The organism is Sulfuricurvum sp. (genome assembly GCF_028713855.1).
Lineage (GTDB): Bacteria > Campylobacterota > Campylobacteria > Campylobacterales > Sulfurimonadaceae > Sulfuricurvum.
Genome location: NZ_JAQTNN010000016.1, coordinates 1 through 57,671 on the forward strand (window position 1 = coordinate 1; position 57,671 = coordinate 57,671).

Annotated in this window: 56 protein-coding genes and 1 tRNA gene (1 of these 57 running past the window's edge); 27 read left to right on the forward strand and 30 right to left on the reverse strand. The window is 43.4% G+C overall.

Features of this window, described 5'->3' with window-relative positions; translation table 11 throughout:
* Positions 1-83 precede the first annotated feature (83 nt).
* Together rpsT and prfA are read left to right on the forward strand one after the other, a co-directional pair.
* A complete protein-coding gene (rpsT, locus tag PHI47_RS12490; RefSeq protein WP_298694080.1) occupies positions 84-350 on the forward strand; it encodes a 30S ribosomal protein S20 in 267 nt (88 codons plus the stop codon).
* 71 nt (positions 351-421) lie between these two features.
* Complete coding sequence (gene prfA / locus PHI47_RS12495) at positions 422-1,489, forward strand: peptide chain release factor 1 (protein WP_299937968.1); 1,068 nt, start codon at positions 422-424, stop codon at positions 1,487-1,489.
* 81 nt (positions 1,490-1,570) lie between these two features.
* On the opposite strand, the gene dapF is transcribed toward prfA, so the two are convergent.
* From dapF to PHI47_RS12510, 3 genes are read right to left on the reverse strand one after another with little or no spacing between them, the layout of a single operon-like run.
* The gene (dapF, locus tag PHI47_RS12500) at positions 1,571-2,320 is read right to left on the reverse strand and encodes a diaminopimelate epimerase (RefSeq protein WP_299937970.1); all 750 of its coding nucleotides are present in this window, start codon (positions 2,318-2,320) and stop codon (positions 1,571-1,573) included.
* 31 nt (positions 2,321-2,351) lie between these two features.
* Positions 2,352-2,957, reverse strand: coding sequence for a dephospho-CoA kinase (gene coaE / locus PHI47_RS12505; RefSeq protein WP_299937972.1), 606 nt, complete (start codon positions 2,955-2,957; stop codon positions 2,352-2,354).
* Positions 2,957-3,511 carry a spermidine synthase gene (locus PHI47_RS12510; protein WP_299937975.1) on the reverse strand — a complete coding sequence of 185 codons (555 nt, stop codon included), beginning with the start codon at positions 3,509-3,511 and terminating at the stop codon, positions 2,957-2,959. The genes coaE and PHI47_RS12510 overlap by 1 nt, the downstream gene beginning before the upstream one ends.
* 158 nt (positions 3,512-3,669) lie before the next feature.
* Between PHI47_RS12510 and PHI47_RS12515 the strand changes: the two genes are divergently transcribed.
* The 3 genes from PHI47_RS12515 to PHI47_RS12525 all read left to right on the forward strand — a co-directional run bounded on the left by PHI47_RS12515 (position 3,670) and on the right by PHI47_RS12525 (position 5,470).
* Positions 3,670-3,870 carry a phosphoribosylaminoimidazole synthetase gene (locus PHI47_RS12515; protein WP_299937978.1) on the forward strand — a complete coding sequence of 67 codons (201 nt, stop codon included), beginning with the start codon at positions 3,670-3,672 and terminating at the stop codon, positions 3,868-3,870.
* A gap of 57 nt (positions 3,871-3,927) precedes the next feature.
* On the forward strand, positions 3,928-4,923 hold the full coding sequence (gene purM / locus PHI47_RS12520) for a phosphoribosylformylglycinamidine cyclo-ligase (protein WP_299937981.1): 996 nt from the start codon (positions 3,928-3,930) through the stop codon (positions 4,921-4,923).
* Between the two features lie 100 nt (positions 4,924-5,023).
* Positions 5,024-5,470, forward strand: a complete 447-nt coding sequence (locus tag PHI47_RS12525) for a heme-binding domain-containing protein (protein WP_299937983.1) — start codon at positions 5,024-5,026, stop codon at positions 5,468-5,470.
* A gap of 38 nt (positions 5,471-5,508) precedes the next feature.
* On the opposite strand, the gene ccoG is transcribed toward PHI47_RS12525, so the two are convergent.
* The 5 genes from ccoG to PHI47_RS12550 form a co-directional block, all read right to left on the reverse strand.
* A complete protein-coding gene (gene ccoG / locus PHI47_RS12530) occupies positions 5,509-6,951 on the reverse strand; it encodes a cytochrome c oxidase accessory protein CcoG (RefSeq protein ID WP_299937986.1) in 1,443 nt (480 codons plus the stop codon).
* Positions 6,951-7,619, reverse strand: coding sequence for a hypothetical protein (locus PHI47_RS12535; protein ID WP_299937989.1), 669 nt, complete (start codon positions 7,617-7,619; stop codon positions 6,951-6,953). Before PHI47_RS12535 ends, ccoG begins: the two co-directional genes overlap by 1 nt.
* 77 nt (positions 7,620-7,696) lie before the next feature.
* The gene (locus PHI47_RS12540; protein WP_299937992.1) at positions 7,697-8,494 is read right to left on the reverse strand and encodes a UDP-N-acetylmuramate dehydrogenase; all 798 of its coding nucleotides are present in this window, start codon (positions 8,492-8,494) and stop codon (positions 7,697-7,699) included.
* Positions 8,491-8,757: a flagellar biosynthesis protein FliQ gene (fliQ, locus tag PHI47_RS12545; RefSeq protein WP_299938124.1), complete on the reverse strand. Its 267-nt coding sequence runs from the start codon at positions 8,755-8,757 to the stop codon at positions 8,491-8,493. Before fliQ ends, PHI47_RS12540 begins: the two co-directional genes overlap by 4 nt.
* 4 nt (positions 8,758-8,761) lie before the next feature.
* The gene (locus PHI47_RS12550) at positions 8,762-9,625 is read right to left on the reverse strand and encodes an MqnA/MqnD/SBP family protein (protein WP_299937995.1); all 864 of its coding nucleotides are present in this window, start codon (positions 9,623-9,625) and stop codon (positions 8,762-8,764) included.
* Positions 9,626-9,800: 175 nt separating this feature from the next.
* Here PHI47_RS12550 and recA point away from each other — a divergent pair, with 175 nt between their 5' ends.
* Genes recA through PHI47_RS12570 form a run of 4 tightly spaced genes read left to right on the forward strand, consistent with a single transcriptional unit; the run spans position 9,801 to position 13,016 of the window.
* Positions 9,801-10,838 carry a recombinase RecA gene (recA, locus tag PHI47_RS12555; RefSeq protein ID WP_299938127.1) on the forward strand — a complete coding sequence of 346 codons (1,038 nt, stop codon included), beginning with the start codon at positions 9,801-9,803 and terminating at the stop codon, positions 10,836-10,838.
* Entirely contained in the window at positions 10,835-12,103 is a 1,269-nt protein-coding gene (gene eno / locus PHI47_RS12560; RefSeq protein WP_299937997.1) for a phosphopyruvate hydratase, read from the forward strand. The genes recA and eno overlap by 4 nt, the downstream gene beginning before the upstream one ends.
* Positions 12,103-12,387: a hypothetical protein gene (locus tag PHI47_RS12565; protein WP_299938130.1), complete on the forward strand. Its 285-nt coding sequence runs from the start codon at positions 12,103-12,105 to the stop codon at positions 12,385-12,387. Before eno ends, PHI47_RS12565 begins: the two co-directional genes overlap by 1 nt.
* Before the next feature lie 14 nt (positions 12,388-12,401).
* On the forward strand, positions 12,402-13,016 hold the full coding sequence (locus PHI47_RS12570; protein ID WP_299938000.1) for an AMIN domain-containing protein: 615 nt from the start codon (positions 12,402-12,404) through the stop codon (positions 13,014-13,016).
* A gap of 51 nt (positions 13,017-13,067) precedes the next feature.
* Here PHI47_RS12570 and tpx read toward each other — a convergent pair whose 3' ends face one another.
* From tpx to PHI47_RS12605, 7 genes are all read right to left on the reverse strand, one after another.
* On the reverse strand, positions 13,068-13,571 hold the full coding sequence (gene tpx / locus PHI47_RS12575; RefSeq protein ID WP_299938003.1) for a thiol peroxidase: 504 nt from the start codon (positions 13,569-13,571) through the stop codon (positions 13,068-13,070).
* A 94-nt stretch (positions 13,572-13,665) separates the two neighbouring features.
* A complete protein-coding gene (gene tsaD, locus PHI47_RS12580) occupies positions 13,666-14,643 on the reverse strand; it encodes a tRNA (adenosine(37)-N6)-threonylcarbamoyltransferase complex transferase subunit TsaD (RefSeq protein WP_299938005.1) in 978 nt (325 codons plus the stop codon).
* Entirely contained in the window at positions 14,640-15,170 is a 531-nt protein-coding gene (locus tag PHI47_RS12585) for an alpha/beta hydrolase (protein ID WP_299938008.1), read from the reverse strand. Before PHI47_RS12585 ends, tsaD begins: the two co-directional genes overlap by 4 nt.
* Positions 15,164-16,240, reverse strand: coding sequence for a 1-deoxy-D-xylulose-5-phosphate reductoisomerase (dxr, locus tag PHI47_RS12590; RefSeq protein WP_299938011.1), 1,077 nt, complete (start codon positions 16,238-16,240; stop codon positions 15,164-15,166). The genes PHI47_RS12585 and dxr overlap by 7 nt, the downstream gene beginning before the upstream one ends.
* On the reverse strand, positions 16,237-16,995 hold the full coding sequence (locus tag PHI47_RS12595; protein ID WP_299938014.1) for a phosphatidate cytidylyltransferase: 759 nt from the start codon (positions 16,993-16,995) through the stop codon (positions 16,237-16,239). The genes dxr and PHI47_RS12595 overlap by 4 nt, the downstream gene beginning before the upstream one ends.
* 83 nt (positions 16,996-17,078) lie before the next feature.
* Positions 17,079-17,387: a hypothetical protein gene (locus PHI47_RS12600; RefSeq protein ID WP_299938016.1), complete on the reverse strand. Its 309-nt coding sequence runs from the start codon at positions 17,385-17,387 to the stop codon at positions 17,079-17,081.
* Positions 17,388-17,390: 3 nt separating this feature from the next.
* Complete coding sequence (locus PHI47_RS12605; RefSeq protein ID WP_299938018.1) at positions 17,391-18,716, reverse strand: NFACT family protein; 1,326 nt, start codon at positions 18,714-18,716, stop codon at positions 17,391-17,393.
* A gap of 66 nt (positions 18,717-18,782) precedes the next feature.
* On the opposite strand from PHI47_RS12605, the gene PHI47_RS12610 reads away from it, so the two are divergent.
* The 8 genes from PHI47_RS12610 to PHI47_RS12645 all read left to right on the forward strand — a co-directional run bounded on the left by PHI47_RS12610 (position 18,783) and on the right by PHI47_RS12645 (position 29,619).
* Positions 18,783-20,360, forward strand: a complete 1,578-nt coding sequence (locus tag PHI47_RS12610) for a methyl-accepting chemotaxis protein (RefSeq protein ID WP_299938021.1) — start codon at positions 18,783-18,785, stop codon at positions 20,358-20,360.
* A gap of 249 nt (positions 20,361-20,609) precedes the next feature.
* Entirely contained in the window at positions 20,610-22,517 is a 1,908-nt protein-coding gene (locus PHI47_RS12615; protein ID WP_299938024.1) for a TonB-dependent receptor, read from the forward strand.
* 6 nt (positions 22,518-22,523) lie between these two features.
* Entirely contained in the window at positions 22,524-23,084 is a 561-nt protein-coding gene (locus PHI47_RS12620; RefSeq protein WP_299938027.1) for a hypothetical protein, read from the forward strand.
* 23 nt (positions 23,085-23,107) lie between these two features.
* Positions 23,108-24,802, forward strand: coding sequence for a BamA/TamA family outer membrane protein (locus PHI47_RS12625; RefSeq protein ID WP_299938029.1), 1,695 nt, complete (start codon positions 23,108-23,110; stop codon positions 24,800-24,802).
* On the forward strand, positions 24,799-27,618 hold the full coding sequence (locus PHI47_RS12630) for a translocation/assembly module TamB domain-containing protein (RefSeq protein ID WP_299938032.1): 2,820 nt from the start codon (positions 24,799-24,801) through the stop codon (positions 27,616-27,618). Before PHI47_RS12625 ends, PHI47_RS12630 begins: the two co-directional genes overlap by 4 nt.
* A 75-nt stretch (positions 27,619-27,693) precedes the next feature.
* Positions 27,694-28,128, forward strand: coding sequence for a hemerythrin domain-containing protein (locus PHI47_RS12635; RefSeq protein ID WP_299938035.1), 435 nt, complete (start codon positions 27,694-27,696; stop codon positions 28,126-28,128).
* Positions 28,125-28,361 carry a DUF2249 domain-containing protein gene (locus PHI47_RS12640; RefSeq protein WP_299938038.1) on the forward strand — a complete coding sequence of 79 codons (237 nt, stop codon included), beginning with the start codon at positions 28,125-28,127 and terminating at the stop codon, positions 28,359-28,361. The genes PHI47_RS12635 and PHI47_RS12640 overlap by 4 nt, the downstream gene beginning before the upstream one ends.
* Positions 28,354-29,619 carry a hypothetical protein gene (locus PHI47_RS12645; RefSeq protein ID WP_299938041.1) on the forward strand — a complete coding sequence of 422 codons (1,266 nt, stop codon included), beginning with the start codon at positions 28,354-28,356 and terminating at the stop codon, positions 29,617-29,619. Before PHI47_RS12640 ends, PHI47_RS12645 begins: the two co-directional genes overlap by 8 nt.
* Here the strand turns inward: PHI47_RS12645 and PHI47_RS12650 are convergent.
* The 6 genes from PHI47_RS12650 to PHI47_RS12675 form a co-directional block, all read right to left on the reverse strand.
* Positions 29,592-30,221, reverse strand: coding sequence for a phosphatase PAP2 family protein (locus PHI47_RS12650; protein WP_299938044.1), 630 nt, complete (start codon positions 30,219-30,221; stop codon positions 29,592-29,594). The two genes, PHI47_RS12645 and PHI47_RS12650, sit on opposite strands and share 28 nt — an antisense overlap.
* A gap of 46 nt (positions 30,222-30,267) precedes the next feature.
* The gene (locus PHI47_RS12655) at positions 30,268-30,948 is read right to left on the reverse strand and encodes an SIMPL domain-containing protein (protein ID WP_299938046.1); all 681 of its coding nucleotides are present in this window, start codon (positions 30,946-30,948) and stop codon (positions 30,268-30,270) included.
* 27 nt (positions 30,949-30,975) lie between these two features.
* The gene (locus PHI47_RS12660; RefSeq protein ID WP_299938048.1) at positions 30,976-32,514 is read right to left on the reverse strand and encodes a YfiR/HmsC family protein; all 1,539 of its coding nucleotides are present in this window, start codon (positions 32,512-32,514) and stop codon (positions 30,976-30,978) included.
* Positions 32,515-32,520: 6 nt separating this feature from the next.
* A complete protein-coding gene (locus PHI47_RS12665; RefSeq protein ID WP_299938050.1) occupies positions 32,521-34,659 on the reverse strand; it encodes a TonB-dependent receptor in 2,139 nt (712 codons plus the stop codon).
* Positions 34,660-35,064: 405 nt separating this feature from the next.
* A tRNA-Ser gene (locus PHI47_RS12670) sits at positions 35,065-35,152 on the reverse strand.
* A gap of 48 nt (positions 35,153-35,200) precedes the next feature.
* A complete protein-coding gene (locus PHI47_RS12675; protein WP_299938052.1) occupies positions 35,201-35,638 on the reverse strand; it encodes a hypothetical protein in 438 nt (145 codons plus the stop codon).
* 260 nt (positions 35,639-35,898) lie between these two features.
* On the opposite strand from PHI47_RS12675, the gene PHI47_RS12680 reads away from it, so the two are divergent.
* From PHI47_RS12680 to PHI47_RS12690, 3 genes are all read left to right on the forward strand, one after another.
* Positions 35,899-36,999 (forward strand): deoxyguanosinetriphosphate triphosphohydrolase, encoded by a 1,101-nt coding sequence (locus PHI47_RS12680; protein ID WP_299938054.1) that lies wholly within the window; start codon positions 35,899-35,901, stop codon positions 36,997-36,999.
* A 79-nt stretch (positions 37,000-37,078) separates the two neighbouring features.
* A complete protein-coding gene (locus PHI47_RS12685) occupies positions 37,079-37,636 on the forward strand; it encodes an ORF6N domain-containing protein (protein WP_299938056.1) in 558 nt (185 codons plus the stop codon).
* Positions 37,637-37,722: 86 nt separating this feature from the next.
* Complete coding sequence (locus PHI47_RS12690; protein WP_299938058.1) at positions 37,723-38,943, forward strand: NAD(P)/FAD-dependent oxidoreductase; 1,221 nt, start codon at positions 37,723-37,725, stop codon at positions 38,941-38,943.
* An 18-nt stretch (positions 38,944-38,961) separates the two neighbouring features.
* On the opposite strand, the gene typA is transcribed toward PHI47_RS12690, so the two are convergent.
* Complete coding sequence (typA, locus tag PHI47_RS12695) at positions 38,962-40,767, reverse strand: translational GTPase TypA (protein WP_299938060.1); 1,806 nt, start codon at positions 40,765-40,767, stop codon at positions 38,962-38,964.
* 182 nt (positions 40,768-40,949) lie between these two features.
* On the opposite strand from typA, the gene PHI47_RS12700 reads away from it, so the two are divergent.
* The 6 genes from PHI47_RS12700 to PHI47_RS12725 all read left to right on the forward strand — a co-directional run bounded on the left by PHI47_RS12700 (position 40,950) and on the right by PHI47_RS12725 (position 48,269).
* A complete protein-coding gene (locus PHI47_RS12700; protein WP_299938062.1) occupies positions 40,950-42,437 on the forward strand; it encodes a flagellar hook-length control protein FliK in 1,488 nt (495 codons plus the stop codon).
* Between the two features lie 20 nt (positions 42,438-42,457).
* The gene (locus PHI47_RS12705) at positions 42,458-43,138 is read left to right on the forward strand and encodes a FlgD immunoglobulin-like domain containing protein (protein ID WP_299938065.1); all 681 of its coding nucleotides are present in this window, start codon (positions 42,458-42,460) and stop codon (positions 43,136-43,138) included.
* Positions 43,139-43,169: 31 nt separating this feature from the next.
* Positions 43,170-44,504: a flagellar hook protein FlgE gene (locus PHI47_RS12710; protein WP_299938068.1), complete on the forward strand. Its 1,335-nt coding sequence runs from the start codon at positions 43,170-43,172 to the stop codon at positions 44,502-44,504.
* Between the two features lie 54 nt (positions 44,505-44,558).
* Positions 44,559-46,448 carry a flagellar hook-basal body complex protein gene (locus PHI47_RS12715; RefSeq protein ID WP_299938070.1) on the forward strand — a complete coding sequence of 630 codons (1,890 nt, stop codon included), beginning with the start codon at positions 44,559-44,561 and terminating at the stop codon, positions 46,446-46,448.
* Positions 46,449-46,654: 206 nt separating this feature from the next.
* A complete protein-coding gene (locus PHI47_RS12720) occupies positions 46,655-47,167 on the forward strand; it encodes an RDD family protein (protein WP_299938073.1) in 513 nt (170 codons plus the stop codon).
* Between the two features lies 1 nt (position 47,168).
* Complete coding sequence (locus tag PHI47_RS12725; protein ID WP_299938076.1) at positions 47,169-48,269, forward strand: MFS transporter; 1,101 nt, start codon at positions 47,169-47,171, stop codon at positions 48,267-48,269.
* On the opposite strand, the gene PHI47_RS12730 is transcribed toward PHI47_RS12725, so the two are convergent.
* The 6 genes from PHI47_RS12730 to PHI47_RS12755 form a co-directional block, all read right to left on the reverse strand.
* A complete protein-coding gene (locus tag PHI47_RS12730; RefSeq protein ID WP_299938078.1) occupies positions 48,264-49,109 on the reverse strand; it encodes a mechanosensitive ion channel domain-containing protein in 846 nt (281 codons plus the stop codon). The two genes, PHI47_RS12725 and PHI47_RS12730, sit on opposite strands and share 6 nt — an antisense overlap.
* A gap of 9 nt (positions 49,110-49,118) precedes the next feature.
* The gene (locus PHI47_RS12735) at positions 49,119-49,739 is read right to left on the reverse strand and encodes an NAD(P)H-dependent oxidoreductase (protein ID WP_299938080.1); all 621 of its coding nucleotides are present in this window, start codon (positions 49,737-49,739) and stop codon (positions 49,119-49,121) included.
* On the reverse strand, positions 49,732-50,064 hold the full coding sequence (locus tag PHI47_RS12740) for a DUF309 domain-containing protein (RefSeq protein WP_299938082.1): 333 nt from the start codon (positions 50,062-50,064) through the stop codon (positions 49,732-49,734). The genes PHI47_RS12735 and PHI47_RS12740 overlap by 8 nt, the downstream gene beginning before the upstream one ends.
* Positions 50,040-50,348, reverse strand: coding sequence for a hypothetical protein (locus PHI47_RS12745; RefSeq protein WP_299938085.1), 309 nt, complete (start codon positions 50,346-50,348; stop codon positions 50,040-50,042). Before PHI47_RS12745 ends, PHI47_RS12740 begins: the two co-directional genes overlap by 25 nt.
* Positions 50,349-50,428: 80 nt before the next feature.
* On the reverse strand, positions 50,429-52,393 hold the full coding sequence (locus PHI47_RS12750) for an NACHT domain-containing protein (RefSeq protein ID WP_299938088.1): 1,965 nt from the start codon (positions 52,391-52,393) through the stop codon (positions 50,429-50,431).
* A complete protein-coding gene (locus PHI47_RS12755; protein WP_299938091.1) occupies positions 52,380-53,534 on the reverse strand; it encodes an ATP-binding protein in 1,155 nt (384 codons plus the stop codon). Before PHI47_RS12755 ends, PHI47_RS12750 begins: the two co-directional genes overlap by 14 nt.
* Positions 53,535-53,665: 131 nt before the next feature.
* Here PHI47_RS12755 and PHI47_RS12760 point away from each other — a divergent pair, with 131 nt between their 5' ends.
* On the forward strand, positions 53,666-56,497 hold the full coding sequence (locus PHI47_RS12760) for a helicase-related protein (protein ID WP_299938093.1): 2,832 nt from the start codon (positions 53,666-53,668) through the stop codon (positions 56,495-56,497).
* Here PHI47_RS12760 and PHI47_RS12765 read toward each other — a convergent pair.
* Both PHI47_RS12765 and PHI47_RS12770 read right to left on the reverse strand, forming a co-directional pair.
* Positions 56,485-57,474 (reverse strand): HD-GYP domain-containing protein, encoded by a 990-nt coding sequence (locus PHI47_RS12765; protein WP_299938096.1) that lies wholly within the window; start codon positions 57,472-57,474, stop codon positions 56,485-56,487. The two genes, PHI47_RS12760 and PHI47_RS12765, sit on opposite strands and share 13 nt — an antisense overlap.
* A gap of 12 nt (positions 57,475-57,486) precedes the next feature.
* On the reverse strand, positions 57,487-57,671 hold the 3' portion of the coding sequence (locus PHI47_RS12770) for a DNA-binding protein (RefSeq protein ID WP_299938098.1). The gene runs 427 nt beyond the window's last position; the window shows 185 of its 612 coding nt (coding positions 428-612); its start codon lies beyond the right edge, outside the window — the gene reads right to left on this strand; it ends in the stop codon at positions 57,487-57,489.

Genomic DNA, 57,671 nt, shown 5'->3' on the forward strand with positions numbered 1-57,671 from the left:
TACACTCTATAAAATTTAACTTAATTTTAATTATCTTTAAGGTAGTATTCTACCCTAAAAAAAATTCGACAAGGATAAATGCCATGGCAAACCATAAGTCAGCATTGAAACGTATCCGTCAGACGGAAAAGCGTACTGAACGCAACCGATTCTATCGCACACGTATTAAAAACATCGTTAAAGCAGTCCGTACTGCAGTAGATGCAGGAAACAAAGAAGAAGCGCAAGCTGCTCTTGTCATTGCTAACGCCAACTTACATAAATATGTTAGCAAAGGTGTCTTGAAAAAAGAGACTGCTGCTCGTAAAGTAAGCCGTCTTCACCTCGCTGTTAACGCAATCGCAGCCTAAGCTTAACCCCTCGGGGTAGCTTTCCTTCTCTAAAATATTTTCTCAAAACGCCTCTCTTTAGGAATACCATTATGTTATCCGACAAACTAACCCCTTTCATCAACCGTTATAACGAATTAACCGAACTTCTCAGTTCTCCCGATATTGGTAATGACATCAAACGGATGACCGATCTCTCCAAAGAACAATCCGCGATTCAAGCAATTGTGACCAAAGCAACCGAATACAAAAAGCTCCTTGATGATATCGAAGAGAACAAATCACTCGCGTTTGATGCGGAACTCGGTGAACTTGCGAAAGAAGAGCTAAGAGCATTGGAACCGATGGTTTCACCACTTGAAGAAGAGATCAAAAAACTTCTCATCCCCGCTGATCCTAATGATAAACGTAACATCTATATCGAACTTCGCGCCGGAACCGGAGGGGATGAAGCAGCAATCTTTGTCGGCGATTTGTTCAATGCTTATGTCCGTTATGCCGATGTCAAAGGATGGAAAATTGAACTCATGAGTTCCAGCCCCTCTGATGCAGGAGGCTACAAAGAGATTATTGCCCTCATCAAAGGGGAGCAGGTTTATTCACGGCTCAAATACGAAGCGGGAACCCACCGTGTTCAACGTGTCCCTGCAACCGAGTCTCAAGGACGGGTTCACACCTCAGCAATCACCGTTGCCGTAATGCCGGAAGTCGATGATGTCGAAATCACGATTAATGAAAGTGATCTTAAAATTGACGTCATGCGCTCAAGCGGATGCGGCGGACAAAGTGTCAATACAACCGACTCTGCGGTACGTATTACCCACATCCCAAGCGGAATTGTAGTCAACAATCAAGATGAAAAATCACAGCATAAAAATAAAGATAAAGCGATGAAAATTCTCAAAGCTCGTCTGTATGAAATGCAGATTCAAGAGGCCAAAGAGAAAGAGATGAATGAGCGTAAAGAGCAAGTGGGTACAGGAGATCGCTCAGGTCGTATACGTACCTACAACTACCCTCAAAACCGTATCTCCGATCACCGTATTACCTTAACACTGTACCGTCTTGAAGAGATTATGCAAGGGGGGTTGATGGATGATATTATCGATCCGCTGATCGCTGATGCACAGGCGCAGATTATGGAAAGAGCAGGATTATAAAAAAATCGCAAGCGATTTTGGGCTTCCTGCCGAAGGAAACCCAGTGTTAACGTAGCCAATCGGGACGCGTTCCGATGGCGTTTAAAACCTCCAGTAAGTCTCAAAAACCCCTTTGACTTCCCCTTTAAACGTAATCGTCCCCTCATCAAGTCCTAGATATAGTGTTTCTCCACTTTTTGGATAGACACGGGCATTATCCGTAACCAAATTCTCAATCGAAGCACGATAAAAACACGCTGCCATACCAGTTCCGCAGGCTAATGTCTCATCTTCTACCCCGCGTTCATAGGTTCGTACCCGCATACTTCCATCAGCATTTATACTTGCGATATTTACATTGGCATTGTATTTGTAACGAAGTTCTCTCGCCATCGCAATATCAAAATGATCCATACCCGCATCAAATGTCACGAGATGAGGGACACCCGTATCGATAAGCCACCACGTCATCTCATGCTCTAGAATGGCATCATTAATAACTACCGGAGGAGTCAAATCACTCTGAACCATATCTCCTTCGATAGCGGCTTTTATCAACCCGGCACCCGTTAAAAACTCCATTTTTTCGCCTGCTAATCCAAATCGGTAAGCATAATGGGCACACGCACGGCTTCCGTTTCCGCACATCGATGCAGTGGAACCGTCAGCGTTATAAAACTCCCATTCAAAATCATGGCTCTCATGAGGAAGAATGACAATCAGTCCATCCGCTCCGATACCGTTTTGGCGGTCACAAAGAGTCCGGGCGAGTCCGGATCGATCCGCTCCGTGAAAGGCATGAAAGATGACGAAATCGTTGCCGCTGGCACAATATTTGGCAATTTGAAGCATGAGATAATCCTTTGGATTAATAATACGGTAATTATACCTTAGGCGCGGGATAGAGTGTTTTAATATTATCAACAAACTGCTCGCATTCGTGCTGAAGATGTTTGAGATTGGAGGAGTTATCGATCACCCACGTTGCACGCTCTTTTTTCTCCTCGATATCCATCTGACTCTCGATGCGTCGAAGGGACTCCTCCTCAGAGAAACCGTTGCGTTTCATAAAACGCTCCAACTGTAATACTTTAGGGGTATAGACAACAACGGAGTTTTTGATCGGGTACGACGAGGTTTCAAAAAAAAGGGGGATATCGATCAGATAAGGGTATTTGAGGCTATCTTGTTTTTCACTTTGCTCTTCGATCGCAGCGCGAATTTTCGGATGGAGAAAACTTTCCAACTCTTTTTTTGCTTCGGGATCGGCAAAAATGATTTTACCGAGAGCGGGACGATCCACTTTGCCGTTTTTGACAAACTCGTGACCGAATCGCTCGGTTACCCATGCACCGTTTTCATCCAAAATACGGTGTGCTATCGTATCGGCATCAATGATACGCAGACCATTAAGCCCCAGTAAAGAGGCAACGGTACTTTTACCCGTCGCTATCCCTCCTGTAAGTGCAATGGCATATTCAAAAGCCATTAGTTACGGATAATACCCAAATAATTTTTACGGATGTATTGCGGCATGGCAAATACCCCGATATGGACATCGCAGTTGTAAAACTGAAGTCCCTCAATCAAATCGCTACGCTGTAAAATCAAATCAGCGGTCGGGTGATACTCTTTTGAACAAATTAGCAATGTCGAACCATCCCCTGCGTAATAAGGCATAATGATTTTAAAATAGTTCCCTAAAATCTGCATTACCTTTGTATTTTCCGTGACATCATCCAAATTTGGATGTTTCGCAACCATAAGCCCATCATCCTTGAGAAGGCGATTAGCATGGGCGAATACGGCGGCATCATCGCTTTGTGCGTCCAAAAGTAACACATCAATACTTTTATCGATGCCGTCGCGTAACGATGCGAGAATATCCATACTGTCAACTACTGTTGACTCGATATCACGATAACGTCCAAGCTCATCTTGAATGAGCGCACTATTGGTACTTGCTACCAAGACACTCTTCGGGGTTTTGTGGGTACACATCGGAACATGGACCATCATTTCAGGATAAATAAACGTTTTCATTCGTTGAGTGATCTCTTCTTCATCGGAATTTTTGAGCGATTGTAACACGCAGAGATTAAAAGGGTTTGAATATTCCAGTTCTCTTTTAACATTAAAGCTTCTGCTATTCTCTTTTGATATAATTTTACCAAATTAATCCTATAAATATCGGAGTTATAATGTGTGCTGAAAGAATTCAACGTTTTTTGATGGCAATCGTCTTAACCGCAGCAATGCTTCTGTTTGCAAACAACCAAATGTTCTACGCGATGATCGTTCAAACACTTGTAATCGTGATGGTTATCGTGTGGGCTCTATTCGATTTTTGCCCTTCTTTGTGGCTGTTTAAAAAAGTTTTCGGATCTTGTTACGAAAAATAAACTTCTCCTAACACTCCCTTCGTTATAATTCCCTTATTACAACAGATGAGGGACTTCATGAGTCAAATCAGCTATAAAGATGCCGGTGTCGATATCGACGCAGGTAACAGTTTTGTCGAAAATATCAAACCACTCGTTAAATCGACGGCTATCCCCGGTGTACTCGGTGGAATCGGTTCGTTTGCGGGGGCATTTGAACTCCCTACCGGATACCGTGAACCCGTTATGCTTGCTGCAACCGACGGTGTAGGCACGAAACTCAAACTCGCTATCGATTCGGGTATTCATAATACTGTTGGTATCGATTTGGTCGCCATGTGTGTGAATGACCTCATCTGTAACTTCGGAACCCCTTCGTTTTTCCTCGACTATTACGCAACCGGCAAACTCGATGTTACCGCAGCAACGGCTGTAGTCAGCGGTATCGCTGAAGGGTGCCGTCAGGCCGAATGCGCCCTTATCGGCGGTGAAACAGCAGAGATGCCGGGAATGTATCACTCAGATGATTATGACTTAGCCGGATTTGCTGTCGGTATAGGCGAAAAAAGCGAACTTGACCGCTCTGATAAAGTAGAAGCAGGGGATATTCTTATCGCTCTTCCGAGCTCAGGCTTGCACTCAAATGGCTTCTCGTTGGCCCGTAAAGTATTGTTCGAAAAAATGGGGATGAAATTTGAAGACGATTTCGAAGGAAAACCTCTGATCGAAACCCTTCTTACTCCGACACGTATTTATGTTAAAACATTTAAAGCACTCAAAGACAAAATCCAAGCACTTGCACACATCACGGGCGGTGGAATTGTGGAAAACTTCCCGCGTGTTCTCCCAGAGGGGCTACGTGCCGTCATTACCGAATCTTCAATCCGGGTATTGCCAATTTTCGAATTGATCGGTCAGCATGTCGAACGTACTGAAATGTTCCGTGCATTCAATATGGGAGTCGGCATGATCCTTGTGGTCAAAGAAGCCGATGTTGCCGATGTATTAGCATCTACTGACGGCTATGTTATCGGTCATCTTGAAGCAGGTCAACGCGAGGCTGTTCTCGTTTAACTTTTCCTCTCCGCTTCGGCGGATACCCGTTGTTTTAACTTCATTAACATTTTTAACTTTTTTTTATATTATGATATTCTTTTTATTTAAAGGACTTGTCATGAAACTCAAAATTCTAGGAGCTTTAGCGGTTACTGCAATAGTGATTCAATTTATTCCTTACGGTAAAGATCACGTTAATCCTCCAATCATGAGTGAACCTCAATGGGATTCCCCACGTACACATGAGTTATTCAATCGTGCTTGTGCCGCTTGCCACTCACACGAAACAACCTATCCTTGGTACAGTAATATTGCTCCGATATCATGGCTCATTGCGCGCGATACTAATGAAGGTCGTGAGCATTTTAATGTTTCAATGTGGGGCATTCAAAAGAAGAATGAAGGTAAAGATGCCGCTAAAGAAGTTCGTGAAGGAGATATGCCTCCATGGTTTTTTCTTCCAACCCACCCTGAAGCACGATTAACTGCGTTAGAGAAAAAGGATCTCGCAGCCGGGCTTGAAAAAACATTTGGAAAAGAGGCAAAGGAAGAAGAAGAAAAATAAAGATAAGTCAAAGGAGGGAGTCATTCCCTCTTTTGAATTTATTTCAGCATATCTGCACGTGGGAAAGTAAAGGTCGATTGTCGTATAACAACTACTTTATCTTTTGCGTCCATTGCATAAGCACGTATGGTAATCGGTATAACCGTATCTTTACGATCATCATTCACAAGAACTTCATCTGTATAAAGGACAATTACTTTCTTCTTAACAACACCCGGTTTCACTTTGAACGGCTTTTCAGGCTCAGCGATTTTGATTTTGCCTTCCATACCTTTAGGTGCGATGACATCAAAATAGTATTCATGATCTTCATTCAATGTATTTTGCAATAAGAACGTATAGGCATTGTCTACCTGCACCTTACCTTCATCATTGGTTGTAATCGAATACAAACGGTTCTCTTTATTGATATTAAGAAGCATATACTCTTTTTTGCTTCCCATCATCCCTAAAATGACACTCACGATAACTAAGATTGTAATGTATCCAATAATTTTTGGGCGTAAATAGTGCGTTTTCCCTTTCATGTAGAGGGTCTCTTTTTCGCTTGACCATTCCACAAGACTCGGCTTACCGAGTTTGCCCATCACTTCCGTACACGCATCAACACATTCCAGACAGTTAATACACTCAAGCTGGAGCCCTTTGCGAATATCGATATGAGTTGGACATACCGTAACACAGCTCTCACATGTCGTACATTCCGCATGGGCGTTGACAGCTAACAAATCTTTTTGTTTAGTAAATATTTTCTCTTTTTGCTCGTTGTAAATCTCACCGCCGCGATTTGGGTTATAGACCGCCATAACTGTATCATCATCATATAAAACGGACTGAATACGTGAGTAAGGGCAAACGTATACACAAAAATTCTCTTGTAAGAAAATAATGTCATAAACTAAAAATAGAACAATCCCGATAATCGATCCCATCAATACCGTATGTTCCATCGGATTTTGAATATACGCCAAGAAATCTTCCGGCGGTACGAAATACCACATCAGATCGGCCGCAGCGATAAAAGACAATCCAGTCCAGAGGAGAATTCCTACCAGTCGTTTTACTTTATTTTCAAACTTAGAATAATCCGGTTCTTGTTGTTTGTTTTTAATACGTTTGCGAAGACCTAAAAGTTTTGTTTCGATCAAATCACGGTAAACCACACGGAAAATGGTTTGGGGACACATCCATCCGCAGAAAACACGTCCGCCCAATACGGTAATACCAAAAATACCAATAAAAAGGATCATCAGCAAAAATGGCATCAAATAAAGTTCTTGCATATCAAACTGAATAAACATCAAATGAAGTTTTAATTTATCAAAACTCAGCAAGAAAAGGTGATTACCATCTACTGTAATCCATGGCACCGCCAGTGCAAAAATAGTAACCAGCCCATAAAACCAATACCGTCTAATCCGCCAAGGGGTCCACCCCGACAGATACTCTTTCCCTTTTGGGGACACTGTTTCTTCACTCATTATACGACCTCCATCATATTAATAGTTGATTCATCGATTGGACACCGAATCGTTCCAATCACTGTAGCTTCTGCATCCACATCGTCTCCGATACCGATGACACCGCTAACCACCTCTTTAAGCTCGCGTGATTCGATGTAATCTTTAAGGGAGCTTCGACTCACTGCCAAGACACGTGCGATCTCGCTCACACTTTTTCTTTTCTTCAATAAATCGATAATCTGTTCCAAATGCATATCGAATTTTGACGATGATTTGGATCCGCGCGGACGGCCAATCCCTTTTTTGGCATCATCTTGTAGCACCTGACGGAGCTGATCAATAAGACCTAAAACGACCATTGTATCACTTTTACGGTCGATTATTACACCGGATTTGACAAAGTGGATCGTATTATTATTTTTTAGAAGACAGCTGAACATTTGAACAACATCCTCAATATAGCTGCTCAAAGTCCATGTATCATAAATGATTAAAGTATCGCCATTCAGTGTACGAAAGAACCGCACTACTTCATGACGATCTACCAACCGTTTGTTTTGGGAAGTTTGATCCACAAGCTCTTCGTTAATCACGATCCCTTTTTGATCGGCATATCCGTTAATCAATTTAAGCTGTTCATAAACACCATCGAAGTCTTTGTCTGGACGGATATAACTTACGGTCATTGTATGTTTAAATCCTTTCTAAAACTGAATTTCATCGTCATTTTAACAACTATGACGACTAAAGTCAATACAAAAGATTATTTTTTCGTCAGAAATTTATCATCCACCAAAACAATTTCACATTGTAATTCAATATCAAACTCTGTTTTTACCCGTCTCTGTGCTTCTTGTATCAGGCTTAACGCATCTTCATACGTTCCGCCGCCGTAGTTGACGAGAAAATTGGCATGAACTTCACTAAAAGCCATAGCTCCGACACACTTACCTTTTAATCCAACCGCTTCGATAAGGCGTCCGGCATAATCACCCGGAGGATTTTTAAAACAGCTCCCGGCGCTTGGCTCGGATGGTTGATTTGAACGCATTTGAGCAAACATATCATAACGCTCAGTCGAATACCCCGACTCTGCCTCGAACACTGCTTCAAAGACTACTTCATTTATAGAGGTTTTACGGTAGCCGTACTCAATTTGGTCTTTAGCTATCCAACCGCTTTGAGTGCGGATGGCAATAAGATGGTTAAAAATCTCATATTCTTTGAGTCCGGCGTTCATTTTCAACATTCCGCCGAGTGTTCCGGGAAGTTTCGAGAGATACTCAAAATGGGCTATATTGTGCTTTTTGCAAAATGAGACAACCCGTCCGCCCGGAGTTGCCGCACCGATGTGAAGTCCATCCCTCTCAAGAGCGATAAAATCATACGCTTTTGAGAGAATCATCAATGGCGGAGGAGTGGACGAAACCAATATATTGTTAGCAGCACCGATAATAAAACACTCTTCAGGGACAATATCATTTTCTATGAGAGCGACATCGACGACGGGGCCGATGCGGATGGAGCTGAACTTGGAAAAATCGATCGTTTTGCTGTTCATTGCGTAAAGGTTGGAATCATATTAAACATCCGAATCGTAAAATCCTGCATTTCGTTCATCATCCACGGCATCGTTAAAATAATTACAATGACGATACCGATAATCTTAGGGATAAAACTGAGTGTCATCTCATTGATCTGAGTAGTAGCCTGAAAAATACTCACCGCTAATCCTAAAAACATTCCGACAAGTAGTGCCGGAAGCGCTAAAATTAATGCGATTTTAAATGTTTCAATCCCTAATCCAATCAATTCTTCTTGCATCATGTTATGAATACCTCAAATCAGTATATTCCAAAGGAATCATAAAATCCCTCGGATCAATCCGTGTGTCAAAGAAACCGTGTTTATGCCCTAACTCAAAAAGGAGATCAATCGCTTTGTATTGGGTCTCACTCAGAGTAATGGATTCATCATTTGCGTAGAGTTCCAAATATTTTTCCAACGTCGGCGCATCAATACGGACAAGATTGCGCTCCATCAACATTTTAGATAGATTTTCTTTATGGTCTCGGGCAATTTGCACCGCTTTGGTCAAAAGATTCTCATACGAAATAGCGGAAGTGATCGGAAGTGATCGGCGAATAGCCATCCCACCAAGAGGAAGAGGAAGTTCTCCTCCGGAGAGTTCACACCAAATATCCCAAAGTTCTCGTTCAACTTCCAGCGAGTCATCGTATCCCAAAATACTTTCATGAATCAAAACGCCTGCATCGACAACACCGTCCAAAACAGCCTGTTCAATCTCTAAAAAGTTCATATAAATGATTTTTGCATCAGGATAAGCAATTCGAAAGAGCAATGCATTGGTGGTGTATTTCCCGCTAAGTGCCACTTTAAACCGTTTTTTGAGAAGCGTATCTTTTTTCCGGATGAGTTTTGGACCATACCCTTGACCGAAACTCACTGCCGTCCGAAGCAATGCGTAATCGTTTCGAATATGGGGATAAAGACCAAAACTGATCGCACTAATATCGTACGTCCCTTTGAGCGCTTCCGTATTGAGAGTTTCAATATCTAAAGCAATGTTGTCAAACTGAATATTGTTTTGCCCTACCCAACCGAATTTAATGGCGTAATACATAAAAATATCATCGGCGTCGGGAGAGTGGGCAATCACCATTTTTTTCACTAAAAATCCTATTCAATTATGTATATCAATTAAATTTTAACCAAATAACGCTAAAATATCTCTATTCCAGAATGCGAATTATTAATATTTCATTTTGTCATATTTTTAGAATATATTTCATTTTGTCATATTATGACGCAATTTTAAAACACTAGTCTCAGGAGAGCAACGCATGATGGATCCAAATAAACTCAAATCGCTTGAATTGGCAATGAAACAAATCGACAAAACCTTTGGAAAAGGGACGTTGATGCGTTTGGGCGACAAAGAGATCGAACCGATCAATGCGATCAGTACCGGATCGATCGGTCTTGATTTGGCGCTTGGAATCGGCGGAATCCCTGAAGGTCGCGTTATCGAAATCTATGGACCTGAAAGTTCAGGGAAAACGACCCTTAGTTTGCAAATCACCGCTGAGTGTCAAAAAAACGGTGGGATTTGTGCGTTTATCGATGCCGAACACGCACTTGATATCGGATATGCAAAAAACCTCGGCGTTGATGTCGAAAATCTCCTTGTTTCTCAACCCGATTACGGTGAGCAAGCACTGGATATCGTCGAAACAATCGTTCGCAGTGGTGCAGTTGACTTGATCGTTATCGACTCGGTTGCCGCCTTGACTCCAAAAGTGGAAATCGAAGGGGAAATGAACGACCAGCAAGTAGGTGTTCAAGCACGTTTGATGTCAAAAGCATTACGTAAACTCACCGGTATCATGCATAAAATGAACTGTACCATTATCTTCATCAACCAAATTCGTATGAAAATCGGAACGATGGGCTACGGTTCACCCGAAACGACAACCGGTGGAAATGCGTTAAAATTTTACGCATCAGTCCGTATCGATGTTCGTAAAATCGCTACTCTCAAACAAGGAGAGAGCCAAATTGGAAACCGTGTTAAAGCGAAAGTGATTAAAAATAAAGTAGCACCGCCATTTCGTCAAGCAGAATTTGATATCATGTTCGGTGAAGGTATCTCCAAAGAGGGAGAACTTGTCGATTATGGTGTAAAACTTGATATCATTGATAAGAGTGGTGCTTGGTTCAGTTTTGAAGATACAAAACTGGGGCAAGGGCGTGAAAATGTTAAACAAAAATTTAAAGATGAGCCTGAATTGGCTCGCAAAGTCGAAGATAAAATTAAATCCGCAATGGGTGTTACGGGCATCATAGTTATGGATGAATCTGATATAGGTGAGGTAGATGAATGATTTTTATTGATGAAGTAAGTGCAATCGAAGTAATGGATTCACGTGGGAATCCAACTGTAAAAGCAACAGTGCAATTGAGTGATGGAACACGTGAAAGTGCTGTCGTTCCAAGTGGTGCAAGTACCGGTAAACGAGAAGCGTTAGAATTACGTGATGGCGATTCTCGCTATATGGGCAAAGGGGTTCTAAAAGCAGTTGAACATGTCAATACTGATATCGCAGATGCGATCATGGGTCTCAGCCCGTTTAATCAAGCGATGGTTGATGCGGTTATGAAAGAACTTGACGGAACTGAAAACTACGGGAATCTCGGCGCAAATGCCGTTCTTGGTGTATCCATGGCCGTAGCACGTGCTGCAGCAAAAAGTCTTGGAATCCCTCTCTATCGATACCTCGGCGGTGCCAATGCAATGGTTCTTCCGGTACCGATGCTCAACATCATCAACGGTGGAAGCCATGCGGACAACAGCGTTGATTTTCAAGAATACATGATTATGCCGATTGGATTCACTGATTTCAGCGAAGGTCTTCGTGCCTCTGCTGAAGTGTATCACAACCTCAAAAAAATCCTCAAAGACCGAGGGGCTAATACGGCACTCGGAGACGAGGGTGGATTTGCACCGGATTTGAGTTCGAATGAAGAACCTATACAAGTAATCATGGAAGCGATCGCTGCGGCGGGCTATAAAGCAGGGGAACAAATTGCTATCGCACTCGATGTTGCGGCATCTGAACTCGTAACCGAGGGCGGTTATAAACTGGATTCTGAAAATAGAACGGTTACCTCTGAACAATTGGTCGATTATTACGCTGATCTTTGTGCGAAATACCCTATTGTGTCAATCGAAGATGGGCTGAGTGAAGACGATTGGGCGGGATGGAAAATTTTGACTGAACGTTTAGGTAATAAAGTACAGCTCGTCGGAGATGACTTATTCGTTACCAATGCCAGCATTTTGGCCGAAGGGATAGAAAAAGGGATCGCTAATTCGATTTTGATCAAACCGAATCAAATCGGATCAGTATCGGAAACGATGCTTACCGTTCGTCTTGCACAACGAAACGGCTATAAATGTGTCATGTCACATCGTTCAGGTGAAAGTGAAGATGCGTTTATTGCCGATTTTGCAGTAGCACTAAACTGTGGTGAAATCAAAACCGGGTCTACTGCACGAGGTGAACGTACCGCCAAATACAACCGTCTTCTAGAAATCGAAACCGAAGTGATGTATGGCGAATATTTGGGAAGTGCGCTCTTTAAGTGATGCAACGAGACGACCAATTCCTGATACGTGAGGAAAAAGAGAGCTTATCTGAGCGCTATTTTGGCCTCTCTACCTCAAAATTCCTCCTTGCGTCAGGAATCGTATTGGTTGTCGGTGTTTATCTGGGAGTTATCTTTTTTGGGGACAACTCTTTAAGTGTTTTACTCGATCTCGAAGAACATCAAAACTATCTAAGCGAAGATATCGAACACCTCAAAGTTGAAAATGCTGCTTTACAAAAGCAATATTTTGAGCTTAAAGAGCTCGATAGCGACTCACAATAATGACAGGGAGACTTATGAAACGATCATTCTATTTGTCTCTTCTTCTTCTTGCACCACTAATAGCACGTGAGAACCCATTTTTTGCTACCGATGAAGCAAAAAAAGATAAAATAACCTCCAATGTGCCGGATAACAGACCTCAACTTGGAAGTGTCAATTATACACTCCCGGACCAAGCACGTATCCTAAAAGAGGTTACCTTTACGATTCAAAACCTCGATGGCAGTATAGAAAGCCGTAAAATACAGGTTGACCAGAGTATCGATTGGCACAAATCATTAACTATTTCCCAGACGAACAGTGCTCCAACAGCACGTTCCAATACAGAAAGCAGCTCTTCTGCGGACTTTGGATTTATCCGATTTGACACCAAAGGCAAACGCCTTGCCATTAAAACCCAAAATCTCCTCATGCGCCATTTTATGCTAAGCGATCCGAATCGGATTGTCCTTGATTTTAAAAGTGATGCCGTATTTAATGCAACACAAAAACCGTTAAAAGCATCACCTTATGTTAACGTAGCAGTAGGCAATCACGGTAAATTTATCCGCGCTACGGTTATGCTCGACGGTCGCTACAGCTATATTTTGAATAAAACGGGTGAGTTGGTAAGTATTACCTGTAAGTAAAAAAAATCGAAAAAGGAAGAATATTTCTCTCCGAGAGGAGAGAAGGTGAACTTACGCTACAGCAGCCAATGCAGCATCGTAGTTTGGTTCTTCAGTGATTTCAGGAACGATTTCTTTGTAAGTGACAACACCCTCTTCGTTTACTGCGAAGATTGCGCGGCACGTTACACCTGCGAGAACTGAACCTCCAAGCAATACACCATAAGCGTTTGCAAAATCTTTATTACGGAAATCTGAACATACTGTCAAATTATCGATACCTTCTGCTTGGCAAAAACGGCCGGCTGCGAACGGAAGATCAAGAGATACGATTGTAGTGATAACATCTTTAAGACCAGCAGCTTTTGCATTGAAGTTACGAGTTTCAGTTGCACACACGCCTGTATCCAATGACGGAACAACGATGATAAGTTGTTTTTTACCTTGTGCGCCACCTACGGTAACATCACCAAGACCTGCTGAATTAACAACTGTAATCGCAGGTGCTTTATCACCTACATTTACAGTGTTTCCTAAAAGCTCTACATCAGTACCTTTGAATTTTGTCGTTGCCATTTAAAGCTCCTATTTTTTGTTTGGTACGGAAATTGTACTTAAATCGGATAATTTAACTCTGAATTATGAAAGAGACGTTTCTGCTTAAGCAATTTTACAGTTTACAGCGAGGATTAATAGGGATATTATTGTAGGATTGCATCTCGTTTAACGCATACGCTTCGAGAGCTGCACGTCCAATCATTGCGGCATTGTCCGAGCAATACTGAAGTTCAGATAGATATAAATCGGCTTTATAAGGTGCCAATAGCTGCATTACATTTTCACGTAAATAGAGATTAGCGCTCGCCCCCCCGACGATTGCAAATCGTTTTGGAGGATGAGCTTTAAAATACTTTTTGAGTTTTTGGAGTAAGTGTTCCGTCGCTGTTTTTTGAAATGCTGCGGCAATATCAGGATACGCTGTAACACCATTGGCTTCTACTGCCAATCGAACTTGATTTTTGAGCCCTGAATAGCTAAAAGCTATCAATGGAGATTGCCATAGTGGCACGGTAAAGCTCAAACGACCCGCATCACCACTATGGGCTAACTCCTCAATAAGCGGTCCTCCTGGATAGCCTAACGCCATCATTTTCGCTACTTTATCGAAACTCTCCCCGTAACTGTCATCCATTGTTGTAGCAACGGTCTCCATTTGCGAATATGATTTTACCTCTATTAGCTGTGTATGACCGCCCGAAACCAATAATACGGTAATAGGGAGAACAGCCTCTTTCTCTATAAAAAGAGAATAAATATGCCCTTTGAGGTGGTTAATCGGAAGTATCGGGATATTCAAAGAGATGCTAAGGGCTTTTGCCATCGTAACTCCTTCGATCAGTGTTACCCCTAACCCCGGCTCATTGGTCACCGCAATCGCTTTGAGCTGATCGAACCACGGTTCGCACTCGGCCAAAATGCGCGGTAAAGCTTCGGCATGAAGACGACTAGCAAGTTCAGGAACGACACCGCCATAAACTGAATGCTCTAACTCTTGGGAAATCTTCTTATGATAGATAAGCTTTTTAGTTGCAATCTCCGTTATCGCGATTGAACTGTCATCACAACTACTTTCTATACTCAGGATCATTGGAATACCCACTCTTTTACCCACGGCCATTCACCGTATCCGGAAGAGGAGTTAATATGGCCACCGTTTTCAATCACCTTCATCTCTACCCCAAGGGCATTTTGAAGGGCCAATGCTTCTTCAGGTGTCATATAGGGATCATTGTCTGAAGTGACCAAGAACACCTCTTCGGCAAACAGTTTTTTCGGAGCTTCAAGGGGAAAAAATGTTTTCAGGGTTTCCAACTCGCAATTCAAGCTCGGAGGGGCTACCAGTAAAAGCCGTTTGACAGGATTGATCTCCCCTTCATTACACAAATGGAACCATACTATATTAGCAAGTGAATGACAGATAACGACATCGGGCTGGAAATCGTTTAAAAGTGCTTTGACCTGTTTCATCCATCGATTTTTACTCGGAAAGTGGGGATTGTCCAAAAGCGGAAAAGAGACCGTACCGTAGTTCTTTGCAATTTCACCTGCAAGCCATGCCTGCCAATGAGGGTCATCCGATCCACCCCAACCGTGCAGCATCAGTACTTTTAACATCGAATCCCTCTAACAAATGCACGTACTTCATCATCAAGTGCAAAAATGGCATCAATCGATTCCGGTACCGAGGTAAACGTCTCATAGGCACGAAGAATCATTGCGGAGATATCGACAAAACGGATCTCTCCGCGAACAAATCGTTCAATCGCTGCTTCGTTGGCTGCATTGACGATAACCCCTCGTGCAGGGTTGCTAAGTAAATCATTTTTGATTTCCCATATAGGGTAACGCGCAACCTCTATAGAACGGAACTCCAATGCACCTACACGGCTCAAATCGATTCGATCCACAATCGGAGTCTCAACTTTTCCCATAAGGGCGTAAGCGATAGGCAGACGCATATCCGCATGAGCAAAATGAGCCGTCGTAGAACCGTCCGTATAGTCGATCATCGCATGAATCAGTGATTTTGTCTCAATTAGAGCATCGTATTCTCCTTCACCGAAGAGCCATCGAGCTTCTAAAAGTTCAAACAGTTTGTTCACCATCGAGGCACTGTCAATCGTGATCTTCTGTCCCATAGACCAATTGGGGTGCTTTAGAGCATCTTCCAAAGTAGCCGTCGATAACTTTTCCAATGGCCAATCCCGAAACGCTCCGCCGCTGGCAGTAATAACCATCCGTTCAACCTTGCGATCGCCTTGGTTCAAGTACCACAATCCAAAATGTTCGCTGTCAATCGGGACAATCCGCGAGGTGTCAACAAATGAGCCACCCACGACCAATGACTCTTTATTCGCCAACGCGATTTTTTTACCGCATTCAAGTGCTTTAAGGGTAGGTCTGAAACCAACAAAGCCAACCAAAGCATTAATAACATGATTCGAATCCGACTCTTCGATTGCTCTCAAAATTTCCGCTTCGCCGAAACGAACATCATCATGATGCACCAAAGAGCAATCCTCTTCTCGCATCACAACCACACATTTAGGATTATGACGTTTGATTTGTTCATTGAGAAGGGTGATATTACGTCCGGCGACAAGAGTATCGACCGATAGATGGAACTGTTCAGCAATATTAAGAGCGTTGACCCCGATCGAACCGGTGGAGCCTAGTAGGATCAAACAAGTCCCCGTAATAAGACAAGCATAACAATGGATGCAAAAAGATATCCGTCAATACGGTCAAGTACCCCGCCATGTCCCGGCAAGATGCTGCCGCTGTCTTTTACTCCGGCTCTGCGTTTGAGATAACTCTCGAACAAATCTCCGAAAACAGCACTGATAGCGGCCATCATGGAGATAATAATCGCTTGGGGAATATCGACAATCATAATCCCTATAAAAAATCCGGCAGCGGTAGCAACGGCAATACCGCCGTATACCCCTTCTCGTGTTTTGCTTGGGCTTGAAACACTAAACGGTGTTTTTCCGATGCTGCGTCCGACAACGTACGCACCAATATCGGCAGAAGCAACTACGACAAGGAGCCATAAAAGTGCCGTTATACCGTATTCTTGGTACATACTAAGGGTAAAAAGCATACCTGCCGTCGGGTAGACAAACGGAAAAAAGTTTTTCCACGGAATGTTCTGAGTGTACGCTACCGCTGCAGCAAAAATAAGCCCGGCGATGATAAACAAATCCTCACCGTAGGGGTACCATGCCGCCGCAAGCCAAAGAATCGCCGCATACGCATAAAGCGAATTGTTATTAATTCCAAATAATCGTGTCGCTTCATGAAATGCTAGGAGATAGATAACTCCCATTACTGTCCATATAAGCCAAAAGTTGTTGATCAATCCGACGATAAGGATGCCGGTGACAAGGAAGATCGCGGTAACAATGCGTTCTTGAGTTGAATTTTTTGCGGTTTGCATAGTTTGATTGACCAATGGTATTAAAATTTCGCGATTATAGCATTTATTTGATTGTAATAAGCGTGATTAAAGCTCGTAAAACTCTAAACTTTGATATCTAAAAGGTGAAGCGGTTTTTGAGCTTTTGGTTCTTCCGCTGCCTCTTCATGATGTGAGGATCGTCTCTCTTCTTGTTCGGCTTGCTCTTTCGTATGTTCACGATCAGGATCGACCGCTTGATTTTCTTCAGCAGGGCGAACCTCTTCGATCTCTTTTTTTTCCGCTTGGGCAGCTGTTGCAGCGGCCAAAGCCTGCAATTCGAAACGGTTTAAAACAGCATTTTTCTCGCTTGCTACACTTGCCATCTGCTGGTTGACATAAATAGCACCGCCGATGGGACCGATATCTGCCATAAGTTATCCTTTTTGGATATTCAGTGTCTTGTAATTGGTATAGAGGACGTTAGCCCCCTCTTGCACCTTAACTTCTCTTCTAGGAGTATAATCGACCAAATAGCGCCCCTTCTCAAATACCGAGAAATCAACACACAATTTTGCCGCCGCTTCAAGGAGCCGTTCGGGAAGCTGCTGTTTATCGGTTGTAATGACGACATGGGCGGAAGGACGGTCTTTTAGGTGCATCCAGATATCCCGTGCTTTTGCATTTCTGAGCAATTCTATGTTCCCTTTTTCACTTTTGCCCAAAGAGACTTTTACCCCTTCAATCCAAAATTCGGCAACCAAATCAGACGTTTTGAGCTTTGTTCCTCCGGTTTTACTCGGAAATAACAATCCGATCTCCTCAGGCGTAGAGGCCTCAGATACCGTCTGGATAAAGAGTTCATGATGACGGATTTTGGCTTCGAGGTTCGTCCGTTCTTGATGTAAACCGATCGCTTTTTGTTTTGCTTTTTTAGATCGTTTGAAAAAGCTCTCGGCACATCCTGAAGCGCTGTTGCATCCTGCGGGAAGTTCTAACCGAATCGGCGTACCGTCAAAATCATTCAACGCAGCACTCTTTTCATAAGGCTTTATCGTGTCCAAATTAGCAAGAACTAAATGCCCTGCGTGCTGAAGTCTTTCCGCTTCTTCCATCAATTCGGATTCGCTCTCAAGCGTATCTAGATGCTTTTTAAGCGTTGCCAAACGCTTCTTCAGAAGAGCTTTTTTTTCTGCTTTAAGCCGCTCAAGTTTATCACCGCTGCGACGGCGAAACTCCTCAAGTAAAAAGAAACGAACATCCTCCAATGGGTAAGACTGAGGTTCGTAGGGCGGTTTAGGCATTTCGTCCAAAACCTGTCCTACTCGCACACTCCGCGTCGAAACTTCTTTGTCGATATGACGCAGTGCTTCCAATACAACTTCATCTTTATCCAAAATAATGACATTGGTGTTTTTTCCGGTAAACTCAAACTGCAAGATCGTTGTTTCCGATTTGTATGAGCCGCTGGTATTCACTGTGATACGGATGATTTTATCATGGTTGTGAAGGGTTATCGACTGGATCGTCGAACGGTTAAACCGTTTGGCCAGCAATACGTCAAACGGAGCCTGATAGACTTTGCCCCGATTGGCAGCCTCACCGATGCTGATTGTCGAATTCCCTCTCTGCATCTCGAAATTCCAGCTGTTATCGCGATCAAATATCAACCGAATACTCGTATCGTCGTATCGGTATGCCGCAACAATATGGGTGAAGCGGTGCATGTGTGCCGCAATCTGTTCTAAATAAGAAAATCTCATATTTTACCTTCGCTTTAGTAAAAGAAAATTACAATGATGCCATCTTACCGATAATGGATACCCGATATGAATCTTTTCAATACGATCAAAGCTAAATTTATCGTCAATCTTGTGGCAGCCGTGGGCGCCATCCTCGTTAGTGTCATTGTAGCATACTTCATCGCCACCGGTTCGATCAAGACGATCATGACCAGCGATCTCAATACCGTTGCAGACGCTTTGGAGAAAAATGTCAACTATATTGCAAAAATCGAACCCAAGGCTTATGAAGATGAAGCGTTTAAAGATGATATCAAAAGTATAAAAATCGGTAAAAGCGGTTATGTCTATTTTATCAATGCCGATGGGGTCATGACGATTCACCCAAAACCGGAGGATGAAGGAAAAAACAAAGCAGGACATGATTATATCGACCACATTCGTGCCGACAAAGCAGGCGGTATATATGAATACGTCTCCTCCACCACCGGTCAGGACAAAATTGCGGCATATCGCTATATTCCGGCATGGGATATGTGGGTCATTCCCGGGATCAATAAAGGCGATTATTTTGAAGAACTCAAAGCAAGCTTTTTTAAATGGTTCCTTATTCTCGGCAGTGTACTCGCGGGAATATTAATTGCGATCAATTATTTTTCCGGTACCAGTATCCTCCGACCTATCGAAGAGCTTGATCACGTCTCTTCCGATTTGGCACACGGAAACGGAGATTTGACCAAACGGCTCCCTATTCTCAATAAAGACGATGAGATCGGGATAGCAAGCCATTATTTAAATCAATTCATCGGAAAAATCCAAAGTACCATCAACGATACCAAACATATCACCACTTCCGCAGTACGTTCTACAGAAACGCTGCACAGCGCAGCTACCAATCTCTCGGCGCAGTCGGAAAAAACCAATACCATCGCTCAAAATACCAATACGACGGCGGCTGAAATCGGTGTAACGCTGGAACAAAGTGTCAACATGGCAAAAAGCACCCTTGAAAATAGCCAATCTACCGAAAAAGAGCTGGGGCATGTCCGTGAAATAGCCAATGCGATTACCCGTGAAGTCCATAAAACTACTGAAATGAGCAATGATCTCTCCGAACGTTTCGCGCAGCTTTCCAGCGATGCCGCCAGTGTCAGCGGTGTTCTCAGCATCATTTCCGATATCGCCGATCAAACCAATCTTCTCGCCCTCAACGCTGCGATCGAAGCCGCACGTGCCGGAGAACACGGACGCGGATTTGCTGTTGTTGCCGATGAAGTACGTAAACTTGCTGAGCGAACCCAAAAAAGTTTGACCGAAATCAACTCAACCATCTCTATCGTCATCCAATCGATTTCGGATTCTTCCGACATGATGAACTCAAACAGCGAAAACATTGAACGTCTCGCCGAACGAAGCGAAGAGATCGATGTAAAAATCAATTCGGCATCAAACGCACTGCGTTCTAATGTCGATGCAAGCCATAAAAGCGTTCAGGAAGCTGAAAATATGGCACGTAAAATCAACGAAATCATCAGTAAAGTTTCTGAGATGTCCAATCTCTCTGAAAACAACCAATTAGAGATCAAACAAATCTCGAAAATTGCCGGCGAACTCTACAATGCCGCCACAAACCTCAATACGCAATTGGGGCAGTTTAAGTCCTAAAACCCTTTTCGCTATAATTCCTTAAAACAAAAAAGGGAGAATAGCGATGCATGCACCGAAGGGATTTGGTAAAACCTATTTCTCTCTTGCCGCTATTCAAGCCTACGCTTCACAAATCCGGCTTATTCAAATTATCCATCAGATACTTTGGATTTGTCCAACACACCCTATTCATACCTATTCTACTGTTTCACCACCAAAAAATGTCCTTAAATCATCCCTTATTACGACTATTATTCAAGGACATTCATGTTTAGACCAACCCTTTCGCTTGTCGCCTGTGCGACCCTCGTTGCCTCATTAGGGGCTAATACTCTTCAACTCGAACCGATCACCATAACTTCAAACGCTATTGAAAGCAATGAGCTTCAGGCACCGTATGCGGCTGAAATTTATACGGCGGAAGATATCAAAAAATCGCATGCACAAAATATTTATTCTTTTCTAAATGAGAACACATCTCTTGTTACCTCATCTGGATATGGCAATTCCTTTTCCCAAAAATTGGATATTCACGGTTACGGGATAGGTGACGGTTATCAAAACATCGTTGTTACTCTCAACGGACGCCGTTTAAACAACATTGATATGACCGCGCAGTTATTAGGTTCTATTCCAGTAAACACCATTGATCGTATTGAAATTCTCAAAGGAGCCGGTTCGGCGGTTTACGGTGATGGAGCTAACGCCGCTGTTATCAATGTTATAACCAAAGAGGGCAATCACAACGAACTCGGCTTTTACAGCGGCAATTATCATACTCTCGGACAGTCGCTTTATCTCTCCTCCTCCAAAGACCGTTTTTCCTATGCTCTTCATTTGGATCATTCCGATACAGACGGTGTTCGTGTTGTTGATACAAATAGTAATCGAGACCAACAAAAAAGTACCGACGGCGGAGGAGAGTTTTCTTATCGTCCTACTGATAAACTCGAAGTTCGTGCAGGTGCACAATTTACCCGCAACGACTCGATTTACGGTCGTCCAATGACGCTCGCAGAGTACAAATCTAATCCGGCGCAAGAAGGTTCGGCCGGTTATGGAAGTACCCGCCAAAGTTTTAAATCCAACGTACTAAACAGTGGATTGATTTATACTCTCAATGAAAACACCTCAATCGAAGCGACAGGATCGCGGGAAATTAAGCAACTCAACTACATTACCTATGGCAGTATTGCAAACTACCGCTACGATGAATTCCGTACTCAGATCAACTACGATTCAACTCAGTTTAAAGCAGCCACAGGGGTCAATGGGACAAGGGGGAAACGGGAAGGATATGGCAATGAAACAAGTAAAGACAATAATGCTCTTTACGGAACAATCGAATATCATGCTGATAAGCATACTGTTTCTGCAGGCGGACGCCATGAAAAAGTATCGTATGAATATCTTGCTTCTTCAGCAGCCTCTTCCCAAAATAATTCATTAAACGGATACGAAGCGGGATACGTTTACCAGCTCTCTCCTGACCAATCCGTATTTGCCCACTATGCCCATGCCTATCAAGCTCCTGACATTGATCGTTTCTTCAACTGGGGAGGAACCTTTAACGGATTCATTCAGCCGATGAAAAGCGATACCTATACCCTCGGCTATAATTTCATCACACCGGAAAACAAACTCAAAATATCGACCTTTTACACGAATTTGGATAACGAAATATATTATCACGCCGCAACCTACACCAATACCAACATCGACCAATCCCACAAATACGGCATCGATATTTTTAATCAGTGGCTTATCAGTGAGCGGTTCAATATTACCGCTAATTACAACTACGTTCAAGCGATTATCGACCATGAACAAGAATCCGGTGATGACTACTCAGGGAAAAAACTTCCCGGTGTCTCCAAGCATAACGCTAAAGCGACACTGTCATATCTACCCAATACCCATACCACGTTTTCTCTAACGCAGCTTTACCGCTCATCTGCCTATGCCCAAGAAGATTTCAGCAATAGTTTTTCTCAAAAGCAAGATGCCTACTACTCTACCAACCTCTCGGCTACCTACGCTAAAGACAATTATGAAATCTTCGCTAAAATCAATAATCTTTTTGATCAATCAAACGGCATCTGGATCAATAACGACGAAATATATCCCGTCGATTTTACCGCAACGTTCACTGCTGGATTGAAATTTATTTTTTAGGGTCTTATGAAACTTCATTTCCATCCCTATCTCCGATACAAATTTCTAAACTCCCTCTTTACCGGTATGGTGGGAGGCTCAGTGTTTACGATTTACGGATCACTCAGCCCTTCTACCTTTTCGGTAGGGGGGATTATTCTCGCCCTTGGATTGATGGGGATGGCGTACGTGTATCATCACCTGATGACGTTAAAACGTTTTTTTATCCTTTCGTTTTCAGCAGAAGCAGTGATGCTTTTGATGATTGGATACTTTCTCATTTTTCCTAAATATCAACTTACTGCGCTTATCGTTTATGGAGCCTATCAGCTCTCATTTATATTCGGAGGCTATTTGGTACGGGCTGAAACCCATTTTGCCCGTAAAGCACGGGTTATGGGTTGGATCGATATCGCCAAACAGCAAGGCTATCTCGCTGGGCTTCTCCTCTCGTACGGATTTTACAAAGCCTTGGAACACTACGGTTCAGTCGATGCAAAAGTTCAGGTTTACGGACTTCATATTATCTTATTTCCGTTAGAACTTGCCATCATTATGTTACTGTTTGGGGCTTTTAGGGTAAAATAGAGGAGTTTTAGAGAGGAGAGTGTATGCGAATTATTGCTTTGCTGATGGCGTGGTCGTTTCTTGCCTTCGCCTCTCCTCTTCTTCTCACCTTCAAAGGTAACGAAAAAATATCAGATAGCAACCTCTACGACGCGTTGGGCTTGCGAAAACCCTACGCGATAGAGGTTTGGGAAGCACATCCATCTATCGAATCTGCGGCAATTTCCCAAAGTCTCTCCGCATTGACAAGTTTTTACCGATCCAAAGGGTTCTACCACGCAAAAATCACCTCTGAAACCAAAGAAAACGGGGTTGTTTTCAAAATAGAAGAAAATGATCCCATCATCATCGGTGACGTCAAAATCAACAGTCCGATAGAAGTGAACTCAGCGGTTACGCTTCATAACGATGACGTATTTGATCAGGAAAAGTTCTCTGCATCCAAAGCCGAAATTAAAAAACGCTACGCCCAAGCGGGCTATTGCAATGCAGACTTTAATTCCAAAGCGTGGGTCGATATCGAAACCAATCATGCCTATCTTCTCTTCGAAGCGACTCCCGGAGAACCCTGCACCTTCGGTGCTGTCAATGTCGAATCGACGCCGAATATCAACGGAAAACTTACTGCCTCAATGCTCCGTTTTAAAGAGGGCGATCCCTACAGTGTCGAAGCCATCCGTCAAAGTTACGAAGCCCTATATGCGCAAGAAGGGGTAACACGGGTTATTATCAACGATAACGAGCGTAACGGCAGCGTGGTCCCGATCCTGCTCAATATCGAAGAGGCCGAACTTCCGATCCGCTTTACCGCAGGGTTAGGGTACAGCAGCGATGAGGGAATTACCGCTCAAACAGGACTCAAACACCGCAATTTTTTAGGCAATCTCAAAACTCTCTCTCTGGATGCTCGTTATTCACAGATTAAGCAAGAAGCCTCCGGAACATTTGGTCTACCGCTCGAAAACCGGGGGCTTTTAGGTGCTGAAATCGGGTATAAAAATGAGATTTTCGACGGCTATAAAACCGAAAGCACCTATGAAAAATTAACCGCTAAATACCAAGACACCCCGGGATCAGCCATGTTTGGCGTGTTGTTGGATGAGGTTCAAACCTATCAGAGCCAAGACATCACTACCTTCCCCAACAGCAAGCTATTTATCGCTTCACCCATAGGCGAACTCAACTATGATACACGGGACAAGCCGCTCAATCCGACCAAAGGGTATTGGCTAAATGCCAACCTAATGGGATCGTTGTATACCCCAGGACTCTCGGATGCTACCTATTTTAAATCTCTCCTCTCTGCCGCATACATCACCAGCATGAATGCGCATGTATTTGGTGCCAAAGTGAAATGGGGAACCCTCCGAATCTACGACGGCTCAATTCCTTCATCCTATCGATTTTACGCAGGGGGGATGAACTCCAACCGTGCGTACACCTATCGGGATTTAGGTTCCAAGAACAGTGACGGCGATCCAATCGGGTTTGCATCGATAACGGAGGGGACGCTAGAGTATCGATTTCCGATTTATGAAGAGTTTCGAGGGGTTTTGTTCAGTGATGTCACCTTTGCCTCCCAAAATATTCTCCCCGATTATGCTAATGACGGATATTTAGGGGTAGGGGTAGGATTCCGTTATGTTACTCCGGTCGGACCTGTCGCAATTGATTTCGGGATTAATCCCGAAGATACGGCTCAATACGCGATCCATTTTCGAATCGGAGAACTGTTTTGAAAAGGTTCCGTACTCTCCCTTGGCTCAAGTGGCTCAAACATCTGTTTGTAACGTTTCACTTTCTCCTCTACACTATGGTGCTATTGGCTTCAGCCGCTGTGTATATCGCCTTTCGTCCGGATAGCCTCGAAATCGTTAATACCTATTTCCTCGAACCGTTCGATATACACTATTCCCGTGCCGAAGGGTCATTGCTAGAGGGATTTACTATCCATAATCTCCACAGCAAAAAAATAACGGCTAAAACTCTCATTCTCAAATACAACCTCGTAAAAATGTTAGAGGGAGAACATACGATCGACTCAGTTCATATTGACGGATTACAGCTCCATTTGGACGACTTTTTAACCGATGACAACGCCCCGTGGCCTTTTCCGACGTTCAAACTTCGCGAAGTAGTGATCACCAATCTCCAGCTTATCAGCAGTTATCCGATCGAACTGGATATTCATGCCAAAAATGGGAACTATGATGGAAATGTGATCAATTTTGCATCATTAGATGCGACTCTCAAATCTCGCTATGCCAACGGTGCGATTCATGGAAAAGTATCTAAAAATGCCCTCGTCGGAACAGGTGATCTGTATCCGAATGCGGTCGAGCTCGCTCCCTACAGCGAGAAATTCACAACATTGCCCCGCGTAGTTCGGCTAACTATAACCGAACTCTCCGATACCAAAGCGCTGTTACAAACCTCCATTGCGAGCCTCACGTCCAAACAAGATGCTACCGTGAGTGCCAACACCATAGCGCTTGATTTTCGCTATCGGTATGATGATGAGTATTTTGATGTCGATGCAACCTATGTGCTTCAACGCATCCAAGATTCAATGCAAACAAAACAACATTTGCGCTATACCCTAGAGGGCAAAACGGCAACCGAATTCGACGGACTCATCACCTCGCTTCAACCCCTTCCGGCTAATACCTTGCATGGAGAGGTTACAGATGATGCAAACGGAGTGAACGGCACAGTATCCCTCGATGGAAGTACGCTGCATCTCTCCAGCCCTGATTACGACCGTTTTACATGGGATATGGGAAGTAATCATCAAAATCTCGCTTTTATCCCTTCCCTTCCAGAATTTTTACGTGCTTCACCCTTGCAGATAAAAGCGCATGGTACCTATATCCTCAGCACCAATGCCCTTGAGGGCTCTCTTGATGCCGCGCACAAGTCTGCCCTCTTTAAAGGGAAATTTTCAACCTTAAACGACCATCATTCTCTAAGCGGAAACCTCACACTGCCAAGCGATGCACCGCTGTGGAAAAGCTGGAAACATAAACCGCCTGAACAGCTCATGATCTCACTCAGTAACGAAGCTAATGCTACTCGCATCAACCTCTCCGGAGATTCTTTAGCCCTATCGGCTGCTCTGATTGGAGAAAACATCAAAGGTTCAGGCAACTATATGGGTGCTTTTTTCGATTTTCAAGGAGGGATATCCGCCAACCAAAGCACCCTTCAAATCGATACTCTTATACCCTCTTTGTTTGCCACTCTCTCCAAACTGGAACCTATCGAACTGAATCACGGAGAATATTACGATATGGAAGTTCGGGCAAAAACGCAGGTTACATTAAACGACACTCTCCATATCCAAAGTGATCTTACCATCCCCTGGTATGCGGCAGTGCTTGATTCTCAACGCTCTTTCGGGGGAACAGACGGTCAAGTCCGTATCGAATACAATGACGGTAATATCACCATTCCCCACTACCGTCTCGAAATTGCCGGGCATGACGTGATGAGTGATAAAACTTCCCACATGCATCTAGGAGCGGATGGAAAGCTTAGTATTGATGAATTTTGGATGTACGATACGCTGCTCCTCAACGGAACAATCTCTCCCGATTTGAGTGCATCGCTGCGGCTTCGATCGGATCGTTTCAGTTATCACGGTCCTGAAGGCTCTGCCCATGCGGGAGCCGATCTCACCTTTGAACGCGATTCACAAGCCAATCAAACACTTGCGGGCTCTTTAAACATATTAGACGCTACGATCACCTACCTGCCGCTGCAACAGCTGAAAGTTATGGACGATGATATTGTGATCATTCAAGATGTCCGTCCCCCTAGTCATATAAAACTGGCTATGAACCTCCATATAACGGCTCAACAGCCGATCCATTATCAAACCAAAGAGCTCGATTTGCGTCTCAGTCCTGATATCACTCTCTGGAAAGACCCTACCGCTCTCATGCAAATTTTAGGGATGGTAAGTATCCCTTCCGGCACCGCTAAAACGGGCGGGAAAGAGTTCACGATCAAACCGAGCGAAATCTATTTTGGCGGTGATGTTCCCCTGAATCCCTACCTCAATCTGACCATTGCCCATGAAGTCGATTATAAAAAAATCCTCATCTATGTTACCCACACTCTCGATTCACCGATTTTCCTATTCAGCTCCGATCCGGTGATGACCCAAAACGATATCATGAGCTATATTCTCTTCGGTGCTCCGGCCAATACGGCAGATAACAGTACCTCCGGCGTCCGTGCCGATGCAACAAACTTTATGTTAGGGGCAGGTCTAAAAGGACTTATCAACGGAGCGACCAAAATTCAAATCGATACGATGAATATCCTCACTACTGCCGAGGGAGGTATGGGGTTTGAAGTGGGCGCCCGGCTAAACAAAGATCTCCGCGTCCTCTATAAAAATGATACCGTTTCCAGTGTCTTGATCCAATACACAGTCAATCGATGGCTCCGTCTGGATGCCGATGTCCATGAGCTTGGACAAGGAATTAATGCCGTTTATATCAAAGATTTTAGAGACTTTCTCCCACATAATAAGCCCGTTAAAAAATAAATCTTGATATCCGTCAAGATCTATTTCCACTGATTTTTCTATACTTGCAGTTATACTTTAGCCAAGGATTCTATTATGATACTCGAATTTATGCGTGACGATCACCGTGCCTGCGACCACCTTTATGCCGAAGCAGAAAGTGCCTTGCTAGCAAAAGATGCTGAAAAAGCCAAAACGATCTTTGATCAATTTTACACTGCCACCAACCACCATTTCGATATGGAAGAAAAAGAGCTTTTTATCACCTTCGAAAAGCGGACAGGAATGATGGGGGGACCGACACAGATGATGCGTTATGAGCACCAACAGCTTCGCAGTTTAATCGAATCGATGCGTCTTGCCCTGAATGAAAACCGTACAAACGATTTTTTCGGTATTGGTGAATCGATGATGATTATGCTCCAGCAGCACAACATGAAAGAGGAACAAATGCTCTATCCAATGATCGATCGAACCCTGGGCGGTGATGCAGAACTTATCATACAAACATTGAGGGATATGCCGATATGATTCTTCTCGATACTCGAGAACTCGATCATCCTATCCCTTTGGAGATGGCAGTCGATGCATTTAAAACTCTTAAAAGCAATGAGGTTATCCACATGATTCATCGACGTGAACCGATCCCGCTGTTTGAGATCATTACAAAAAACGGCGGACGCTATCTCTCCTACCAAGATACAGATCAGCTATGGCATATTTATATCACACGCGATGGTGATCTGGAGGCATTGCGTGTTTGAGGGATTATCACTCGATCAGGCGCCGCCGATTTCCGTCGTTCTCCGATTTTTTCTCAGCGTACCGGTTTTTGGAATATTCTTATCGGTGCTAATGATGCTCTACCCAACACAGATTCTTACAGTGAATCATCCTCTCTCACTCGCCGCGATTCATCTGCTGTTTTTAGGGGTCATTACGATGAGTATGATCGGTGCACTCTTTCAAATGCAAAGCGTCCTCGGCGGACGCCCTATTCCTGCACCACTGGGAAATGCCTTTTTAATTCATATTTTATTCAGCGTCGGCATCTTTACGTTGGCAGGGGCTTTTATCACCCAGATCGCTCCGCTCTTTGTTTTAGCCGCCACCCTCTTAGGGAGCGGTATCGTCTATACCGTTTTTTTAATTATCCCTTTACTGTTTAAAAGCAGCCTCCATGACACCCTCAGAGGGATGCGTCTGGCACTAATTTCTCTTTTTATCACCGCACTCCTAGGGATCGTTATGGCAGACGCTTATGCAGAGGGAAATTTCTCGACATTTCACGAGGCCATTCGAGCAACACACTACTCGTTTGCCCTTATCGGCTGGATCGGTGCGCTGATTATCGCGGTCGCATTTCAGGTAGTCGAGATGTTTTACGTCGCCACGCCGTACAGCGACTGGTGCAAACACAACGTTTTTCGCATCATCCCAGCCGCGCTCATCCTCAAAACGCTATGGCTCTTTTTGGCGCTTCCCTATGTTTGGGTGTTTGATCTTCTGTTAGCCGCGTTACTGATGGGATTTTTTACCACAACCGTGCGTCGGCTGCGTGAACGCAAACGACGTGTTAGCGATGTGAGTATTTGGTTTTGGAGTATAGGGATGGGATTATTGTTTGTATCACTGATCGCCTATGGAGGCTATCTTTGGAATATGGAAGAAGTGATTCTACAGATTGCCGTTATCGCGTATGCACTGTTTGCTCTCTCTATCATTTTAGGGATGATGGGAAAAATCGTCCCTTTTTTAGTCTGGTTTCATCTCAGTTCAGCAGGATACATGGATGCCCCTATCATGTCGCATGTTATTCCTCTTAAACGATCCCAATCGCTGTTTGGTTTGTTTGTTCTCGTCTGTGGTACAGCCGTCATGTCGGTATTGTATCCGCCTCTATTCATACTGACAGGGGTATTCTCCTTTGCCCTGTTTGCACTTTTGGGCTACAACCTCATCCAAGCATTAAAACTATACCGTTACACCCTCACTCACGGTACACGATTTACACTGGAGTAATACACATTCAAATAAACGAATCGGTTGATTATACTTCTCACGAGTATGACAATCAACCAACATGTAATCCATCCGGCGATAACATCCGAGGGGAAATGAGCACCTAAACTTATACGTGAAATTCCCACTAAAACCACAAAAAATACCGCGACATACTTTTGCCAAGGGAATACAAATAATGGCCAGATGCTGGCCGCTATCAGTATTGCAAACGAAGCATGTCCGCTGGGTAGACTATGATGATATTCTGCCTCTCCGATAATATAAACCGTTTCAATCGGAAGTGCTAGCGGTGGTCTGGGAAAATCAAAGAAAGGTTTTACTACGCCCAACAACCAGCCATCGGCCAGATAAGCAACGCTAAAGACACTAATCGTACTGATCCAAAGCAACGTATTGGTATCGGCCTGACCATTAGACGTTCTAGCAATGGCACGTGTAGCGATTAGACTCAAGATTGCAAGATACCATGGAAAAAGATGATGTGAGGCTGCAGCCGTTGCTGCAAGCATAATACTGTCTATAAAACCATTATGGATATTATTGATTAGATGAAATATCCAAACATTTAATCCACCCCAATCGTACAAATACCACTTCATAATAGTGCTTCCGTCCGTAATGAGTAACTACTAATTGCCTTCTCCCTCACGGAACACGCTTCGAGCAGTTATAATCGACAGTGGCTTCGACTTGTGTTGTTTCATCGCTTTGTATAGGGCTTTCGGTCGGAACCGAAGCCACCATTGCCATCCCTTTCGCCATCATAGGTATCGGTCGTGATACTCCGCTAAAATTGACCGTGCTCACGAAACACTCCAACCCCGTCTCTTTTGAAAAAGCTTCAGCTTGATCTCGTGCTTTACGCAATAATTCCATACGCAGGTTTCCTTGAGCCGTAGCCTCCTGAACACGACTGACACCCCAATTCAACTCCCCCTGACTCTTTCGGACACCAACAGCCGTAACCTTATCGATTTCCGTACTCAACGCATTGTAAGTATCGATACTCTTAAACTCACATCCGAAGCTAAGATTTGCACTGTAGCCGACAAATTCACGCTTTTGATCTTTGTAGCTATATTGCGGAGAGAGATAATAGCCTCCGCCTTGGCACATCGTTGCATTCGGATCAAACCGTTTTACCTCTGCGACGATGGTATTAAGGTGTTCTTTTATCGTATTTTGATTTTTGCCCTGCTCTTCAAAGCTCAAACTCCCGCGCAGAACATCCGGTTTTAAAAGGGTCTCCACCCGCTCAGAAGTTGTAATATGCATCTGGGCGCTTACTAGTACCGGCAATAAACAGGCTATCGAAAATTTATACATAAGAACTCCTCTATCGAGATATTTTATCTAATAACAGATACGGTTCCTGCCGGTCGTTTTCGCTGTATACAGCGCATTGTCCGCCACCTTAATCATTTCCTCTTTATCTTGACCCTTATTGACAGTAGAAACTCCGATACTGACCGTCACTTTTCTACCTATTTCGAAATCATAATTTTCGATAACCTCTCTAAAATGCTCAGCCAATTGAAGGCTGTTTTTTAAATCGGTATTAACGGCAAGGACCATAAACTCTTCACCGCCCCAACGGACACAAACATCCGTAGAACGTGTATGCTGGTTCATAAGAGATCCCATGAGTTTGAGAACCCTGTCCCCTTTATCATGCCCATAGTTGTCATTGATCATCTTGAAGTGATCCACGTCGATAAAAAGAATCGAAAACGGGGTTTGATAGCGATTATATTTTTGGACTTCATTATCCATTTGCTCCATCACCACCCTTCGATTTAAAAGCCCGGTCAAAGGATCGGTTCGCGACAGTGCATTAAGAAGTCTGTTTTGCTTTACAACATAGCGGATCAGGAAAGCGATAATACCAAAAAGCACCAGCATTGCACCGATAGCTATGCGCTGAATCGAAATCGTCCCCTCTTTTTGAACCAGATTTTTATTTTGGGATTCGATCTCTTTATTTAACGATTCAAGCTCTTCTTTTGCCCCGATTATCTTTTGCTGCTTCTCTTGATGTGATTGAAGAAGTTGTTTGAGAGTCTTCTCTTTCTCGGCAACTTTTTTCTCTTCCAGAAGAAGATTTTCTTTTTGAATAGCGATATTTTTTTGGATCGTATCGACTTCGAGCTGTTGAGCCTTTATCGTATTTTTCTGATCACTAATCGCTTCCAATTGTTTCGTTATCATCGTATTTTGCGACTCTATCTTCGACTGTTGTTCCTTCAATGCCGCTTTTTGATTTTCAATAGCGGCAATCTTTTCGGATAACTCGTTATTTCTCTCTTTGATTTTTTTATTAAGTTCGGCAATCGTCTCTTTTTGCTCTTTAAGTTCATTTTGTGAACTTTTATAGAGTTTTGCGACGTCGATTTCCGTACCGCCCAGCAAGATTAAATCGGGAGAAACCCGCAGTGATCGGTTGATAAGATTAGGTTTATTTATCTCAAAAGTGACCATATCCCCGTTTTGGGTTAGATTGATCATCACCTTTTGTTTATCTTTGTAGTCATCACTGATGAGGAGGACACTGGATGAATCGTACTCATGGAAAAGCTTTTCATACATCGGTGCATTGTCGCTGTCGACGTATACCGCCTGAATATTTTTCGGGATTTTTCCATCATAAAAAGAGACTCGGATTTTTTTATTTTCCAGCAGTTTTCTCGAAGAGAGGATTAAAAACATATTTTTCAGATTCTCATTCTTCGAGACAACAAGCAGATCGTAATCCTCAAACTTCGATTCATTCGGCCACGTCGTATGCTTCAAAAAATTATAGACATACGCTACTTTTACCTGATCACTGTTAATCTCTTTTGCACTAAGTGCAGTGAGCAACAATCCTAAAATTAGCCAAATAAATACTTTCATAACGTCCTAAATACTCATGCTGAATGTGATCGAAATCATTTGTGTATCTTGTGGGGATTTATACTTTGCACTACTATTATAGCGTACACCGTAATAATGCTCGTCAAAGAGGTTATCCACCCTCAAAGCAATTTTTTTATTCTGATCAAACGCGTAGCTGGCAAAAAGGTTAGTAACAAAATGTCCCTCAACCGTTGCGAATTGGCCGTTATCATACGGCGCCGCCGCAATCGGGCTTACCCAGATGCATGAAGGGGAGAACCGCCAGTTTTGATACCGTAGTGTTGCACCCGATTTGAGCACATGCTTGGATTGGTAGGGGAGCTCATAATTATAGGTATCCTCTATTTTTCCATCGATATAACTGTAATTTGCCCAATAGCTCACATCATACCCCGGAAAATACGAATGCCCCTGATATGAAGCATCTCCGCCATAGACGGTTGCTGAAACCGAATTTGCCGCTCCGACCGCATGAATAATCGTCGTATCAGGGATAAAATAAATTTTATCCGGTAAATCCTCTTCATTTGAAATAATGTCTTTAACGGTTGCATAGTAGATTGAAAAGCTGAGTTGATCGTTCTGACTCAACAAAATGTCTAAATCATACTCGTAGTTTTTGCTTTTTTCGGGCTTCAGATCGGGATTTGCCACCCTGAAACGATCCGTTTGATAAGTATTACCATCCCCCAGGGTATTCGGTTGCAACGCATTACCGTAAATCTTGTATTTTTGATAATTCGAAGGGGCCAGATACGCTTGTGCATAGATAAGTTTTTGGGTCACATTATCGGTGGAGTAAAGCAGAGCAAAACGGGGGTTAAACGTCGAACCGTACGAAGAGCTATGATCGTAACGCCCCGCGAGAGAGAATTGTAAATCATCATCCAATCGTATCTGATCTTGGAGATAGATCGCCTGATTATTCCACTGGATATGATAAATCGGCGCTTCGATATTTGATCCGGCGAAATAAATAGGGCCAGTGACAGAGGGAGCAGCTAAATCAACCGTCATCGGAGTAGATTTAAATGATTCGTACGACATTCCGAAAATAAGGTTATGCTTCTCGAAATTTTTATTCAACGTCTCCTCCGCCGCGTACCTTTGGGAATAGGAGTATTTGTATCCCGGAACATACGACGTGTATTTATTGATAAAATAACTATCTTTCAGCAACTCTGTGGAATCATAGCTCAGCGTGGTCGTTGATTGCACATCATCCAAAATTTTACCGCTGTATCGTCCGAAATAACCGAATAATTCCGTATTTAAATTGGAGTTATTGTCGTAAAGGTTACTCTTCGAGTTCCCTCCGTTCATAGCAATCAAGGTCGATTCAGACGAATAGCGGTAGTTTATCCCCATGTCAAACCCTCCGTTTTCATACCGTGCACCAACCGATTTGGTGATAGTGGGCTGAAAATCGAACTCTCTATCCTGTGCGCTTTGGATAACACTCGATCCGAGAGTGACATCTTGTCTTAAAAAATCATTAGGGTACTCTTTTTCAAAATCATAATCTTGATCATGATGATAATGGGCTTTCAGCGTTAACATCCCTTTGTACAATGGTAAAGATTTAACGCCGTACAGATAGTTGTACCCTTTTTTACCCCCCGTGACGCTCAACTCATCTTTCGGCGCCTTTGAACTAATAAGATTGATTACCCCACTCATCGCATCCGCACCGTAAACAACCGATGCTGGACCGTACAAAACTTCCACCCGTTCGATTCCAAACAGCGGATACTGCATCGAGTGGCTAAGAATTTCTCCGTCTGTCTGATCGATCTCTATTCCGTCTTGGAGCACTTTAAAATAGTTTGTCCCCATAACCCCACGAATGCCGATCTGATTCAAAATACCGCTATCGGCATAACGCATCACTTGAAATCCGGGGAGATCACCTAAAAGCTCATCCAGGCCTCGATAACCGCGATCTTCGATTTGTTCTTTCGAAACAACAACCATTTTGGCAGGGGTAAAGTTCAAACTTTGCACTGATTTGGAAGCCGAAGTCACTTTTAGCTGTTGCAAATCATACAAATCGAGTCCAAAAACATCATCCATCAAATCGATTTTATATTCATTGCCACCCAGCAATGAAGCTGCAGCGATGAGAGACAAAAGAAGCTTCATTAATGCACCATTCTCCTATAATTTCTAGTAGAGTATCTAGTATTAAGGATACTATTTTATTCCTTAAAGACATTTATCAACAGGATGGCTAAAACAGTGTTGTTTAACATCTATAAGCATGTAACTTATGCCGTATAAAAAAATAAATAATTCTTATTTGTTTACCAATTTGATTCATACTTCTTTTACCCAATGATCATAGCCGATCAAAAGGGCTTGATTCTCAAACTCCTTAAGCTTGGCTCTTTCCTTCTCGTCAATCGAAAGAGCATTTTCATCCCGAATTTCTCATATTTGAAACCATTAAAAAGCACAATGTTACGGTAAAGAATAAAGCAATATTTTATTTTATTGAAAAGAAAGTACTGAGTAGGTTAAATGTCATAGTTAAGGGGGTTGGATAGATGGCGGACAGCTAGGGGTTCGAACCCTAGATAGGTTGCCCTATACACGCGTTCCAGGCGTGCGCCTTCGACCACTCGGCCAGCTGTCCATTAAAGTGAGCGTGAAATTGTACCTAATATAGCTTAAGGGTTAGCTTTCAAATCCCATAACCACGCTTAGGCGGTTTTTTGCGTGCTTGCTCGTTACTCCAGCGGCTATTGATATGCTTGAGCCATGCCAGAAAAATCCCGACTAGGATCGACACCGCACAAACTTCATATCCGATAGCCCAGATAACGGCAAAAGAGGTTAAGTTAAACTGTAAAAAATATTCGTAACTTGCTTCGGCTACAAATAAATATAAAAATGTTAATCCTGCCAGATAAGGAATCGTTATCAAATAAAGAGCTAAGACAATTCCCTCATACCCTTCAGGAGAGAAAACAAAATCACGATAATCAAGTGATTTTTTAAAAAAATCACTTTCTATCTGACGTCGCACTTTGAGATTTTCTCTCTGGTATGTTTTAGCACTGTCTCGTGCACTATCTGAGATCAATGCTGACTGTACCCGTTTCTCTTTATTTGCATTCATAATTGATTACCTTACGTTAGACGCGTGATGATAAATTATATCTTGTTTTATAAAAAATGTCGGTGGATTGAAAAAAGAATTATGCGATAATTAAAATTTATAGATAACCGAAACACGAAGGATATGTATTTCGGTCAAACTATCGAAGGAGAATCGAACCACCATTGTAGAAAAGAAGTGTTAATTTTGTGTAAAAAAATATTATTTTTGAATGACCATTAGATTGATATAATGCCATTAAACTATTCAAAAGGGTTTAAGTGCTCCCAAATCAACGTTTTTACTCCATCAGTGACGATTTTCGCTCCCCCTACGCCCGAGACCGAGACCGTATTATCCATTCAGGGAGTTTTCGACGACTTGAGTACAAAACACAAGTTTTTTTAAATTCACAAGGAGATTTTTTTCGTACCCGTCTCACCCACAGCATCGAAGTAAGCCAAATCGCCCGCTCTATTGCATCGCATCTAGGGTTAGAAGAATCGCTCGCCGAGAGTATCGCCCTCTCACATGATTTGGGACATACACCCTTCGGACACATCGGTGGGGATACTCTCGATGAGTGTTTACGCGAACGTGGATTTAAAAGCGGATTCGAGCACAATTTTCAGAGCTTTCGGGTCGTAACCAAACTCGAACAGCGTTATAAGGCATTTTTAGGGCTGAATCTCACCTACGCAACATTAGAGGGGATTTTAAAACACTCCTATCCGTATAACAAACCGTTTTTACCCGATGAGATACGAGAATCTTTTGCCCTCGATACCCACCCCAGCATCGAAGCGATGATTGTCGATCGTGCCGATGAGATTGCCTACATCAGCCACGACATCGATGATGGAGTCGCTTCGGGGCTCATCAGTTTTGATACTTTGAAATCCTCTGAGCTGATCCAAACTATTTTAGAAAAAGTTTACGAAGAAGGTATCCACGAGGACGAGGACGAAATGTTCCGCTACCGGTTCAGCTCCCATCTAATCAACCATCTCGTTTATTCACTCCTCGAATACGCCCGAGACAAAATCGATAACACACGTGTGTTAGCCTCCGTTATACCTGCGTCAGAAGCGATTGTAGTCGGATTTGAACCTGAGCTTGAAACCCAAATCAAAAAACTCAAAAAACTCCTTTATCAGGAACTTTATCAACACAAACACATTATGCGCAAGATGTTTGCCGGAAAACAAGCGATTATCGGTCTCTTTAACGCCCTGATGGAAGAACCGAAGATGCTGCCGCGTTATTATCTCGAACAGTGTGATAGACGTAATCCCCACCGTGTTATCAGCGACTACATCGCCAGCATGTCGGATCGATATGCTATGGAATTGTATAATGAACTGTATGGGAGAGAGGGGTAGATTTCTGACAATATGCAATAAAAAATAGCTACTTATTTTATTCAAGTTATCCTATTGCATATTACTCATCGGAGTCCATATGGATACACTTATTATCGAACCCATTCGAGAAAAAATCTACCATCTGCGTAATACTGAAATTATGTTAGACTCCGATATAGCCGAGCTGTACGGTGTAGAAACCAAACGGATTAACGAAGCTGTTAAAAATAATCCTGAAAAATTTCCTAATGACTTTATGCTTGAACTGACCGATGATGAGTTTGAAAACTTGAAGTCGAAAATTTCGACCTCAAGTTGGGGTGGGCGTAGACATCTGCCGAAAGCCTTTACAGAACAAGGTGTTTATATGCTTGCCACTGTACTAAAAAGCCAAAAAGCAACAAATGTCACAATCTCAATCATGCGTACTTTTACCAAAATTCGTCGCTATGCGCTGGAACATGGGGAGTTACTTGAACAAATCCATGAATTAAAAAAAGAAACCGCAAAACACAAAGAGTGGACGAAAGATAAACTAACCGCCGTAGCCGATACGATAATTATGCTCGAAGATTCACTAGGTGCTCTCGAAGAGATGATTTTAGATATAAAGTCGGCGAAAGAGGTGGAGACGATAGGGTTTTTGAGGAATTAGCAAAACCTAGCGAGATGGGTGGATATAACTGAAAAGTGAAAAGTTCATAGTTCGACAAGCTCACTACGAACGGATATAATACCCCCATGAAAAAGATAGCAATTATCGGCGGCGGTGCAAGCGGACTTATGGCGGCGCTTTTTGCCGCACGCTCCGGTGCGGATGTCACCATCTATGAACACAACTCCGGTGTTGGAAAAAAGATATTGGCTTCTGGTAACGGACGGTGCAATATTATCAATACGACATCCTCTGCCGATGATTACGCAGGGGCTGATCCCCATTTTGTCACCTATGCACTCAAACAACTCTCATTCGGCTATTTTGAAAAGTTTTGTAGCTCTATCGGATTGATTCTCGAGATTAAAGAAGACGGACGATGTTATCCACTCTCCAATGAAGCCAAATCGGTATTGATCGCGCTTAAAAGTGCGGTGAGCGAAGCGAGGGTACATATCTGCACTGACACTTCGGTGCGTTCCATCTCAAAAAAAGATACTCACTTTATCGTCGAAACCAATAGTGGGAAAAGTGTTTATGATAAGGTGCTGATTGCAACAGGTTCTGAGGCAGCTCCTCAACTGGGAGCAACTGCGGACGGATATAACTTCGCCAAAAAATTCGGTCATGAAATTCTTCCGACCTATCCCTCTTTAGTACAGCTTCATTTGAACTCTAAAAATCACCACAAAATGGCGGGAGTCAAAACGACAGCCGAAGTAACCCTCATCATCGATGGCAAATCCAAAGAAAAAATCCAAGGGGATATTCTGTTTGCTGCGTACGGCATTTCGGGACTGGCGATCCTCGACATCAGCCAGAAAGCTTCGTATGCCCTCCATAACAAACAACGCGTTAGTATAGCCCTCAATCTACTCCCGCGCTATGATAGAGCGACCCTTGCTAATGTGATCGAAAAACTGTTTGCTTCCGTTCCAAAACATGACGTTCATACCGCACTTTGCGGCATCATCCCTGCTAAAATTACAACCTATCTCCTCGAAGATGCCGCTGTTCCTCTAAGCACTACCGTATCTGCTCTAAATCCCAAAGAGATCAAAAAAATCGCCCACTTGATCGGAGAATGGAAATTTGAGGTGAATGACACCCACGGATTCAAACATGCCGAAGTGAGCGGCGGCGGGGTCAGTACGGCACAGATCAGTAACAAAACGATGGAATCAAAATTGGTAGAGGGGCTTTATTTTGCCGGAGAAGTTCTCGATATTGTCGGAAAACGTGGGGGATATAATTTTAACTTTGCGTGGGCTAGCGGTATGATTGCGGGAAAAGAGATGGCGAAGTAAGCGCGCAAGCGCTCTTACTTACTTCTTAGCGCCGTAACGTTTACGATCACTAGGATCTAACCAACGTTTACGGATACGGATACTAATCGGTGTAACTTCGAGAAGTTCATCGTCTTCGATCCACTCTAATGCACGCTCAAGGTTCATATCACGTGGTGGAACGAGTTTAATCGCTTCATCGGCACCTGATGAACGGACGTTTGATTGTGCTTTCCCTTTGATCGGGTTAACATCGAGGTCATTGGTACGGCTGTGTTCACCGATAATCATCCCTTTGTATACTTTTGTTTGTGGGTTGACAAACAATACACCGCGATCTTGTAGGTTGAACAATGAGTACGCTAAGGCAACACCGTCTTCCATAGAGATAAGTGCTCCGTATTGGCGGCTCTCAACAGAACCGGTATAAGGGCGGAATTCCAAGAATGAGTGGTTCATAACCCCTTCACCTTTGGTATCGGTCAAGAACTGACCACGGAAACCGATCAAACCACGTGCAGGGATTTCGAACTCTACGCGAGTAAAGCCCTCACCCATTGGTACCATCGCTGTCATTTCCGCTTTACGACGGCCAAGACGCTCGATGATCGTACCTGCATTTTCAGCCGGAAGGTCAACAACAAGGTGCTCGAACGGTTCACATTTAACCCCTTCGATCTCTTTTACGATAACTTCAGGACGTCCGATACCGAACTCAAAACCTTCACGACGCATATTTTCTGCAAGAATCGTAATTTGAAGCTCACCACGACCGGAAACGATAAATTTACCTTCTCCGACCGTTTCGTAACGCATAGCAACGTTGGTGTTCATCTCAGCATCAAGACGCTCACGGATTTTGTTTGCCGTAACGTGTTTACCCTCTTGACCTGCAAGCGGAGAGTCATTAACCGAGAAAACAACGGTCAATGTAGGCTCTTCGATGTGCATAGGGTCGAGTGGCATAGGATTTTGCGGGTCACAGATAGTATCCCCAACATCTACGGTTTCGATACCGGCAACAGCAACGATATCACCCGCTTCCGCTTCTTGGATCTCCATACGGTTAAGTCCGAGGAATCCGATCAATTTAGAAATTTTACCTTTGACCATTTCACCGTCAGCTTTTGCAAGGAGGATGTTATCCCCTTTTGCAATTTTACCGTTGAAAATACGGGCAATACCGATTTTACCTACGTAGTTATCGTAGTCGAGTGTGAAAACTTGCAACTGAGTAGAGTTTCCTGCATCACCGGTAGGCTCAGGTACTTTGTCCAAGATAGTATCAAACAAACATTTGAAATCGCCATCCGGCTCAGACATGTCCATTTTCGCGATACCATCACGCGCCGCAGCGTAAACGATCGGGAAATCGAGTTGATCTTCGGTCGCATCCATCGCTACGAAGAGGTCGAATACTTCATCTACTACACGCTCAGGATCAGCGGAAGGTTTGTCGATTTTGTTAATAACAACGATTGGCTTGATTCCAAGCGCAAGCATTTTTTTAACAACGAATTTCGTTTGAGGCATAACACCTTCATACGCATCAACAAGGATCAAAGCCCCGTCAACCATTTTCAAAACACGCTCAACTTCTCCACCGAAGTCGGCGTGGCCCGGAGTGTCGATAATGTTAATTTTGTGATCGCCGTAGCGAACTGCAGTGTTTTTCGAGAGAATGGTGATTCCGCGCTCTTTTTCAAGGGCGTTAGAGTCCATCGCTCTTTCATTCACTTGTTCGTGGCTTCCATAGGTTCCAGATTGCTTGAGCAACCCGTCAACAAGAGTCGTTTTACCGTGGTCAACGTGCGCGATTACGGCGATGTTACGAATTTTTTGCATTGCTGTCCTTTAAAATGAGGGCAAAGATTTTCGCGGATTATACCTTTTTTTATGTTAAGCATACTTTAAGCCATTTTTTTATTGTTACACTTTAGTTACTCCAATATATGGAATATTTTTTGCTTTGCATATTTACTTATACTATAAAGCGTGTTCGGCATATACACAAACAAGGATCATTGATGATCATTCAAAGCAAAGAGGTTCAAGCCAAAACATCACTGATTGATTTATTGGGGGGGAATTCAAAGTCCTCAACAACCAAATCAAGTGATCTGTTTTCAAAGCTATTGGCGACATTGAGCAATACTCAGCAAACCCATGATTTCAAAGCGATAATCGATCCAAAAAACGCATCCCTTAAAACAACCAAATCCTCTGCATCGACCCAAGAGCTGCAAACCCTTTTACTCGGAGGAGAGCAAAAAGATTCAACTCTGTTTTCCAAAGAATTAATAAGTACCCTCTCAAATGATCAGGTGCGAACCCTCATCAATCGGGCAAAAGAGTATCTGAAAAATGAGATTACTGCGAAAAATCCCGAATACCACAATAATGAAATCAAATCTCTCCCGAAAACATTGGCAGGATTAGTGAAACTGGCTGAGAAACTGGGATTGGATCCCCAATCAATCACCCTCTCCGTATTAAAAAATGATTCAGCCGAGCAAACTATTTTTACCCCTGAATCACTTTCCAAACCTCTGTTTGACACCAAGGCTATCACTCAACTCTCTATAATGCCAAAAGAACCAAGTCCTTTTGAATCGATAATTCAGCTCATCAGTGAATTGAAATCCAACGAGCCAAAAGAGACCAAAGTTCCTGCAACTACTGCATCAACCGCAGCGTCAACGGCACTATCTGCTGCAGCATCAACTACAATACCAGCGGCAGCATCAACTACAATACCAGCGGCAGCATCAACTACGGTATCGGCACCATCGGCTAAAGAAACAGCCGAGAAAATTGAAACCCAACCGCTAAAAGCGCTACTGCAGCATCTCGATAAACGTGAAGCCCCGACATTGGTGTCTACCCTTCCTGTCGAAGAGATAAAAACTCCCGATGTAAAACCGCTCGTTGCGGCCATAACATCTAAAACAGACACCCTTATCGCTCTTCTTCAAGGCGAAGGCGACCTAAAAGACTCAAAAGCAGATCGTCTCAATGTATCAAAAACCGATGCCGAGTCTCCCCGAACGATGCATGCCCCTAAGGCCGACTCGATTGAAGTAAAATCCAAAGAAGCCCAGCAAAGCATGCGACTTTTTGCAAGTGACCTTAAAGAAGCGGTACAAGAGTACAAACCCCCATTCACACGCCTTACCATGAAATTAAATCCGGAGAAGCTCGGCGAAGTAGAAGTTACTCTCGTGCAGCGGGGAAACAATGTCCATGTCAATATTCAGTCGAATAATACCAACAGTGTCGCCTTTTTAGCTCACAACGCTACCGAACTCAAAACGCAGCTGGCCAATCAGGGGATTGCTAACGCCACTATGAATTTTATGTCCGGAGGCGAGGGGCAAACCAATCAGCAGACATCGCAGCAAAAACAACAAGAACAGCAACAAAACCGTTTCCGTGCCTATGAGTCGCTCAACGATCTTGAGCTAAACAATGAGCAGTTATCGGCTCTTGAAATCATTATTCCGCATTACGCGTAAACCCAACCAAGGAGCATATCATGGCAATCGACGCATACGGCAACACATTAACATCCGCATCGGCAAATACCACAACAACATCATCCACTGCGGTCAACCCTAACGGTATATTAGGAAAAGACGATTTTTTAAAGCTTCTCATGCTGGAGCTTAAATACCAAGATCCTACCTCTCCGATGGACTCCGAAAAGATTTTGACCCAAACATCTCAGTTGGCGACACTAGAGTCGAGCGAAAACACGACAAAAGCACTCACAACACTCGCTACGGCACTCACCGCATCCGCGCAATTCACCGGTATTTCCGCTATCGGGAAAATCGCCGATACAGGAAGCAATGCAGTTCTCGCCTCCAAAGGTTCAACAACCGACTTTGAGCTTTATTTTCCGGATAATGTGACTACCGGAAAAATCAATATTATGGATTCCAACGGTAAAATCCTCAAAACTATGGATATCGGAGCGACCGATGCAGGTGTCGCACAGTTTAGCTGGGATGGTACAAACAGCGCCGGTACAGCCTTAGACTCCGGCACATATTACGTCGAATCAACCTATAATAAGGCTGACGGCACTTCGGCTACAACACGTATCGGACGCTATCCGATCGAATCGATCAAATTTGACAGCGGTAAAACTTATGCCAAACTCGGATCAAGCTATATCGATTTCAGTACGATCCATGAGATTACCAATAACTAAGTTCTGCTGCTATTTATAAAAGGGAAACACTATGACACAAGGGTACTATACGGCAATATCGGGTATACAAGCCAACCAATACGGCATGGATGTTATTTCGGATAATTTAGCCAACGTATCGACAACGGCTTATAAAAGCTCAACAGCAGAGTTTGCCGATCTTTTTAGCAAAGCCATCTCAAGCAGCAATACTCCAACGTCCAACGATATCGGCTATGGGGTAAAACTACAAGCCACAAGCTTTCAATTTACCCAAGGGACATTTATGCCCTCCGATCGATTTAGCGATCTCGCACTCGAGGGGAACGGATGGTTTGGTGTCACTTCCAATGGAGAGAGTTCGTATACCCGAGACGGAAGTTTTTCGTTTGATACCTATCAAAAAACAAGCGGTGACGTCAACTCATCTACTAACCGGTTAGTGACGGCAGACGGACAATTCGTTACGGGTACGATGCTCAGTAATTTTGCCTACAACCCATCATTTGATTACGGTGATCAAACGCTCAATGGAGCCGTCGGGGCTTATGTACTCAATAATCCGGCAAGTGATGTTGCCCTCTCCGACGTCGGCAGCCAAGGTGTGCTTGAGTTTCCAACACGCCTTGCTTATCCGGTTGTACCGACGACCCAAACGACTTTTGTCGGAAATCTGGGGGTTGTCGATGAAACACGCACCATCAGTGCTAAAGTTATAAGCGCCAACAATGATGCCAATCAGCTCAAGCTGACTTTTACTAAAAGCGCGACTCAACCGACAAGCGGAATTGCTTGGGATGTCGTCGCCACCGTGACGTCTAATGATGGCAGTATCGTATACGACACTCAAAATGGCCAAGCTACCTTCGGTGCATCCGGCGCTCTTGAAAATTTTAATATCTCTTCCATGAACAACGACGGAACACCGGTTGCTGTAAATTTGGGGGCAGGATACAGCGGTGTAATCGCTATCGATGGAGTCGGGATTAGCGGATCATCAACCTCCGATGGGGTCTCCGAAGGATCACTGACCAAATACGGTATCAATTCCAATGGGGTCATCATAGCCGATTTTTCCAACGGTCGCCAAAGTGCTATCGGCCGTGTCGCGGTATACCATTTTCAAAATGATCAAGGTCTAAACCGCGAGGGGGGAACCTATTACACACAAAGTTCCGACAGTGGAAAACCTATTTTTTGGAGCGATGCCAATGGTAATACCATTACCGGAGCAACTGTCCGAAGTAATTATCTAGAGGGTTCTAACGCCGATGTATCGGTTGGACTAACCGATATGATCGTCACACAGCGTGCCTATCAGGCCAATTCCAAAATAGTAACTACCGTGGATGAGATGATTCAAAAAGCTCTCTCAATGCATCGATAGTTTTTGGAATATTTTTTGCTTATAACTTTTACTTTGTCATAAAAAGGACAGCTCATGTTGAAATCACTTTTTTCAGGCGTTACCGGATTGCAATCGCATCAAATCGCTATGGACGTCGAATCCAACAACATTGCCAACGTTAATACGATCGGCTTTAAATACTCTCGTGCCAATTTTTCGGATTTGCTGGCACAGACCAATCAAATCGCAACAGCTCCCCAAGGCTCACTGGGCGGTAAGAATGCGGTACAAATCGGATTAGGGACATCGGTAAATTCGATCACCCGTATCCATTCACAAGGTTCTATCCAAAATACCGATAAAAATACCGACGTCGCAATCCAAGGAGACGGATATTTTATTGTCTCTCCGGATGGGGGAAGTACCTATAAATACAGCCGATCCGGTGACTTTAAATTTGATGCAGCCGGAAATTTTGTTGACAACAACGGATTTATCGTTCAAGGATGGGTACGTGACAAAGTAACCGGGCTTGTGGATTCTACCGCACCTATCAGCAACATCACAATCCCTCCAGGACTCACCACTCCGGCAAATGCCAGTTCCGAAGTCGTTGTCAAAGCCAATTTGAGTGCAAGCACCACCATCACTCAGTACAAACCGACTTATGAAACCGACACCGCAGGGGCATTTGTAAATACAAATGGATATCCTGTGGCTGCCGAAGACATGGGAGTCATGTTCAATGCCAGCGGTACCGCGTTTGCCCTCACTTCTGCCGCAGCCGGTCCTGGTGTAGGCGGAGACGGTATTTTCATCAGTACCGACGGCGGCGTGAACTACGCTGAATTTCGTTATACCTCCAACAGTGCCGACGTTACCACTACCGGTACCGGTGCGGGCGGGGCGGCAACCTCTCCGCTTCAAAGTGACGGCTTCACACCATCCAACAACAGAAACGTCTACTATTTCAACACGACCGAAGACCTTCGTGCCGCTGTTGCCAACTGGACATCAACCAATGCTCTTAATCCTGGGCGTTCTGCCGGTTCGACCGTAAACTACAATCCACAAGGAAAACTGCTTATTTCTAACAGTGCGGGGGCGAGTGACCTGAGTATCAACGTAGCCGGAATCACTGATGTCAATACCGTTAAAAACGAAACCTTTACCTCCAACTTTTTGACCCTTGCCGGTAATATAACGGCAGGTTCCGCTACGGCAAAACAATCACAAGCCGTCAATGCGGCTACCCACTCTGCAAGTATCGACGTGTATGATTCACTGGGAAGTAAACATACCCTTAAAGTCGATTTTAGAAAAGCAACCAGTAATTCGACCAGCGGAACAACATGGAATTACACCGTTACTGTCCCGAAACCTGCGGATATCGGAGGGGTAGCCCCCTACCAAAACATCCTCAATCCGGCAGGGGCAATTACGTTTGACTCTACCGGGGCATTGGCAGGGTACAACATTCCGGCAATCGACTTTACCGGAAACAACGGTTCCAAGCCAAACCAATCTATCAATCTGAATTTCGGTACGATCAACGGATTTGACGGTATTACCAGTTTTGACAATCCATCTGCCACCAGTGGAATCAGTCAAGACGGTTATCCGGGCGGTGACCTAGAGGGTATTCGTATCGATGCGAGCGGTACACTGATCGGTTCATTCTCAAACGGCCGTTCTTTCGGTCTTGCTCAAATCTCAATGGCAAAATTCTCGAACAATGAGGGTCTTACCAGCGACGGCGGAAACGTTTATCTCCAATCGGCAAACTCGGGTGATCCGATTATCGGTACAGCCGCTACTGCAGGACGTGGATATATGCAAGCATCCGCTCTTGAAGGCTCTAACGTCGATTTGTCCAAATCATTGACAAACCTTATCATTATTCAACGCGGCTATCAAGCCAATGCTAAAACCATTACCACTTCGGATACCCTCCTCGAAACTCTTCTGGGCATCAAACGTTAACGCTAATGCGTTAGCGGCTTTGTTATAACTTTGTTTGTTTAATATTTAATAGGAAGAAGTAGATAGACCCGGCAGTGAAGAAGCTGCCGGACTTTGAAACTTAAGGAGTGAGTGATGAAAACACCCTTGACTTGCTGCTGTCAATTGGGATTTAAGTATTATGAAACAAATTAGTAAACAAACAGTAATAAGGTTATAATTTCGTTATGAGATGGCGAACCCTAAAAAAACAAAAACAGCACCAACCACCAACCCCTAAATCCAAAAAAATAATCTATGCCCCCTTTTGGCCTCGTGTCGCAGGATTTGCTACCGATATTTTTATGATCGGTTTACCGATATCGCTTATAACTATGATGCTATTCGGATACGATCAGATGCACACGGCAACCGCCATAGATGTGATTGTTCACAGCGATAAAGCACAGTTAAATCCCCCTAATCCTATAGCCTCTATCACCCAAATAACCCTTTTTCTTATCACCTATGTCTGGTTATGGCATCGAGACGGCCAAACGCCGGGGAAAAAACTTGCCCATATCCGAGTGATCGATGCAACGACGCTAGAGAATGCTCCGTATTGGAAACTCTCCCTACGTTTTGTCGGTTATTTTATCTCCTTGATTAGTGTAATCGGTTTCTTTATCGGTTTACTCCGCAAGGATAAGCGTTCACTCCATGATCTCCTCAGCGGTACGGCTGTAATCCGCGTCTCTTAATATGCCGGTTTTAATCGCCTCGTTCTATTTTTTCTATTTTGCTCTGATCGGGGTACACGTTATTTTTGTCCCAAAAATTCTCGCGATGGTGGGGTATGACCCGCTTCATATCGGGATTATACTCGCCTCCGCGCCATTGGTTCGTTTTGCGATGCCGTTTCTCTTTTTACAAGGTTTTCGGCTGGGTCAACAAACTTTTTTTACCTCTTTGGCTTTAATGCTGCTTGGAGCAGCAGGTTTCTACCCTTCACTAACCCATTTTTATCCTTTGCTTGGGGCGAATATCCTTTTTGGAATCGGAATTTCCCTTATTCTCCCTTATATTGAAGTCATCGCACTGGAACATATTGGAAAAGAGCGTTACGGGCGAATCCGCCTCTTTGGCTCATTCGGGTTCATCGCCGTTGCCTTGGTGCTGGTCAAATTTCTCACCACCCCCTATGTCGGGATCGATTTTTTAATCGCAATGGCATTACTCACACTGGCCTTCGGAGCACTGATCGGTATGAAACAATCACATACCCCCTCTTCAGAATGCTCATCACAAGATGAAGCATGCCGATTTTCGATTGTGAAATACATCCCTCTTTGGATCGGATTTTTCCTAATGCAGGTGAGTTTCGGCCCTTTTTATAACTTCTTTACCATCTATGCCACCGATCACGGCGTATCGTTGGACACGACGGTGTGGCTGTGGAGTTTCGGCGTTATTGCAGAAATCGCAATGTTTTATTTTCAAGGGCCGCTCCTTCGCGGCAATTTAGGACGAATCCTTCAGCTTACGGCATTGGTTACCGCATTGCGCTGGCTTATCGTTGCCCTTTTCCCCGATTCTACATTTCTCTTATTTGCTTCCCAGAGTCTTCATGCCTTTAGTTTTGCTCTGTTTCACTCTGCGGCGATTGGAATGCTTTTTCATCTCCATAAAGCGCGTCGCCTTGCGCAACAGTTTTTCTTCGGTATTTCATACGGTTTGGGAGGGTTTATAGGGGCAGTCGGGGCAGGGGCGCTCTATCAGTACACCCCTTCGTTATTATTTGTAGGAGGGGCGATAGCCGCATTGGGTGCCACTATCGCCTTTAGTGTTAATAATCGATCATAACTCCTCTTTTCGAACATGCAGTGCCATTTGAGGAAACGGGATGGAGAGTTTGTGTTTATCAAATTCTAGTTTTACCGCTTCGATGATCTCAAACGTCACATCTGCATAAGCATCCACTGCAACCCACGGGCGTGCAAAAATCTGCACCGAATTTTGTGCTAATGCCCCTATGGCAACCACAGGAGCAGGTTCTAAAAGAACCTTCTCATTAGCAAGGAGAACATTCATAATGACCTCTTTTGCGAGCTTCAAATCATCTTTGTAGTCAATATCAAAAACCATATCGATACGGCGTGTCTCATTCCCCGTGTTATTAATAATATTACCTGAGATAAGGGCACCGTTAGGGATAATAATAGAGCGGTTATCCGGCGTTGTAAGCGTTGTCGAAAAAAGATTAATAGATTTCACCGTCCCCATCACCCCTGAGGCCTCGATAGCATCCCCCACTTTAAATGGGCGAAAAAAGATAATCAACACTGCCGCTCCGACATTGGAAAGGGTATCTTTGAGCGCTAAACCAACCGCCAATCCGGCTGCACCGAAGACCGCAACAAAAGAGGTCGTTTCCACACCCAAATTGCTAATAGCGGCGATAACAATGACTACGATCAATGCCACATAGGTCGCATTGGCGGCAAAAGAGACCAAAGTAGGATCAACATGCGTTTTTTGCATCCCTTTTTTAATCAGGGAAACTATTTGTCCGGCGATCCATTTGCCGATTAAAAAAATGAGAATAGAGCCTACAATCTTGATGCCGTATTCTGTCCCGTATTGATAGGCTAAGTCCGTGTAATGCTCAACTTTATCTCCGTAATGTTCAATCTTTTGCAACATGGTATTTCCTTAACGGTATTCGATAATTTGTTTCACATCAAGCCGTTTTTGAGGGCTTTGCGGATTTACACGGTATCCAAATGCGCATAGAACAGCCACACTATGACCGTATTCGAGATCCAAAATGGCTTCAACCTCCTCTTTATCAAACCCCTCGATCGGACAGCTGTCGATCTCTAGAGTCGCCGCATAGGTCATCATGTTTGCCAAGGCAATATAACACTGTTTCGCCGTCCAGTTTTCCAACAGCACCTCATCGCATTCGATCGGTTCCAGATAGTTTTTATAAACTCCCATATAAGTATCGACGGCATCAGATGGAAGTCCTCGACGCTCAAACATTTTACGAACATACGGTGTGCCGCTTCGTACAGTGTCATTATCGGTAGTGAGTATCACCAGTTCTGAACAATCCGTAATCTGGTTTTGATTCCAGCACGCACTTTTGAGTGCTTTACGCAAAGCAGGCTTTCGCACCACGATCAGCCGCCATGGCTCCATCCCGAATGAGGAAGGAGACGTCCGAGCCACCTCCAAAATCTGCTCAAACTGCTCTGCGGGAATCTGTTTTTCGGTATCGAATGCTTTACAGGCGTGACGAAACGCCATAGCTTTTAAAAATTCAGACATGCTGTGCCTTTGTGTGTTCAATTATTTGTACCATTTTAACGTAGAGTTGTTTATGAGGGGTAATAAGATTTTCTAAAAGTGGGCAATATTTGAGATAATTTTTCCATGCTTTTTCCGAAGCTTCTTGCCGTCCCCGCTTGATGAGTTCAAAACAAACCGCCGCATTGATAAACCCTTTCCATAACAGCACTTCATCATCCTTCTCAAAACGACGGGGATACCATAAATGCTCTAAATCATTATGCGCGTCATAATAACGACCTTCTGAAAGAGACCGTTCGTAAGCCTCAAACGCTATTGTTATACCCGTAGATTCTTGCGCCAATACCCTCGCCCTCCCCGTAAACTGATACACACATGATTCGGAAATTTGGTTCGAAATTCGTTTAGCCGTTCTTTGGACGATTTACCGGTATCGCAATAGAAAACAAATACACTCCCATCAGGCTCGTTTTTTAAAAGCGGAGGAGCATACAATGTGGTTTCGATTCCATCGATCGGATTGAGGATCGTATCGATCAACACAACCCGAATTCCTTGTGCTTCTAATGAGCGTTTATTCCGTAAAAACTCTTCCTGCGTCCATTCATCGACATTTAGATCGATCATCGATTCTTCCCGTTATATTATTTTATGAGAGTTTATCAAAGCTATAAATGCTTTAGCCTTAGGATTTATAACTGGCTGTTTTATGAAAGAGAACCGTATTTCTCCTCATATTCCCGAATCCGAGCTAACACTTCATTCACACTTTCAGTGAGTTCGCTACCCATCTTTTTGTATTCCTCATCCTCTCCCATAAGGCTCATAAGTGCATACCAAATTGGTTTGTAGATGTCTTTAAAGCCGTATTCTTCCATTTCAAAGAATTTTTTGGCTTGATAGTATTGACCTTTGGCGATCAATAAAATTAAGTAATCTTGAATATTTAGATCATGTTCTTGTTTTTTGGAGCTACACCATTCAATAAATTCAATATAACTTTCTTCAAATCTTTCACATTTTAACTTCATTAGTGCCAATGAGTAATAACCATTAGGTAACATGGTGTTATGAATATCAAACATTTCATCATAATTTGTTTTTGAATATCGCTGAATAATTTTATCTTGCGCCATGTGCAATTCATCAATTGCATCTTCTGCCTCCAATCGTTTAATTATAATATCAAGAATTTCACCTATGTCTTGTTTGTTTTTAATTTTGAGTAGATTTTTTTTAGCTTGGTCAGTATTTTGTTCTCTAATTCCTTTTATTCCAGATAATAATAAATCCAAATCAGATTCACTTAATTCCTCAGCAAGATCTGATTTTATTGATAATAAATATTCCATAGTTTTTGACTTTAACTTATGTTCCATATCTACACCTATACCTGCATGACTTAACGCTTCCGCCATATGATACGCATGATTTGGACTCACTTCAGTTGTTTGCAACGAATCGATAAGTCTTTTTGCCCTCTCCTCCAACTCCTCTTTCGAATACCACGATTCCAAAAACTTCACGAGCCATTCAACCCGCTGTCGGTCTTTTTTCCGTCCGTAACGCATCAGATACCAGATGTTAAAAAATCGTTCCTTGATCTTGTAAATCTTGTTTTTCCCGATCGATTCGGATTCGACGATCTCGTATTTTTCTAGCTGTTTGAGCTGTGAGGAGATCGCTTTGCTCTCCAGTTTCGTTTTTTTCGCCACTTCACGGGTGAACATCCCATCCCAGTTCATTGCGATTGTATGGACGATCTCCTGCAACTGCGGAGGCAAATCATCCATACGGTGTTTATAGAGCGGTGTTACCTCATCGAGAATTTTGAGCAAATCATCAAAGGCATTTCCCCCATCATCCATCAAAATATCAAAAAGCATTACAAGTGTTCGCGGCACCCCGCCCGTCAATCGTCGCAATGTTTCAATCCGCGCAGGATTGGTTCGAATCAAAGTTTCTATCTGCTCTTTTTGATCTTCTTTGGCAATAGCACGGAGAAAGGTGTGGGCTTCGGATTCATTGAACCCGCGCAGTTTGATAATCTTGAAAAACTGGTAAAACGGTTTATCGTATTTGTGGTGCTGTTCGAGCATATCGGTGGAGCCACCGATGATACGAATCGACGAAGAACTGAGCAAAATTTCGCGTAATCTACGTTGTTCTTTGATGCTTAGTTTACCGATCAACTCATCGATGTTATCGATCAGCAATAGTAATTTTTTCTCCGATTGGATAACGGTGTTTTCAAAGAGGGAGAAACTTTTCAGCTCATAATCATCATCCTCAAAATGCCCTTCCATCTTATCCAGTATATCAGGGAAACTATCGGGATAGATACTTTGTAGATAATCGGCAACCTCTTCCCACAGTCGGCTAAGGGAGCGGATTTGATACTGCTCTTCGGAAAATTTGACGGGTACAATACGCTCCGAGAGGTCAGGAGAGTTTTTCACCTCAAGCAACACCTTTCGCAATAACGTCGTTTTTCCCTGCCCACGTTGACCGATGATAATATAGTGTTGTTGCGGTACCGTATGGTTGGCTGATTTTATATCTTCAAATATTTCATTAAATATGTCCGTGCGAACGACGAAGCGCGATAGGAACTCTCGCTCTTCCATCTCATCAGGGGTGTATTTGTAGCGTGAGTAATTAGTTAGCGACATTGTTATACCACCACATACGCAAAATCGGGGAATTAAAACGGTATATATTTGGATCGTCACTGTTATTGATATAGCCATCATAGACGAGAGTATGGACAATCTCTTTAGCTATGTCATGATCCAAATTATGTTTTGAAATCAGGTTCGTAATCGATGATGATTTGATCGTATGTTTGTCAGATATAACATTCAAAATCTCTTTTGCGAAGTTGTATCCTGTCGGTTCAAATGCCTCTTTGAGCTTGCTTTTCCAGTGTTCAAAGTGATTCTTATGTTGAAGTGCCGCAGTAATGGCACAGTCAATATTCTCATTTGTAAGTGATTCTTTGCTAATTGCTTTCGCCTCTTGTAGAACAAGCTGAATATAAAAAGGGATCAACCACTCAATTTTCTCTAATAAATACGTAATCGCTTCATTATCCACTTCTATCTCTTTACATAAAGCGCGAGTAAATACAAAAGCATCCTCAAACACCAAAGGAGGTATTTTTATACTGTTTAGATCATTAATCGATTTTGTTGCACCGATTCTCGCAACCACACTTTCCAATCCGATGGAACCTGCATATATAAACGTTACTTTTTCCAATATTTTAGGATTTTGTCGCAAGCTCCGTGCAGTTCGTAAAAATGATTCGGCTTGCTCCTTACTCTGATATTTAATGATATTCTCTACCGCTTGGGCAAATTCATCCACCATGATGATGAGCTTTTTTTCTATCTGCAATTCTGTTACAAATTTTTCAAATGCTGCTGCATAATCCAATGTTTCCCCATCACCGAATTCGATTCCCGATGTCGAAACTTTTTTTACTTTCCCCGCTAATTCGCGTAGTGAAGCTGCCAATTTTGCGGCATAACGGTGCGTTTGAGAGATAAATGTTTCACTCGTTAGTGTATTAAATAGTTTGTGCCAAAATTCATGCTCATTATCCGCCGATTCAACATCCACAAACGCGACAACATACCCATTACGTGGTTCATCGTACATTTTGTACATGACAGAAGTTTTACCGACACGTCTCGGAGCCGCTATCAAAATGTGCCCGCCTGAGTCCACTGAATCCCAAATACGGTTTATCTCCGTATCTCTCGCCCAAAATTGATCTGCACGCGCTACTTGTCCAACACATAATTGCATTTCAAGTTCCTTGACAAAATATTTATTGTCATTCTATCTGACAAAATATTTATTGTCAATGATTCTGACAAGATATTTATTGTCATATCTAATAAGAAGAAAATATTAGGAGAAAAAAGATACACTCTCTTATGGCAAAGAAAAAGAAAAAAATGATAAAACTCAACCAATCCATCCGCCATTTTTTCGGCGATGAAGGATTTGACGAGGGGATTGAGCGGGTTTCGACCGAATCGCTGATCGCCCTCGCCCATACACTGGGAATATTTAACGGTACTACTGATAAAGCGGCCCTGATTAAAAACTTCCGCCGTTTGTGGTCGGAGGGGGAGACCGACAACCGCGAGATGATCGTCGCCTTTTTCAAAAATGAGGGGAAAATCTACCCCAACCCCAAACCCAAAGAAAAACCCCATGAGCGAGAAGACAAGATTGATGAGCTGTTGGAAGCCTTTGAAATCACCGAAGCCGAACGACGTGATTTGCACGCTTCGTTTATCGATATACGCACCCGTAAAATCACCCCAGAGAAAATAGCGTCGAAGCTAGAGCACATCCGCTATACCAAAAAACGCGAATCCCTTGAGAAAGCGTTAGAGGGGAAATTCAACTATGATGATACGATGGAGTATTACGCTCCGATCACCTACCGTATCGACAGTGAAACATTTACTAAAATCCATGTCCTCAAAACAGCACCGCTGAATGAAAAACGGCTCCATGAAGAGAGTGTAGAGACATTGGTACCTGAGATCACCGAACTAAAGTCAGCACTAACAACACTAAAACAAGAACAAACCGATCTGTTTTTATCGTCTATCAATCTCACCAATCATCGCTACTTGACCAAAGAACAAATCATATCTGCACTCAAAAGCGCCCCGCCATCGACCCAAACCTACGGGACGCTCAACATTACTATTTTACGCGACGTATTAGCACACCATTTACACACGCCGCTGATCTCTGTCGGAACCGATGATTTAATCATCGAAATCGAGAAACAACTTCTGCTTCCTCATCGTAATATACCGCTCGAATATACCCTCTCTCTCCATTTGGATGCACAGGAATTGAGCCGACAAATCTGGAACGAAGAAGAGCTCACTATCACTACGATGGTAGAAGAACAAAGCACCCATGAAGAGAGGGCTTTTTTAGTTGAGTTAGAACATTTAGTCCATGAGTGCCGTGAGCGTTCCAAACTGCTCGAAATGAGTGAAGAGCTTCTTTACGGTGTTGTTTATGAACTTCTCCTTCCCTATCTCACCCTTACCCCTCACATCAGTTCTAAAACAACTCGACGGGTTCTATTTGCTTTTGATCAACGCAATGCGAATGAACTGCTCAAACGTCAGCGCCAAGCGTTGTTAGCGCGAACCGTACGTGATTTTAAAAATCTTTTTCCCCTTGCGCGCTCCCTCCGCCGCCGCCTTATTTTTCATACGGGACCCACGAACAGCGGTAAAACCTATACGGCATTTCAACAGCTTAAAAAAGCGGGGACAGGATACTATCTTGCCCCTCTGCGTTTGTTGGCGTTAGAAGGGTATGAGACTCTTCGGGATGATGGGGTCAGTGCATCCCTCATTACCGGAGAAGAGCAGCTGCTTGATGAGGATGCAACCCATATCAGTTCTACCATCGAGATGTTGAGCTTCGAAGTCGAAGTCGATTGCTGTGTCATCGATGAGGTACAAATGATCGATGACCGCGACCGGGGATGGGCGTGGGCAAATGCTATTATCGGTGCTCCGGCTAAAACGGTGATTATGACGGGTTCCCCCAATGCCCGTGAGGCGATTATCGCATTAGCCGAATACTTGGGTGAGCCGTTGGAGATTGTCGAATTTGAGCGGAAAAATCCCCTCGAACTTCTCAAATCACCGACGTCCATCGATGCAATTGAGCCTAAAACCGCCGTTATCGCCTTTACCCGTTCCAATGCCCTGCGGCTGAAACAACAACTTTCCAAAACGTACCGTACCAGTGTCATCTACGGCAATCTGAGTCCGGAAGTACGCCGTGAAGAAGCACGCCGTTTCCGTGAGGGGGAGACCGATATTCTCGTCGCCACCGACGCGATCAGCATGGGTCTGAACCTCCCGATCAAAACCCTGTTGTTTTCCAAAGCGGACAAATTCGACGGGCAAAACCAACGCAATCTCACCGCGACCGAAGTACGACAGATTTCAGGGCGCGCTGGACGATACGGGTTGAGTGAAAAAGGGTATGTCGGAGCACTAACAGGTGATGTGCTCAAAACCGTTACCAATCTCTTTACTAAACAAATCGAACCAATCGCATTGCCGTTTAACGTCATGGCAAACTTCGATCATATCATGCTTGTTTCCACTATTTTGGAAGAAAAATCTCTCTCAAATATCGTCGATTTTTTCGTTGAAAATATGAAGTTCGAAGGCCCTTTCCGTGCGGCCAATCTCGAATCGATGCAGGAAGCCTCCGCCATCGTCGATCATTACGATCTCGATATGCGAACCAAATACACCCTTGCTACGGCACCGCTCTCCACCTCATCGCCGCTTGTGATGGCGGCATTCGAGCGCTATGTACGTGCATTAGAGCAGAAAAAACCGATTGCCTACATCCCGCCGCAACGGTTAGGAAATTATGCCCTCTCAATGGAAGAGCTCCAAGAAGCGGAAGATCGGATCAAAGAGATCAGTCTCTATCTGTGGCTATCGTATCGAATGGGGGAATATTTCGTGGATGCAGAAAAAGCACGAGCGTTTCGGGGGGAACTGAACCGTTTTATCGAGAACTCGCTTCAGCAAAGCCATTTTGTCCCACGATGCAAAACATGCGGAAAACCGTTAGCACCTAACGCTGAGTTTGCCATCTGTCAGAGTTGTTTTCACAATCTAAATCGTGCAAAAGCACATACGACAGCTCCCACTAAATTTCAGCCAAAAGAGAAAAGACGCTCTACTTACAGAGGCTGATCGCTCCTCTGCATCTGGATGAATGCATCAACTATATACATATCCAAGTGGTGTTTCATGGTCTCTTTCATCAAATGAAGTGCCTCGAACGAACTCAACCGCTCTTTATAGGGACGCTTTGTCGATAGTGCATCAAATACATCACACACCCCTATAATTCGAGCGAAAATAGTGACTTCTTCTTCTCTTAATCCATCCGGATAACCGCTTCCGTCGAGTTTTTCATGATGATGGCGTATTCCATCAAGAACCCGCTCATCATGAATTCCGATTTTCATTGCAATCGTATATCCATAGGAAGGATGATGTTTCATTTGTTCATATTCATCATGCGTCAATAACCCATTTTTGTTGGTTATAGCATGATCGACTTTGCTTTTTCCTAAATCGTGCAATAATGCAGACATCCCAAGCTCTTCAAGCTCATTAGCATTTAGTCTCAAATATGACCCTAAACTAAGCGCATAGACGCAGACATTGATCGAATGGGTATGGGTATAATAATCATACGATGTAATTTTTATCAATGACTCAATCGCATGGGTATCACTAAAAATTGTATCAACGAATTGGTTAACCACTTTCTTCGATTTGGGAACATTTTCAAGGGCTTCAGGATCATCAAACATCTCATTAAGGATAATAGAGGCCTGCCGATAGATAACAGCTGCTTTTTTTGTAATAGCAATATGGGTGTTTTGAGATACAGCTTGAACAATAAAGTCGATAAATTGATTGTAAATCGGCTCATCTTCTTGACAGATATAGAGGGCTTCGAGCTGATCCATCTTCTTTTTAATCTCATCGTGCAACGGTTTATTTTTAGGAAGAAAAAGCTCCTTTTCGCCGCGAGTTCCTACTGATTCATACAAATTACATTCTATTACATCACCGACGTCAAGAAGCCATTTTTCGATTTTGACATAAATCTGTGTCTCTTCTAAAGGAATAGCATGAAAAATACGGATTCGCTTCACCGTCTTTACATCCTATGTCAATAATTCTGAATAATCATACTGCGAAGGATTTAAAAAAATCTTTCCTTCACGGACACTAAGGCGTTCGTCACCTTCTTCTGCAACCGATTCAAAGCGGTTTTTTATTTTTTTCTTCTCTTTGTCTTTGATCCGCTTCAGTTTTAAAAACGATTTCAATGAAATCCACTCTTCGATAA

Coding starts and splice junctions, on each gene's coding strand:
- rpsT (WP_298694080.1), top strand. CDS start 84: ATGGCAAACCATAAGTCAGCATTGAAACGTATCCGTCAGACGGAAAAG.
- prfA (WP_299937968.1), top strand. CDS start 422: ATGTTATCCGACAAACTAACCCCTTTCATCAACCGTTATAACGAATTA.
- dapF (WP_299937970.1), bottom strand. CDS start 2,320: ATGCTTCAAATTGCCAAATATTGTGCCAGCGGCAACGATTTCGTCATC.
- coaE (WP_299937972.1), bottom strand. CDS start 2,957: ATGGCTTTTGAATATGCCATTGCACTTACAGGAGGGATAGCGACGGGT.
- PHI47_RS12510 (WP_299937975.1), bottom strand. CDS start 3,511: ATGAAAACGTTTATTTATCCTGAAATGATGGTCCATGTTCCGATGTGT.
- PHI47_RS12515 (WP_299937978.1), top strand. CDS start 3,670: ATGTGTGCTGAAAGAATTCAACGTTTTTTGATGGCAATCGTCTTAACC.
- purM (WP_299937981.1), top strand. CDS start 3,928: ATGAGTCAAATCAGCTATAAAGATGCCGGTGTCGATATCGACGCAGGT.
- PHI47_RS12525 (WP_299937983.1), top strand. CDS start 5,024: ATGAAACTCAAAATTCTAGGAGCTTTAGCGGTTACTGCAATAGTGATT.
- ccoG (WP_299937986.1), bottom strand. CDS start 6,951: ATGAGTGAAGAAACAGTGTCCCCAAAAGGGAAAGAGTATCTGTCGGGG.
- PHI47_RS12535 (WP_299937989.1), bottom strand. CDS start 7,619: ATGACCGTAAGTTATATCCGTCCAGACAAAGACTTCGATGGTGTTTAT.
- PHI47_RS12540 (WP_299937992.1), bottom strand. CDS start 8,494: ATGAACAGCAAAACGATCGATTTTTCCAAGTTCAGCTCCATCCGCATC.
- fliQ (WP_299938124.1), bottom strand. CDS start 8,757: ATGCAAGAAGAATTGATTGGATTAGGGATTGAAACATTTAAAATCGCA.
- recA (WP_299938127.1), top strand. CDS start 9,801: ATGGATCCAAATAAACTCAAATCGCTTGAATTGGCAATGAAACAAATC.
- eno (WP_299937997.1), top strand. CDS start 10,835: ATGATTTTTATTGATGAAGTAAGTGCAATCGAAGTAATGGATTCACGT.
- PHI47_RS12565 (WP_299938130.1), top strand. CDS start 12,103: ATGCAACGAGACGACCAATTCCTGATACGTGAGGAAAAAGAGAGCTTA.
- PHI47_RS12570 (WP_299938000.1), top strand. CDS start 12,402: ATGAAACGATCATTCTATTTGTCTCTTCTTCTTCTTGCACCACTAATA.
- tpx (WP_299938003.1), bottom strand. CDS start 13,571: ATGGCAACGACAAAATTCAAAGGTACTGATGTAGAGCTTTTAGGAAAC.
- tsaD (WP_299938005.1), bottom strand. CDS start 14,643: ATGATCCTGAGTATAGAAAGTAGTTGTGATGACAGTTCAATCGCGATA.
- PHI47_RS12585 (WP_299938008.1), bottom strand. CDS start 15,170: ATGTTAAAAGTACTGATGCTGCACGGTTGGGGTGGATCGGATGACCCT.
- PHI47_RS12595 (WP_299938014.1), bottom strand. CDS start 16,995: ATGCAAACCGCAAAAAATTCAACTCAAGAACGCATTGTTACCGCGATC.
- PHI47_RS12600 (WP_299938016.1), bottom strand. CDS start 17,387: ATGGCAGATATCGGTCCCATCGGCGGTGCTATTTATGTCAACCAGCAG.
- PHI47_RS12605 (WP_299938018.1), bottom strand. CDS start 18,716: ATGAGATTTTCTTATTTAGAACAGATTGCGGCACACATGCACCGCTTC.
- PHI47_RS12610 (WP_299938021.1), top strand. CDS start 18,783: ATGAATCTTTTCAATACGATCAAAGCTAAATTTATCGTCAATCTTGTG.
- PHI47_RS12615 (WP_299938024.1), top strand. CDS start 20,610: ATGTTTAGACCAACCCTTTCGCTTGTCGCCTGTGCGACCCTCGTTGCC.
- PHI47_RS12620 (WP_299938027.1), top strand. CDS start 22,524: ATGAAACTTCATTTCCATCCCTATCTCCGATACAAATTTCTAAACTCC.
- PHI47_RS12625 (WP_299938029.1), top strand. CDS start 23,108: ATGCGAATTATTGCTTTGCTGATGGCGTGGTCGTTTCTTGCCTTCGCC.
- PHI47_RS12635 (WP_299938035.1), top strand. CDS start 27,694: ATGATACTCGAATTTATGCGTGACGATCACCGTGCCTGCGACCACCTT.
- PHI47_RS12640 (WP_299938038.1), top strand. CDS start 28,125: ATGATTCTTCTCGATACTCGAGAACTCGATCATCCTATCCCTTTGGAG.
- PHI47_RS12650 (WP_299938044.1), bottom strand. CDS start 30,221: ATGAAGTGGTATTTGTACGATTGGGGTGGATTAAATGTTTGGATATTT.
- PHI47_RS12655 (WP_299938046.1), bottom strand. CDS start 30,948: ATGTATAAATTTTCGATAGCCTGTTTATTGCCGGTACTAGTAAGCGCC.
- PHI47_RS12660 (WP_299938048.1), bottom strand. CDS start 32,514: ATGAAAGTATTTATTTGGCTAATTTTAGGATTGTTGCTCACTGCACTT.
- PHI47_RS12665 (WP_299938050.1), bottom strand. CDS start 34,659: ATGAAGCTTCTTTTGTCTCTCATCGCTGCAGCTTCATTGCTGGGTGGC.
- PHI47_RS12675 (WP_299938052.1), bottom strand. CDS start 35,638: ATGAATGCAAATAAAGAGAAACGGGTACAGTCAGCATTGATCTCAGAT.
- PHI47_RS12685 (WP_299938056.1), top strand. CDS start 37,079: ATGGATACACTTATTATCGAACCCATTCGAGAAAAAATCTACCATCTG.
- PHI47_RS12690 (WP_299938058.1), top strand. CDS start 37,723: ATGAAAAAGATAGCAATTATCGGCGGCGGTGCAAGCGGACTTATGGCG.
- typA (WP_299938060.1), bottom strand. CDS start 40,767: ATGCAAAAAATTCGTAACATCGCCGTAATCGCGCACGTTGACCACGGT.
- PHI47_RS12700 (WP_299938062.1), top strand. CDS start 40,950: ATGATCATTCAAAGCAAAGAGGTTCAAGCCAAAACATCACTGATTGAT.
- PHI47_RS12705 (WP_299938065.1), top strand. CDS start 42,458: ATGGCAATCGACGCATACGGCAACACATTAACATCCGCATCGGCAAAT.
- PHI47_RS12710 (WP_299938068.1), top strand. CDS start 43,170: ATGACACAAGGGTACTATACGGCAATATCGGGTATACAAGCCAACCAA.
- PHI47_RS12715 (WP_299938070.1), top strand. CDS start 44,559: ATGTTGAAATCACTTTTTTCAGGCGTTACCGGATTGCAATCGCATCAA.
- PHI47_RS12720 (WP_299938073.1), top strand. CDS start 46,655: ATGAGATGGCGAACCCTAAAAAAACAAAAACAGCACCAACCACCAACC.
- PHI47_RS12725 (WP_299938076.1), top strand. CDS start 47,169: ATGCCGGTTTTAATCGCCTCGTTCTATTTTTTCTATTTTGCTCTGATC.
- PHI47_RS12730 (WP_299938078.1), bottom strand. CDS start 49,109: ATGTTGCAAAAGATTGAACATTACGGAGATAAAGTTGAGCATTACACG.
- PHI47_RS12735 (WP_299938080.1), bottom strand. CDS start 49,739: ATGTCTGAATTTTTAAAAGCTATGGCGTTTCGTCACGCCTGTAAAGCA.
- PHI47_RS12745 (WP_299938085.1), bottom strand. CDS start 50,348: ATGATCGATCTAAATGTCGATGAATGGACGCAGGAAGAGTTTTTACGG.
- PHI47_RS12750 (WP_299938088.1), bottom strand. CDS start 52,393: ATGTCGCTAACTAATTACTCACGCTACAAATACACCCCTGATGAGATG.
- PHI47_RS12755 (WP_299938091.1), bottom strand. CDS start 53,534: ATGCAATTATGTGTTGGACAAGTAGCGCGTGCAGATCAATTTTGGGCG.
- PHI47_RS12760 (WP_299938093.1), top strand. CDS start 53,666: ATGGCAAAGAAAAAGAAAAAAATGATAAAACTCAACCAATCCATCCGC.